The following is a 56644-nucleotide window of genomic DNA, read 5'->3' as shown; positions in this document are numbered from 1 at the left end:
CCGCGTGCTGCACCGGCTGCGCCTGCACCTCAACACGGAACTGCGGGAGCTCAGCAACGTCACCTGGAGCCCCGACCCGCGCCTGCAGTCGGTCGAGATGGCCGCCACCGCCATCGACGGGATCCGCGAGCGGTTCCTCATCCGCACCCGCCACCCGAAGCAGGTGTGGCAGCTCGACGCCCTGCTCAACCACGCCTTCCGGACCCGGCTGCGGACGCCCCGGGAGCGGCTCGTCGCCACCATCGGCGAGGCCCCGCCGGTCGCGCGGCCCGTCGCCTTCCGCCCCGCCGTGGTGCGCTGACCCGTCTTCTTACCGAACCCGAACATCCGCTGACCGTCGCGGCGGCACCGGGTCGGCAATCATGGGCCGGTGACCGTCGACGCCGCGCCCCGCGGGCTCGTCCTCGTGGTGGAGGACGAGCCGGCCATCGCCGACCTGGTCCGGCTCTACCTGACCCGGGACGGCTTCGGCGTACACCTGGAACGGGACGGGGCGGCCGGGTTGGCCGCCGCCCGCCGCCTGCGCCCGGTGGCCTGCGTCCTCGACATCGCGCTGCCCGCCCTGACCGGCACCGAGGTCTGCCGGCGCCTGCGCGAGGCCGGCGACTGGACGCCGGTCATCTTCCTCACCGCCCGCGACGACGAGGTGGACCGCGTCGTCGGGCTGGAACTGGGGGCGGACGACTACGTCACCAAGCCGTTCAGCCCCCGCGAACTGGTCGCCCGGGTGCGGGCGGTGCTGCGACGCACCGCCGGGACGCCCGAGGGCACGGGCCTGCCCCGGGTCGTCGGCGCGGTGGCCCTCGACCCGACCCGCCGCACGGTGACCGCCGCGGGCACCCCGGTCCAGCTCACCTCCACCGAGTTCGACCTGCTGGCGCACCTGATGGCCCGACCGGGCCGGGTCTTCACCAGGGAGGAGCTGCTCGCCGGGGTCTGGGGGTACGCGGCGCACGCCGGCACCCGGACCGTCGACGTGCACGTCGCACAGGTCCGGGCGAAGCTGGGCGAGGCCGGCGTGATCCGCACCCACCGGGGCGTCGGGTACTCCGCCGATGGCTGAGCCGACCGTCGCGCCGCCGCCGGCGCCGCGGCACCGTCCCGGCCGGACGCTGACGTCCCGCGCGGTGCTGGTCACCTGTGCGGTCGCCCTGGTCTCGGTGCTGGTCACCGCGATCGTCGCGGTGCCCCTGGCGGTACGCGGGGTGGAACGACGCGACCAGGAGGCGCTGGCCGCCCAGGCCCTGCTCGCCGCCGCGGTGCTGCGTCCCAGGCTGGAGACCGGGCGCACCGCCGACGAGGAGCGGATCGTCCGGCAGTTGAACGCCCAGGGCATCGACGCGTACCTCGTCCGGGGCGGGGTGGCCGAGCGCCCCGGTCTGCCGCCGCGGGTGGTGCGGCGCGTCGCCGAGGGGCGCAACGTGTCGACCCGCCGCCTGCTCGACGGGCGGCGCACGCTGATCGAGGGACGCGCCCTGCCCGGCGGCAACGGGGTGGTGCTGATCCGCTCCCGGCCCACCGCGCCGTGGCGGCAGGTGGTGCCCAGCCTCTGGCTGCCGCTGCTGGCCGGGCTCGCCGCCGGGGTGGTCGCCGGGCTGCTGCTCGCCCGCCGGCTGGCCCGACCGATCCGGCGTGCCGCCGACGCCGCCGCCCGGCTGCGCGCCGGGGACCGGGCGGTACGCGTGCCGGTGGAGCCGCCCGACGAGGTGGCCGACCTGGCGTACGCGCTGAACGGGCTGGCCGCCGCGCTGGCCACGAGCGAGGGCCGGCAGCGGGAGTTCCTGCTCTCCGTCTCGCACGAGCTGCGCACCCCGTTGACCGCGATCCGGGGCTACGCCGAGGCACTGGCCGACGGGGTGATCGGGCCGGCGGACGCGCCCGACGCGGGTCGTACCGTGCTCGCGGAGGCGCAGCACCTGGACCGGCTGGTCAGCGACCTGCTGGCGTTGGCCCGGCTGGAGGCCGCCGACTTCCCGCTCGAACCGGTGCCGGTGGACCTCGCCCGGCTGGCCGCCGACGCGGGCCGGACCTGGGCCGACCGGTGCGCGAAGGTGGGGGTGCCGTTCCGCGCGGAGGTCCCGGACGCGCCGGTGCCGGCGTACACCGATCCGGGGCGCATCCGGCAGGTGGTGGACGGGCTGCTGGAGAACGCGCTGCGGGTCGTACCGCCGGGTGCGCCGATCGTGCTCGCGGTCCGGGCGGCCGGCGCGGACCCGCTGGCGGGCGGCGTCGTCGAGGTCCGCGACGGCGGACCGGGCTTCACCGACGACGACCTGGCGGTCGCCTTCGAGCGCGGCGCCCTGCACCAGCGCTACCGGGGCTTGCGCAAGGTCGGCAGCGGGTTGGGGCTGGCGCTCGCCGCCGGCCTGGTCCGCCGGCTCGGCGGGGAGATCGCGGCCGGGCACGCGCCGGAGGGCGGCGCGGCGTTCACCGTGCGGCTGCCCCCGGATCCTTACCTGACCCGAACATCAATCTGACCCTCCGCTCGCCGGTCGGCGGGAGGCTGGGGCTCCACGGACGAGAGGGAGACTCATGGCACGTTGGGGAATCGCCACCACCACGCTGTTCGCGGCGGTCGCGCTCGGCGTCGGCGGATGCGGCGCCGCCGGGCCGGCCGGTCAGCCGGCCCGGGAGACCGCCGTCGAGGTCGCCGCGGCGCTGGGCGCGGAGGGGCAGGCGCTGGCGGCGCTGGGCTTCGACACCGGCGACCTGGACGTCGAGCCGCTGGCCGCACCCGCCTCGCCGGAGGCGTCGCCGGGCGCGGCCGGGGAGAAGAGGCGGGAGCGCGCGGAGGAGCGCCGCGAGCGCCGGCAGGCCCGGGTGCTGCTGCGTCGGGACGCCCTGCACGGCGAGGCCGTGGTGCGGACGAAGGACGGCGGTACGCGGACCGTCGCCGTGCAGCGGGGCGAGGTGACCGCCGTCGACGGTGACTCGATGACCGTGAAGTCCACCGACGGCTTCACCATGACCTGGACCTTCGGCGACAAGCTGCGCGTCGTGGAGCGTCGCACGACGATCCGGTCCGCCGACGTCAAGGTCGGCACGACCGTCGGCGTGGCCGGTGCCAAGGAGGGCGACGGCGGGGTCGCCCGCCTGATCGTCGTGCCGGCCCGGCAGAAGTAGGTGGGGTGTGGCCCGCCGACGACGGCGGGCCGCACCACGCCGGTCGGTGTGAGCGGTGCCGCCCCCGGGGGAGGGCGGCACCGCTCACGCGGGGAGGGCCGGACTCAGTAGACGCGGGAGCCGATGAAGTCGTCGTGCCCGTAGCCCACGGGGTTGGCGAAGTTGCGGGACTCGAAGGACCACTGCTGGCGGGCGCTGGTGGAGCAGGCGGCCAGGCGCAGCCGGGGGGTGCCCAGCAGCGGGTTGTCGAACGCCAGGCAGAGGTTGGCGTTGCCGGCCGTCCTGATCTGGTTGCCGGCCAGCACGAACTTCTGGTTGGCGCCGCCGTGGCAGTCGTGGATGTTCACCGCCGTACCGGCGCTCAGCGAACCGCCCGAGACGTCCAGGCAGCGGTCGTGGGAGAGCTCCGAGTGCAGCGACTGGCGGGTCGGGTCGTACCAGAAGCCCTGGTTGCGCCCGCCGTGACAGCCGTGCGACTGCTGGGGGGTGCCGTTGCGCGAGTCGTAGCCCTTGCCGTCGACGCAGGTGCCGGTGGCGGCGTTGCGCAGCTGCTTGAACTCGAAGAGCCCGTCGTAGAGCACGCCGTTGCCGGTGCTGGCCGGGTCCACGCAGGTCGCCCGCTGCCGCCCGGAGTTGACGAACTGGGTGACGCACTGGGCGAACATGCCGTGCCCCCGCTTGTTCGGGTGGAACGACTGCCGGGCCGCGTTCTCGTCCCAGATGCCCAGCTCGATGTGGAGTCCGCGTACCGAGGTGTTGTCCGTGCACACCTCGTGGCCGTGGAAGAGTCGGCTGGCGTCCAGGTAGCGGGTGCCCGTGTTGGTGGCCGCCGCCCGCAGCGCCGACTCGAACATCGGCACCGCCTTGTTCCGGGCGAACGCGGCGTCAGCCAGGTAGAGCAGGCAGCCGCCGGCGTACCAGCCGGGGAAGTTCGGGTTGTCCTCGACGTCCGGGCTGCCCGGGCTCGGGTACGACATCAGCACCAGCTCGTAGTCCGAGCGCAGGTAGCCGGCGCCGGTCATCGTCTGCCGGATGTCTTCGAGCGCGTCCTCGACGGCCTGCCGGCTGCCGTCGGTGCGGACGCTCCACTGGTCGGTGTAGGTGGGGTAGCAGGCGCCCTGGAGGAGGACCCGGCGGACGGCGCAGTCGGTGGCGACCGGGCCGAACTGGATCGTGCCGTCGCCGTTGGCGCCGACCACCACCCAGATCAGCTTGATGTGCGTGTTGCGCGCCTTGATGGCGAGGTGGTCGCCCTGGTTCAGCTCGTTGTGCTGGGTCGGCCCGCCCCGGATCAGGTTCCACGGGGTCGCGCCGGAGCAGGCGATGTTGTACTTCTCGTCGGCGGCGATGCCGGTGCGGAACACCGCCTGGTCGTACGAGCGGTCGCACCAGTTGCCGGGCTCGTGGGTGCCGGGCACGTAGTTGCCCACCCCCTCGCCCGAGATCTCGCTGTCGCCCATGGTGATCAGCGCGGTGCGGCGCTGCTCGATGGGGCGGACGGCGGGCGTGCCGTAGAGCGCGGTGGCCTCGGCGGCGCGGATCGTCTCCAGGTTGGCGGGGAGCGGCTGGACGGCGGGACGGTCGGCCGCGGTGGCGGGGGTGGCCGTTCCGGCGAGCATCGGCAGGACGAGAGCGGCGGCGGCGACGACGGTGAGGGCCCGTCGTCGGGTCGCGCGTTCGCGCCTGGCGGAGGAACCAAGCATCGACGCACTCCTTTCGGCTCGATCGCGGGACGTCGATCGAGTTACCAGAAGGTAGCGTCGGCTTCGAGGTATGTGAATGCGTCTCGTAATCGTTGCCGCAGAGTGCAGAACCGGGCGATCCGGTCGAATCGTGCGCCGGTCGGCTTCCCAGCGGTCAGCTCCCCGGCGGCAGGGCGTAGCCCACGTAGCTTCGGAACTGCACGCGCCAGCCCGTCGGCACCAGCGCCGTGCACGCCGGCCGGCTGCCCGTGCAGACGATGGCGTCCACCGAGGCCGGATCGGTCGGCGGGCGCTCGGGCAGCACCGACTGGAGCGCCACCAGCTCCGGCGGGCGGCCGTCCGCGTCGCGAAGCAGCAGCCACCAGGGGTACTCCCAGTTGTCGTTCTGCTGCACCAGGCCGATCCGGCGGGCGCCCGTCGCGCGTACCGCCTCGGCGGCCCAGCGGAACTCCGCCGCCCACTGGGGGCGCCGCAGGAACCGGGTGTCCCATTCGGAGGTGGTGAAGACCGAGCCCGCCCCGACCAGCCGGCGCGGGAAGCCGTACGACACCGCCAGCACCCCGGCCAGCGCGGAGGTGGCCAGCACGCTCACCGCCAGCCCGGCCGCCACCGGCCGCCGTCCGTCCGTGCCGCCGGCCCGGCGCCGGAACAGCGCGTCCAGCCACAGCCCCGCCAGCGGTACGGCCAGCGCCAGCGCGTAGAGCAGCAGGCGGTTCCCCCACGGCTGCCACTTGATCATGGCGGTGTGCAGCAGCACGGCCGCCACCACGACCACCGCGTACGCGCGCAGCGGACCCGCCTGCGTCGGGGCGACTCGACCGGGCCGGGCCAGCGCGTACGCCGCCCCGATCACCGCCAGCGCCCCGGCCAGCGGGAAGGCCACCCGGTCCTCGTCCGGATACCAGGACGGCACCGGGAACCGTTCCCGCCCGAAGGTGGTGGCCCGGTCCTGCGGGTCCACTCCGATCGCCCCGGCGCCGCCGATGATCGCCTCGGCGCCCGCCCGGCGCAGCGGCGCGAGCGGCGTGTCGAACGCGGTGTGCGCGATCCGCAGCGCGTTGACCAGCAGCGACGGCGGGTCGTGCCGTTCCATCGGGATGGACTCGCGCAGCCGGGGCGGCCCGAGCGGATGCCCGAACTCGGCGGTCACCCGGGCCAGGAACGGCCCGACCACCACCACCGCCACCAGCAGGATCAGCGCCGACCCGGCGACCGTCCGACGCACCTGCCGCCGCGACCGGCCGCCACCGGTCCGGGACGCGTCGGTGCCCCGGCCGGGCGGCCCGGCGCGGTCCGGCGCGGAACCGGTCCGGGCCAGCCGGAGCTGGGCCAGCCCCCAGAGCAGCAGCAGCGGCCCGACCGCCACCAGGCCGCTGGTCTTGGTCAGCGCGGTCAGCCCGGTGGCCGCCCCCAGCGCCAGCATCGTCCCGATCCCGGCGCGTCGGCGCAGCCCGTCCAGCGCCACCGTGGCGGCGCAGGCCACCCAGGCGGCGCAGACCAGATCCGTCTGGGTGCTGGTCGCCTGGAGCGCCACCATCGGCGTGGTGGCGAGCACGAACGCGGTCAGCAGCTGGGCCCGCCGTCCCCCGCCGAGCTGCGCCGTGATCCGGGTGGCCGCCAGCAGTACGCCGACGCCGGCCGCCCACTGCACCAGGTGGTGCAGCGCGTCCCCGCCGGTGAACAGGCGCAGGTGCAGCAGCAGGTACTCGGCGCCGGGCGGGATGGTCACCTGCCGGTGGATGGCGGTGGGCCAGAAGCTCAGGCCGCCCTGGGCCACCCAGTGCTCCACCTTGGGCAGGTGGTAGGTCTGCGAGTCGAAGTTGTTCGGCTCGGCCAGCAGGGCGATCAGCAACTCGACCAGCAGCAGACCGCCGACCGTGCCGGCGAGCAGCCGCTCGCCCCGGCCCGCCGTACGCCAGGCGGAGGCCAGCCGGGTCCACCAGCCGGCGCGGCGGGGCGCGACGCGGCGTGCGGCGGCGGGCGGCGCCGGCGGAGGGGGCGGGGCGCCGACGGCCGGGCCGGCCGTCGCGCCGACCAGCACGGGCTCCGGCGCGGCGACGACCTCGACCGCGCGGTGCGCGGCGGCGACCACGGCCGTGCCGCGCGCGGCGTCCCGGCGGCGTCGCCAGCCGACGGCGGCGACCGCGCCGGCGAGGAGCGACAGCCAGGCCACGGCGAACGCCGGCAGGGTGAGCAGCCGCAGCGCGCCCAGCAGTTCCACCGTGAGCACCGCGAACGCGCCGGTGACCAGAGCCGCCCGGACCAGCGCGAGGCGCCGCCCCGCCAGGGTCCCGGCCGAGACCGGACGGAGCGCGACGGCGAGTAGTCCGATCGCGGCGACCGGCGCCAGGGCGAGCGGGTAGCCGACTGCCGACATGGCGGCAGTAAACACCATGAACCTGAGGTCGCCGCGCCCAATGCCCGCAGTGCTGAGCACCGCGTCGTCAACCGCCAGGCTAGGCTAGGGCCGACATATCGTCGCCACCGTGGAGATTCCCGTGAAGCTCTCGATCCTCATGCCGGTCTACAACGAGGAAGAACGCATCGCGGATGCCCTCAAGCAGGCATTGGCGGTCGACTACCCGTGTGAGATCGAGCTGGTCGTGGTCGACGACGGCAGCCGGGACGGCACCGGTGAGATCCTCGGTCGGGCCGACGACGCGCGCCTGCGGGTCATCACCCACCAGCGCAACGCCGGCAAGGGCGCCGCCATCAAGACGGCGGTCGACAACGCCGAGGGCGACTACATGGTCATTCTCGACGCCGACCTCGAGTACGACCCGATGGACATCCCGAAGCTGCTCGACCCGGTGCTCGACGGGCGGGCCGAGGTGGTCTACGGCAACCGCACCTTCGGCAGCCACAGCGCCTACAGCTTCTGGTACGTGATGGGCAACAAGGGCGTCACGATGGCGGCGAACGTCCTGTTCAACTCCTACATCGGCGACCTGGAGACCTGCTTCAAGCTGATGCCGGTCGCGCTCTACCGCTCGCTCGACATCCGCTCCCGGGGCTTCGGCATGGAGGCCGAGGTCACCGGCAAGCTGCTGCGCCGGCGCATCCGCCCCTACGAGGTCCCGATCAGCTACCGCGCGCGGGGCCGCGAAGAGGGCAAGAAGATCACCTGGAAGGACGGCGTCGAGGCGATCTGGATCCTCGGCCGCGAGCGCACCCGCCGCCGCCCCCTCGGCGCCCCGACCCGCTGAACCCTCCCGCCCTCCCGCGCCGCCCGCCGTCGGCGGTGCAGGGCCCGCCGACGTCCGGCGTGACTCAGCGGCCGGCCGGCACCGGCGCCGCGTCCAGGAACCCGGTGACCGAGCGGCGCAGCCCGGCGGCGTCCAGCCCGTGCCAGCGGGTGTGGTCCTCGGCCGAGCCGTAGCGGCGCAACTCCTCCCGTCCCACGCCGAGCGCCAGCAGCCGGTGCGGCCGGTCGGCCAGGGCCGCCGACACCACCCGGGCCGACGTGCCGGCCAGGTAGGGCTCCACCATGATCACCGCGTCGCCGGCCAGCGCCCGCAGCCCCGCCGTGTCGAACGGCCGCGGCCGGTGGGTGTAGGCCACGGTCACGCCCAGGTCGGCCACCGCCGCCACCGCCGCGTCCAGCACCGGCCCCACCGCGACCAGCAGCGGTGCGCCCGGCCCCGCGTCCCGGACCACCCGCAGCGCGCCGTCGCCGCCGTACGGCCGGGCGTTGTGCAGCGTGGACAGCCGCAGGTACGCCGAACCGTCGGCGGCCACCGCGTCCCGCAGCAGCGCCGGCACCTCGTCGGGGTGGCCGGGGACGTGCACGGTCCAGCCGTGCAGGGTGTCGATCAGCGAGACGTCGGCCGGGGACAGGTGGGTGCGCCCCGACTCCGCCCGGTCGTACGACGCGCCGATGCTGACCAGCACCGCCTCCACGCCCTGGTGGTCCAGGTCGAGCTTGATCTGCTCGTACGCCCGCTCGACGAGAAACGGGGCGTAGCTGTGCACGATCGGCCGGAGCCCGGTCAGGGCGAGCCCGCCGGCCACGCCGAGCATCAGTTGTTCCCGGATCCCGACGTTGAGCACCCGGTCCGGGTGCCGGTACGCGGCCGGGTCGAACGCGTCGGCGGAGATGTCGGCCAGCACCAGGGCCGTACGCGGATCCTCCGCCAGCAGCGCGGTGGTGGTCTCGATGAAGCGCTCCCGCACGGTCACTCCCCCTGGTCGACGACCGCGACGACGACGTGCGGCCGGTGGTTGTCGTGCCCGGTCAGGGCGGTGTGCAGGGCCTCGTGGTCGTGCCCGTCGACGGTGGCGGCGGTCCAGCCGTTGACGGTGAACCGGGCCGCGGCGCCGCCCGCCCAGCCGTGCGTGGCGGAGCCGTTGTCGACCACGATCGCGGTCAGGCCGCCCAGCCCGGTCGCCCCCGCGTACGCGATCGCCTCGTGGTTGGAGCCCTCGTCCAGTTCCGCGTCGCCGAGCAGCACGTACACCCGGGGCGTCAGCAGGCCCTGGGCGCGCAGCCCGAGCGCGGTGCCGACGCCGAGCCCGAGCCCGTGGCCCAGCGAGCCGGAGCCGATCTCCACCCCGGGCACCAGCACCCGGTCGGGGTGGTCGCCGAGCCGGCTTCCGGGCCCGCCCTGGTCGTCGAGCCAGCCGGCGGGCACGAACCCCTTCGCGGCGAGTACGGCGTAGTAGCCGGCCACGGCGTGGCCCTTGGAGAGCAGGAACCGGTCCCGTCCAGGGTCGTCGACGGTCTCCGGGGCGATCCGGAGGACCCGGTCGTAGAGCACCCAGAGCACGTCGACGGTGGAGCGGACGTTCGCGCCGAACTCCCGGCCCGCGCGGACCCGCTCGTACAGCGGCGCGACTGGTCCCGGCAGCGGCGGGGCGGTCGGGTGGCGGGGTGGCGCGGTGGTCGGATCACGGGGTGGCACGGCGGTCGGGGCCGGACCCGCGCTGGCGGTGGTCGTGGTCATGCCGCTAGCCTGCAAGTTGAAGTCCACTTCAACTCAAGGCGACGTGATGCACGAGTCTCTGACCATCGGCCAGCTCTCCACCCGCAGCGGCGTCGCGCCCTCGGCGTTGCGCTACTACGAGCGGCTCGGGCTGATCCGGGCGGAGCGGACGGGCGGCAACCAGCGCCGCTACGCCCGCACCGAGCTGCGCCGGGTGGCGTTCGTCCGGATCTCCCAGCAGGTCGGCATCTCGCTGGAGGAGATCCGGGAGGCGCTGGACTCCCTGCCGGCCTCCCGCACGCCCAGCGCGGAGGACTGGGCGCGGCTCTCCGCGACCTGGCGGGAGCGGCTGAACGAGAAGATCCGGCTGATGACGAAGCTCCGCGACGACCTCGACGGCTGCATCGGCTGCGGCTGCCTGTCCCTGCAACGCTGCACGCTCAACAACCCCGGCGACTCCCTCGCCGGCGAGGGCCCCGGCGCCCGCCTGGTGCTCCCCCGCGGGGCCGAGGAGACGACGCCGACCCCCTGACCCGCCCGGCCGGCCCGGCCGCCCCGTCTTCCGCCGGGGCGGACCGCGCGTCAGCCGGTGGTGAGCAGCACCTTGCCGACGTGGTCGTTCGACTCGACCAGCCGGTGCGCCCGTGCCGCCTCGGTCATCGGCACCCGCCGGTCCACGACCGGCCGGACCGCGCCCGACTCGACCAGCGGCCACACCTCCTCGCGGACGCCGCGCACGATCTCCGCCTTCTCCGCCAGCGGCCGGGACCGCAGCGCGGTGGCCGCGATCGTGCCCCGCTTGGCCAGCAGCGCCCCGAGATCCAGCTCGCCCTTGCGGCCACCCTGCATGCCGATCACCACCAGCCGGCCGCCCGTGGCCAGCGCCGCCACGTTCCGGGGCAGGTAGGCGGCGCCCATGATGTCGAGGATGACGTCCGCGCCCCGGCCGCCGGTGACCCGCCGGACCTCCTCGACGAAGTCCTGCTCGCGGTAGTCGATCGTGTGTGCCGCGCCCAGCTCACGCAGCCGCTCGTGCTTGCCGGCCCGGGCGGTGACCGCCACGGTGGCGCCGAGCGCGACCGCGAGCTGGATCGCGAAGGTGCCGATCCCGCTGCCGCCGCCGTGCAGCAGCAGCGTCTCGCCCTTGGCGAGCCGGGCCACCTGCACCACGTTCGACCAGACCGTGCAGGCGACCTCGGGCAGCGCCGCCGCGTCGACCACGTCGACGCCGGCCGGCACGGGCAGGAGCTGCCCGGCCGGCACCGCGACCCGCTCCGCGTAGCCGCCGCCGGCCAGCAGCGCGCAGACCTCCCGGCCCACCTCCCAGCCGGCCACGTCGGGACCGATCGCGCTGATCACTCCTGAGCACTCCAGCCCGGGGTACGCGGGCGCGCCCGGCGGCGGCGGGTAGTGCCCCTGCCGTTGCAGCAGGTCGGCCCGGTTGACCGCGCTGGCCCGCACGTCGACGACCACCTCACCCGGGCCGGGCTCGGGATCGGGCACCTCGCTCCAGACGAGTGCGTCGGGTCCGCCGGGCTCCGGGATCGTGATCGCGCGCATGTTCCGTGTCTACCCCACCCGTCCGTCGGTCCACGCCCGGGCCAGGATTTCGTCCACCGTCCGCGCCGGGGTGAGCGCGGAGGTGTCCAGCCAGAGCCCGATCCGGGGCGTCTCCGCCCGGAACCGCGCGTCCAGGTCGGCGACCGGCCAGTCCCCGTACCCCTTCTTCTCCCGCGCGTCCTCGCGTGCGGCGACGGCCTCGGGGCTCGGCGCGAGCACCACGACCGCCAGCGGCCGGTGGCGGATCCGGTCGACCATCGCCGGCAGCTCCGCGCCGAGGACCACGTCCTGGAGCACCACGGTGAAGCCGGCGGCGGCGTACCGGTCCGCCGCCGACGCGGCGAGGTCGTAGCGCAGCCGCAGCTGCCGCCACGCCTCCGGCGACGGCTCGGCGGTCATCTCGGCCCGCCCGCTGACCACCATCCGCCGGAAGACGTCGCCGCGCAGGTGCACCGCGCGGGGCAGCCGCCGGGCCAGCGCCTCGGCCACAGTGGACTTTCCGGCCGCCATGATTCCGCTGATCAGCACCACCGACGGGGTCTCCCACATGCCGCCGATCATGCCAGCGCGGGTGCGGTGCCCGCTCGCCCGGAGCGGGTCCGTGGCAGACTAGGCACGTCGCGCACCCCACGGGGAGCGCGGCCCGGGAGGGTTCGCCTAGTGGCCGATGGCGCTGGTCTTGAAAACCGGTAAGGCAGCGATGTCTTCGTGGGTTCGAATCCCACACCCTCCGCTTCCTGAGCAGCAGAAAGCCCGAGCTGCCAGATATCGTCAGCAGCGGAGGTAGGTGCCGCACAGCGGCGGCGCGTCGACGCGGCAGACCTTCCAGCCGCCGCTGATGCCCCCCTCCTCGGCCGTCTGGAAGCCCCACCGGTGGGTGGCGCCGGTGAAGGTGACGCTTCCCGAGGGGTCGACCTCCGTGAACCGCAGGTCCACCATCACGGAGACCGTGCCGTCCGAGTCGGTCTGCCAGTTGGTCGTCTCGACCCGCACGCCGAAGGTGACCTGCGACTCGACCTGCTTGCGCAGGTCGCGAGCCTGTCGGAACAGCTCGTCCCGATTGTCGCCGCACAGGCACCGGTTGATGTCGGGGTTGTCGTCCGGCTGGAAGACGGCCAAGAGGTACGCCTCGGCCGCCGCAGCGGGCGTCTTTTCGCCCCGCCCCGCCTCGATCGCCCTCGTCACCGCCTGCCTGACCGGCGCGCCTATGCAAGCCACGGCGAAGGCGACGGCGGCGGCGATCGTCGCCCGGCGACGCCATTGCCGAGCGGTCAGGGGCATCTCGATCACCGGGCGAGACTACGTGCCCGAGCAGCGACGGGCGGTGGCGCGAGGCAGCCGGGCGCGTGTCACACGACGGCCAGCGGGCGTACGGGCGAGCCCGTGCCGCCGACGATCGGCAGTGGGGCGAGGACGAACAGGAACTCGCTCACGCCGGCCTCCGCCAGCGAGTCCAGCCGCAGGTGTTCGACGATGTAGATGCCCGCCTCCACCAGCAGCAGGCGGTGGACCGGCAGCGTCCGGAGCCCGGCGCCGGGTGGGATCTGCTCGTAGGCGGTGGTGTCCGCGCCCGTCAGGGCGACCCCGTGCTCCGCGAGCCAGGCCGCGCCGGAGGGGTCGACGCCGGGCACCCCCGTGTCGAGGCCCAGGTAGGCCGTCGGATCCGTCCAGTGCCGGGCCCAGCCGGTACGCACCAGCGCCACGTCGCCCTCGCCCAGCCGCACGCCGGTACGCCGCAGGCACCGTTCGAGGTCGTCGGCGGTCACGCCGTACCCGCCGGGAAGCACGTCGACCCCGTGGGCCGAGGCGACGTCCAGCAGCACCCCCCGCCGGACGAGAGGCGGAATCGTCTCGGTGCCGTGTACGCGGAACCGGCCACCCGACTGCGCCTCGGCGGCGTCGTGGCCACCGTGCAGCAGCCCGTCCTGCGAGATGTGCGACAGCGCGTCGACGTGGGTCCCGACGTGCCCGCCGGTGACGATCAGCTCGCCGGCCGACGAGCCCCCGTCGGCCCGCACCACGTCGCCGTGCCGGCGGAGCAGGGCCAGGCGGAATCCCGGGTGGTTCGGCGCGCAGGGCATCCCCTCCTCGAACGGCTGGCTGAGGTCGTGGATGGTGACGCCCGCGGCGACGGCGTCCAGGAGTGCGGTCATGGTGGTGATCCTGTCTCTGCGGGGATGACGGATGCGTACCGGGCCGATTCCGGGTGCGGGTCTCGCGGATGATTCTCCGGTAATGGTTCCGCCGCGCTTCGTGTTCGGCATGCGGCACGCCCGAAAATCGAGATTGCGTCGGCCGGTGTCGTCGCCGTCGACCGGCCGCCGGCCGGCACTGTACTCGGCGACCCCGGGCCGGTCGACCCCTGAAATGTTCGACACTTACCGTGTCCGCATTCAATACCGCGAGTTTGCCCCTGCCCGCCGGGCCGCTCGTGTCGTACACTCGCATCCGATTCAATAACGAGGCGGGCGAAGGGGTGCGGTTAACGGTGCGGCATGACAACTCGGACTGCAATTTCGCGGAATTGAACGCGCCCCTGGTGGCCGCACTGCAGGACGAGCCGGCGCGGTCCGCGTTCGTCGCGGCCGCGCCGCCGGTACGGCGTTTCATGGACGACCTCGGTGCCACCCGGATGCGGTTCATCCCCTATCCGCTCGTCATCGACCGGGACGAGTTCGACCGGATGGCCGAGGCGGCCTGCGCCCTGCTGGAGGCGCAGACGGCGATGATTCGCGAATTCCTCCGGTCGGGCCCTCCCGAGCGACTGTTGGCGGAATTCGGCCTGCCCGCCGCGATCGCGCCCTTCGTCAATTGGGAACAATTGGATTCCGTCGAGCAGGTCTTCGCCCGCGTCGACGTTCTGCCGACCCCGTCCGGATACCAGTTCTGTGAATTCAACGTCGACTCGTCCATTTCCGGATTCGAGTTCCACGACTGCTATCAGGTGATGGGCGAGGCGCTCGACATCCCGTGGCTCGCCGACACGCCCCGGCCCGAGGAACAGATCGCGGACGTCGTCATCAAAGCCTTCCATCAGGGCAGTTTCGACCGGGTGGTGGTGTGTGACTGGTCGAGCCGCATCGGAGTCGGCTACTTCGGCTTCGAGTTGCTGACCGAGACGCTGCGCCGGCGACTGCCCGACGTGCCGGTCGAACTGGTCTACCACGCCGACTATCCGCAGCGGTGGCTCGATCCGTCGGCCGGCAAGCGCACCCTGGTCTATCGCGGCTTCATGCACGAGGACATGGATGACGACTACGACTTCATCACCCGGCTGGTCGGCAGCGGCGCCTCCGTGATCAACCTCTTCGAGGCCGAGATCCGTACGCACAAGCGCTGGTTGGCGATGTTCTGGGAGGAGCGTTTCGCCAGCCTGCTGCCCGCCGGCGTACGCGAGATGGTCACCCGCTACGTGCCCCACACCGTTTCGGTGACCCCGGAGAACCGTGACCGCCTGCTGGCGGACCGGGCCGAGTACGTGTTCAAGTTCGGGCACTCGTCCGGCGGGCACGACGTCATGCTCGGGGCCGACCACGAGGCGGACACGATCGCCGCCCGGCTGGCCGAGCGCGGCCCCGACGGCTGGCTCGCCCAGCGTCGCGTGCCGCTCGCCGAGTGCCGGTTCGCCCCCGAGGCCGGTGCCGAGCCGGTGCCCCACCACGTGGTGCTCGGGCTCTACGTGCTCGGCGGCGAGTGCTCCGGCATGAACATCCGCGCCGACCGGGGCTCGGCCGTGGTCAACATCCACCAGTCGGCGGCCAGCGGCTGGGCCATCCCCATGGACGCCGACGAACGGCGACGGCTCATCGAGCGCGTGCGGGCGATCGGGCCGACGGCCCGCGAACGACACTGACACCAGTTGGAGGCACGATGGAAATTCCCCTGTACCAGGTCGACGCGTTCACCGACCGGGTGTTCTTCGGCAATCCGGCCGCGGTCTGCCCCCTGGACGAGTGGCTCAGCGACGAGGTGATGCAGGCGATCGGCCTGGAGAACAACCTCGCGGAGACCGCGTTCATCATCGACCGGGGCGACAGCTTCGCGCTGCGCTGGTTCACCCCGTCGATGGAGGTCGACCTGTGCGGGCACGCCACGCTCGCTGCGGCCCACGTGGTGCTGAACCACCTGCGGCCCGAGTGGGACGAGGTCACCTTCCACTCCAACACGGGACCCCTCATCGTCAGCCGTACCCCGGAGGGACAGTTCGTGATGTCCTTCCCCGCGTTGCCGCGCGAGCGGGTCGACCCGCCGGAGGCCCTGCTCGCCGGGCTGTCGATCGCGCCCACCGCGGTGTACGGGGGCATGGACTACATGGCGGTCTACGACAACGAGGAGGACCTGCGCGCGATCGAACCCGACCAGCGGATGCTCGGGACCCTCGACCGGCGCGCGGTGGTCGTGACGGCCCCCGGCATCTCCTCCGACTTCGTCGCCCGCTTCTTCGGCCCCAAGCAGTCGATCCCGGAGGACCAGTTCACCGGGTCGGCCCACTGCATGCTGGTCCCCTACTGGGCGGAGGCGCTGGGCAGGACCAGCCTGACGTCCCGTCAGTTCTCTCCCCGGCTCGGCAAGACGCTGACCATCCACGCCAACTGCGAGCTGCGCGGCGACCGGGTCATCCTGGGCGGGTCGACGCGCCAGTACCTCGCCGGCGTCATCACGCTGGACGACGACGAGGTCGCTCGACTCAGTCGCTGAGCTGCCGTGCCTCGGGCCGCGCCCCGTCGCCCGCCGCCCGTTCGGGCTGCGGCTGCGGGGCCGGCCCGGGCTCGGGCTCGGGCTCCGTGGGCATCTCGACCACCCGACGCAGCGGCGAGAAGTACAGCGGGACGATGGAGACGAGTTCGCCGGCGACCGCGAGCGCGAGGGTCTGACGGACGCCGATGACGTTCGCGACCAGCCCCGCGACCGACGCGCCCAACGGGATCACGCCCCAGACCAGGAACCGCATCGTCGCACTCAACCGGGCCTGCATGCCCGGCGCGCACAGCGCCTGCCGGACCGACAGTTGCAGGATGTTGGAGACGACGATGCATCCCGAGGCGATGCCGTAGCCGATGGCGGCGACGATCAGCCAGGTACCGCTGCGCGCGAACGGCAGCGGAATCGAGGCGATTCCCGCCAGCACGCACGCGCCGAGGACCGTCGGCCCGACGCCGAAGCGCCGGGACAGCCGCACCGCGAGGAGGGCGCCGAGGGTCGCGCCGGCACCGGCGCCGGAGAAGATGATCCCGATGTACGCCGACGGCAGCCGCAGCACCGACGCCAGCAGCAGCAGGAACATGGTGGTGGTCGCGATGTTGCAGAAGTTGTACGTCGAGCTGCGGATGGCCATCACCCGGAACATCGGCACCCGCAGCACGTACCTGATGCCGTCGCGTACGTCCTTGAACAGCGTGGTGGTGCGTGGCGGCGGGGCCGCCGTCGCCCCGGTCACCCGGATCCGGCTGAGCAGCAGCGTGGCGATGCCGAAGCAGACGGCCGAGGCGCCGAGGACGTACGACGAGGTGGCCAGCGCCAACAGGAAGCCGGCGATGGCCGGGCCGGTGATCTCCGCCAGCGAGAGGGTGAACTCCACCCGCGAGTTGGCACCGGGCAGCAGTTGCCGGTCCACGATCCGCGGCAGGACGCTCTGGTAGGAGATCCCCAGGAAGACCGTGCAGAGGCTCCCCGCGAACATCAACGCGTACAGCGTCGGCATGGTGAGGTTGCCGGCCAGCGCCAGCGCCGCGACGACCCCGAACACGGCCGTACGGCCCAGGCTGGACAGCACCAGGACCCGTTCCCCGCGCCGACGGTCGATCCACGCTCCCGCCGGCAGCCCGATGAGCAGGAAGCCCAGGAACTCGCAGGTCACCAGGAACCCGACCTGCGCGGGGGTGGCGTGCAGGGTCTTCACGGCGAACAGCGGGATGACGACCGTCGCCACCTCGAAGCCGAACTGGCTGACGGTCTCCGCCGTCCAGAGCAGGCGGAAGTTCTTCTTCAGGGTGATCTCCTACCCGTGACCGGCGGCGATGTTCAGGCCCCCGGGTGCAGCAGCACCGGTGCCAGCAGGACGTTGGTGATGCCACGGACCACGGCCCCCGGCACGGTGGTCAGGCGACAGGAGAAACCGGTGCACCCACTGGGCCCGTAGTGCATCCCCCACACCGCGTACCAGTCCCGTTCCGTGTCGCCGTCCGTGTCGAAGCCCGGCTCCACCCGTTGGACGACCCTGCGTTGCAGGATGTGGCGTCCGTTCTCGGCCGCCGAGGCGAGCGCCGCCCGCCACGTTTCGTCGTCGACCGTCCAGCCGGCCACCGTGCCCTCACCACGGGCCAAGTTGGTGGGTTTCAGGATGGTGCCCGCCCGGTCGCGGACGAAACCGGTCAGATCGGTGGCCGCGTCGACGTGGGTCGTCTCGGGAAGGATGCGCCGCAACGCGGCACGTTCGCCGTCGGTCAGCGCGTCCTGCACCTCGGGGAGCCACACCAGGGCGAGGCACGCCTTGCTGTTGTACATGTCGTGCACCGGCGAGGTGACCATCGGCGGCAGGGCGGAGCCCGGCGCCGGATGCAGCCGCTGCCAGGCCAGCACGGGATCCGGCTCCTCGGCGAGCTCCGTCAGGTTGAACAACCGCAGGAGGTGGGTCGCCCCGGCGACGTGTTCGGCGACGCTGCCGTCCGGCCCGTGCAGGTCCGCGACCTCCGCCAGGCGGGCCCGCAGCGGACGATCGGAGTACGCCTCCAGGCAGTCGCCCAGGGGACGCCAGTCGTCGGCCCACTCTTCGAGCGCGCCGGTCGCCTCGACCATGAGCACCTCCGCCGGCCCGGGCGCCTCGGCGTCGTGGCCCGTGCCCGTGGTCTCCACGGTGCGCAGCACGTCGAGCAGGGCGGTGATGGGGTCGGGGTGTCGCAGCCCGTGCCGCTCGGCGAAGGGCCGGAAGGCCGGTTCCGCCATGACGGCGGGGAGCCAGGCGGTGCGTTCGGCGCCGCCGACGGCGGGGCTCAGGCCCAGCTCCAGGACCTTGAAGCCGGTCCCGTCGTGGATCAGGTCGGCGCGGCCGTACGGCACCAGGGCGGGCAGGTCGGTTCCGGCCAACAGCGGGCGCAGCACCGCCGGCACGTCGGTCAGCGCGCCGAACGCCGAGGTGCTGCCACCCGCCAGCAGGTGGGGCAACCGTCCCACGACGTCGAGCAGCACCGTGAAGTCGGCGTAGAACGACGCGAGCTCCCGCTCGTCGACGAACATCACCCGGTGGAAGCTCTGAGCCTCGATGTCGGGCGTCAGCACCCGGGCGGCTGTGCGGGCCGGCAGATCCGGTGGCAGCTCACCGTCGCGTACCGCCCGAAGGTAGTCGGTTGCCGGGTCCTGCGGGACCGACCGCTCCGGCGCGCTCATGCGGCTGGCTTCCGCACGGCGGCCCGGCGGCGTGGGCGTGCGGTGCCGACGGCGGGCCGCCGCGGCGTGCGCCGGTCAGGCCGACAGGAACAAGGCACCGGCTGCCTCCAGTTCGCGTAGCTTGCGGTAGTCATCCGAGATCGTCTCCGGGTTCTCGTGGACCAGGAAGACCAGCCCCGGGGTCGTGTACGAGTTGACGGTGACCTGCAACGGGTCGCCGGCCTCGAGGTACGTGTCGACCGCGTGGAAGGACGGCAGCGCGCGGAGCAGGCCGAGGTCGTAGCCGGCGAGGGTCCCCGAGTGGCGCGACAGCAACTGCACCATGGCGGCGTGCCGGCGGAGAGCGGGACGCCAGTCCTCGCGGGCCCGGGCGGCGAAACGGTCCGGGGCCACGATCGTCTCGGCCACCAGCTGCACCGCGTTGGTGCCCGTCGCCTCGGTCACCTGCGAGATGTCGATCGAGCCCATGAACCGGGCGCCGGTCTCGACCAGCACCGGCTCACCGGCGACCATCATGACCTCCGTGTGCGCCGTGCCCTCGCGGATGTCCAGGGCGTCGAGCACGCGCCCGACGAAGCCGTGCAACTGGTCGAAGACGGCATCGCCCGGGTCGACGAGCCGCTCCAGGTCGTAGAGCGCCGTACCGCCCTCGTGGCGCTTCTTCGTGTGCCAGATGTCCGAGACGACGTACTCGCCCCCGGCCGAGACGGTGTTGACGGCGTACTCGTCGCCGGTCATGAAGGGCTGGACGAGGAGTTCACCGATCGGGGAGCCGAACACGTCGGGCGCGCCCAGCCAGCCCTTGAACGCGGTGTCGAGGTCCGCCTCGGAGCGGCATCGCAGGAAGCCGAAGCTGCCGGAACTCGCACGGGGCTTGACGACGGCGTCGCCCAGCCAACCCCCCGCGCGCAGCCACTCCGCCGCGTCGTCGCGGGAGGAGGTGCTCAGGTGCGGGATGACCGCGACGCCCTTGGCCGCCGCGGCCCGTGCCATGTGGTGCTTGTCGCGGCGGCACCGGGTCGTCGCCGGATCGTTGCCGGGTACGCCCAGCGCTCTGGCCAGTTGGTCACCCAGCTCGACACCGGTCTCGGCGCCGGCCACCACGCTGCGTGGCCGCAGGCCCGCCCGGTCGAGCCGGTCGACGATGGTGTTGACGTCGCCGTCGTGGAGGTAGGTGTCGAGATAGGCGTGGTCGGCGCCGGTACGCAGGAGGAACTGCGGCAGGTCCGGGTCGCTCTGCACGTGCACCGCGCCGAAGCCGTAACCGGTGAGGGCCGGCGCGAGCGCGTTGGCCGTCGAGTACCCGTCCACGACGACACAGACTTCGCTGGCGTGTCGCATGATCCGCCTCAGGACTCTCGTGCCAGCAGGAAGTACCTCCGCATCGGAGGGATCATGTCGAGCCGCGCGGCGGCGGGTGAGTGCCGGGCCGCCCCCTCCAGCAGGTCGAACACGCCGTCGGGGGTGATGTCCCGGGTGAACATCGTCTTGATGGCGATCTTCAGGAAGTCCCGGTAGTTGGTGGTGTCCATGAGGATCCCGGCGCGCTCGAACGCGGCGAGTTCCTCCCGGTCGACCGGTTGCCGCGCGACCTGGTGCGTGCTCGGGATGCTGGGCGACTGGACCTCGCCGGTGAAGCAGGCGGCGAGCGAGTCGGCCTGGAAGTCGAGCACCAGGTGGGTGCGGTCCTTCGTCCAGTTGGAGACCGCGCTGTGGGCCTGGGTGGCGTCGAGGAACCAGATCTCGCCGACGTTCATGTGGTAGAGCGTCGTGTTGTGCGAGCTGATGCAGGACTCGTCAGTCTCCAGCGGGAGGTGGATCCGGATCAGGTTCGTGTCGAGTTCGAGGTAGTCCCGGTGCGGCACGAGTGCGCTGCCGGGGGTCAGCCGGGCGAGCCGGCCGTACTTGAGGAGGGACAGGTCGAACAGCTCACCCACCAGATGCCGCACGTACGGCAGGCGTTCGCCCAGGTCGGTGACGACGGCCGGGCCCTCGTAGGGGTCGAGTCCCGCGTCGAGGCCCTGGCCCGTGCCGTTCCACACCGCGCAACTCTTCCAGGCGCCGCAGACGAAGTCGCTGTACTTGTCCGTGTAGGGGAACGACGCCATGGTGTCGAGGTCCGTGGCGAGGCCGTCGGCGTCGATGCCGCAGGTGCCGAGGATGCCGGTCTCGGTCGAGTTCATAACGGTGGTCATGGTCGGTACCTTCCAGCGGGAAAGGGGCGGAGCCGCACGTCGTTCGGGAGAGGGCGGCCGGCGTGGCTCACACGCCGAGTCGCTCCTTGAGCTCGGCGAAGAAGGGCACGTGGAGGAACTCCCGCTTCTCCTCGTCGTACCGGGTGTACCGGCGGGTGAAGTCGATAAGTCCGGCGCGGGCGGCCTCGACATCCTCGGTCAGGACGACGTCCTCCAGCTCGGTGATCTCGGTGACGAGCGTGCTCAGCGCCTCGGGCAGGCTCGGCAGGAGCCGGATCCGCCCCTCGTCGATCGTCAGGGCGCCCTGCTCGCGCAGGTAGTTGAAGAGCAGTTGCGACGCGATCGCGTCGTAGTTCGGCTTCGGGATCCCCTCGACCGAGTAACGCAGCAGCCGCTCGGCCAGGACGAACTCGAAGGTCAGCGCGGCGAGCTCGCGATCGATGTCCGCGTCCTCGAGGCAGACCAGCATCGACTTGACGTCGACCCGCATCTCCTCCAGGCCGGCCAGCGGCTTGTAGCTCTTCGCGGACAGGAACTGCGGGATCGGCATGCTGCCCGTGCGGTGGTGGAACTCGTGCAGCCGCACCCAGGAACCGGCGGCCCGCTCGACGCCGGCGTCGTCGACGCCGGACAGCAGCGGGAACGAGCCCGGGACCATGGCGGCGTCGATGAGCCGGCGGGTGAGGCGGTGCCGGGCGACGAACTTGTCGATGAAGTAGAAGATCAGGTCGTCCGGATCCTGGCGACCGTCGATGTGGTTCTCCGGGAAGAGCGCCACGACGACCCGACTGTCGAAACCCGCGCTGTGCCGGAGCAGGTTGACCGGCATCGTCGGGCTCGGGTAGCGGCTCACCAGTACGGGGTCGGACGGGATGGGCTCGTACTCCAGGTAGTCCAGACCGAGGGTCGGGAAGTACGCGGCCGAGAACACGGACAGGAGCGTGTTGTCGGTCCGCGAGTTGATGTGCCGCTTCGTGGCCGTGAGCTGCGGCGTGTCGTGTGCGCCGGACAGATCCTCGACGAGTGCCCGGGCGGCGGGCCGGTCGCCGAGCGCGGCCGAGTCGGCGATCCAACCGGCCAGCCGGCGCAGCGCCTCCGGCGATCCGGGCTCGGTCTCGCGCTGGTAGCGGGCACGCAGCTCGTTCACTTCGTCGACGACGGCGTCTGTTTCCACTGCTGGGAGGGACGATCGCATGACAGCTCCTTTCCTCGAAACCGGATGACTCCGGCGGTTGCCACCACGCGCCCCGGGGCGTCGTCGATGGCGGCCGTCAGTGCCGACCCCGGTTGGTCGCTACGACAGGTCCCGGGCGAAGTCGTCCAGCAGGGCCGCCCACGCCGGGACGTACGACTCCGCGAGCGCGACGAAGTGCCGCGCCTCGGCCGGGGTGGAGATCAGGTGGCTCATGCCGGCCTCGTCGTCGCTGACGGAGGCGGCGTGCCCCGTCTCCGCCCTGATGTGCGAGTCGATCCAGGCGTAGTCGCGCTGCTCGGGAAGGACCTGGCGGCCGTCCACGCTCACCTTGGCGTACAGGCGCCGGAACGCGACCGCGATGTCGAGGGCGATGGTCTCCACGACCCGGAGCTGGACCGCACCACCCAGTTCCTCGGCCGCCATGGAGTCCATGACGTCGAGGATGCGGGCCAGCGCGGCGGACTCGGCGGGCGCGTCGGCGCTGCCCAGGGCCGAGCGCAGCGGCGCGCAGATCGTGTCCGCCCACCACAGGTAGTGGACACCGTCCACACCCTCCGGTGCGACCTCCGCGAACGCCGCCGCGCGATTGTCCAGATCGTCCCCGATGACGCGGTACGCCATCTGATACGCTCCGAGCACCTCTCGACTCACTGTGTAGTCGCGAGCCAGGCGCCGCCCGTGGGCACCGAGACTGGAGATGGTGGTGAACATGAACGACTGAGTGGTCCGCTGCCACTTCTCCGCGATCCGCAGCGCGCCGGCGGGGCTCACGGAGGTGGCCTCCTTCGCGCCGGCGAAGAACCGGTTGTTGCGCCGGGTGAGGCCGGCCTCGTCGATCAGCCGGTCGATGGTGGTGTCGGCCTGTAGACGGAGGTCGGTCAGGTCGAGTGTGGTGGTCATCGTGCCCTCCTCGCTTGTGGGACCGGGCGGAGCGCTCCCTGAAGCCCGCCAGGACAGGCCTTCGCCGACGAGGGGCATCCAGTCGACGCGGGCCTATGATCATCGAATACCCTGTATCGCGCAACGGGAAGACGGCCGAACCCCTGTGCCTCCCCCTATACGGGTGTCAACTCCTCGTGCAGGTGCCTCAGGAGCCGAAACCTTCGACCAGCGTCAACTCGACGCGAGCGACGGCACGGTGCGGGCCAGGCCACCGTCCGGCTCACCGGCGTCCACGAACGGCACCGCCAACCTCTCCGGCACCCCCATGTTGCGGGCGAACACCCCGAGCCGCCGCTGCCAGGCAGCCATGTCGGCCGGCGGCGCGATCGGCACGGTGGCGCGGGCGACCAGCTCTGCGTACTCGTCGCGATCCGCGTTGCCCGTGTCGATCGAGTGCCGGAGGGCCGCCTCCAGGTCGCGCTGCGCGTTGACGACGCACATCGTCCACTTGAGCAGGACCGTCGCGGTGCAACCAGGTGCGACGTCGAGCACCCCGGCGTTGCGCCGGAGCCGCGACGAGTCGGTGGTGTTGATCGCCACCTTGAGGTGGGCGGACACTACCTCGGCGCCCCGCACCTCCGGATACCACTGGCTGAGCTGGCGGAGCGCCAGTTCGGCGCGCTCCTTCGCCTCGGGGTGGCCGTTGCGCAGGTAGTGACGGAAGTCGTCGGGCAGCGCATAGGTCGTCGGGTCGACGCGATGCACCGCGATGTGGGCCGCCGGGGGGTAGTAGACGAGCGCGGTGTCCCGACTGAACGGGCTCAGCATGCCGCCGTACTCGTCTTCGAGCTTCAGGCACGTGTAGTCCCTCGTGGTGCCGTCGGGCAGGTCCACGAAGAGGATCTGGCGCAGCGCCATGTAGATGGACGGCAACGCGAGCGACGGGTTGAGGCGGCGAGCCATCGCCGGGGTCTCGGTGGCGGCACAGAGACTCACCTGGTCACCGACGACCGTCTTCCGCACCTCGTCCTCGACGTACTCCACCTGGTAGGTGCCGTCGGGGCGGCGACTCACCTCGGTCACCTCGGCGCCGCCGCGCACCTCGACGCCGCAGCGGCGCAGCTCCTGGTCGAGGAGCGCGGTGACGACGACCGGGTTGATGCCCCGCTGCGGGGTGACGAAGGTGGCCCCGACGTCGGAGATCCCCTCCGGTGCCGGGATCTCGCGGCAGACCTGCTCCGGTGCGCCGAACAGCGCGTTGGCCGGGTCCTCGGCGCACCGCTGCGCGTAACGGTCCTGGATGACCCGCATGTTGTCCCGGCACTGGCCGATGATGTCGGTGCCGCTGTCCTGCATGGCCCGGGAGGCGATGACCCGGCTGTAGTCCTTGCCACCGAAGACGAGGTCGGGGAAGAAGCGTTCGTTGACCAGTCGCCCGTCGAAGCAGTCCCGGGCGCTCTGCGGATCGAACGGATACTCGGCGCCGCTGTGGTTCTCGCTGACGATGTTGCTGGCCCCCGTGCAGATCGGGTGGGCCTCGGGCGACCGGGCCTCGGCCCGTTCCAGCAGAAGGACCCGGTATCCCGCGCGTCTGCGCATGATCGCGGCCAGGCAGCCCGCGATACCTCCGCCGATCACGATGTGCAGCTCGGTTCGCTTCACTCTGTCAATCCCTCTGTCATGGGCAACGATCCTTCGCCGCGGCACGAGCTGAACCAGGTCTCGGGTTCGACACCGTGCCGGCCGGACGGCGCGTCCTGCGGCGGATCTTGGGGTGGGAGAGCGTGATGTGGCAGGCCGGAGACGTTGGCCGGAGGAGGGGCGCCCTCGTTGGCGGTAGACGGTAACAAACTTCGATCAGCCCCGGAAGGATCTTCAGATAGGACAGGGGTTCGAGCGATCGGGGCTGCTCACACCGCTCTCACCAGCGCCGTTGCGGGATCGGCGGCGCCACGTTCGCGCTCCGGAGCGGATGGCGTCGATCTGTACCCTCTCTGCCATGTCTGGTTCTCCCCTCGTCAACGACCTGCGCGCGGCGCTCGGCGACGACACCGTACTGACCGACCCCGACCTGCTCCGGTTGCACCGCAAGGACGAGGCCGACCTCTGCGAGGCCGGCACGCCGCTGGTGGTCGTCCGTCCCCGTAGCACGGCCGACGTGGTCGAGGTGATGACGATCGCCGGGCGGTACGGGGTGCCGGTGGTGCCGCAGGGCGCGCGTACGGGACTGGCGGGTGCGGCGAACGCCGTCGACGGCGCGGTGGTGGTCAGCATGGTCGCCATGAACGCGGTGCTGGAGATCGACCCGGTCAGCCGGATCGCCGTGGTGCAGCCCGGCGTGGTGAACGCGGCGTTGTCGGCGGCCGTGGCGAAACAGGGGTTGTGGTATCCGCCGGATCCTGGATCGTGGGAGATGTCGACGATCGGTGGGAACGTCTCCACCAACGCGGGTGGCATGTGCTGCGTCAAGTACGGCGTGACCACGGAGTACGTGTTGGGTCTGGAGGTGGTGTTGGCTTCCGGAGAGGTGTTGCGTACCGGTCGGCGTACCGCCAAGGGGGTGGCGGGGTATGACCTCACCCGGCTCTTCGTCGGCTCCGAGGGGACCCTCGGCGTGATCACCGAGGTGACCGTGGCGCTGCGGCCCGCTCCGCCGGAGTCGCTGACCATGGTGGCGGTCTTCTCCACCACCGCCGCCGCCGGCCGGGCGGTCGCCCGGATCGCCGAAGAGGGGCTCACCCCCAGCCTGCTGGAACTGATCGACCGCACGTACCTGCGGGCGATCGAGGCGTACCGGCCGATGGGCCTGCGTACCGACGTCGAGGCGCTGCTGCTGGCGTCGGCGGACACCGGGTCCCAGGCCGCCGGGGACCTGGCGCGGCTCGCCGAGCTGTGCGAGGCGGCCGGTGCCGACGAGGTCTACGCGGCCACCGACGCCGTGGAGGCGGCGGCCCTGCTACAGGCCCGCCGGCTGGGGCACGCGGCGATGGAGAAGTTCGCCAGGGAGTCGTTCCCCGCCGGCAACGGTGGGATGGTGATCGACGACGTGGCGGTGCCCCGGGCCGCGTTGGCGGCGCTGCTCGACGGGGTGGCCCGGATCGCGGCGGAGTGTGACGTGACGATCGGCGTGGTCGGCCACGCCGGGGACGGCAACATGCACCCGAACATCGTGGTGGACCGGGCCGACCCGGCGAGCCTCGAACGCGGCCGGCGCGCCTTCGACGAGATCATCCGCCTCGGCCTGGAGCTGGGCGGCACCTGCACGGGCGAGCACGGCGTGGGCCTGCTCAAGCGCGACTGGCTGGCCCGCGAGATCGGCCCGGTCGGCATGCGGGTGCACCAGGCGATCAAGGCCGCCCTGGACCCGGCCGGCCTGCTCAACCCCGGCAAGGTCTTCTGATGTCCGCCACCCTCCGGCGGGCCGTACGGAGATGAGGAGAGCGTGCCGACCATAGCCGTCGTCGACGGATACTCCGCAGGCAGCGGGCTCAGCCGGGCGCTGGCCGAGCGAGGGGTGACCTGCGTCCACGTACGCAGCGCCGAGTCCCTCTACGACTACTACCTGAAGACGTTCCGCCCCGGCGACTACGCGGTCGACCTCGGCTTCGCCGCCGACGAGGACAGCCTCGTCGAGCGGCTGCGAGCGCTCGGCACCGAGCGGGTCGTCGCGGGCACCGAGACGGGGGTGGTCCTCGCCGACACGCTCAACCACCTGCTCGGTACGCCCGGCAACGACATCGCCACGGTCACCGCGCGGCGCGACAAGTCGGCCATGGCGGCGACCGTGGCCGCCGCCGGTCTCGCCGTGCCCGCCGGCCGGTGCTTCGAGTCCGTGGACGAGGCGGTCGCCTGGTACGTGACCAGCCTGTCCGGCCCGGCCGTCGTCAAGCCCGTGGACGGCGCGGGCACCGACAACGTGCGGTTCTGCGAGAGTGTCGACGAGGTGCGCCTCGCCTGCGCGACGGTCCTGGCCGCGTCCAACCTGTACGGCGTCCCCAATCGACGCGTGCTGGTCCAGGAGCGGCTCGTCGGTACCGAGTTCTACGTCAACACGGTCTCGTACGCGGGGACGCACCGGGTCGCCGAGATCTGGCGGTACACGAAACGGCCAGGTCCGGGCGGCGGTCCCATCTACGACTACGAGGAGCCGGTCGACCGGGGCTCGGCCCTGGCCCGGCAGCTCCGTGAGTTCGTCTTCGGGGTGCTGGACGCGCTCGGTATCCGCTCCTCGGCGGCACACACCGAGCTCATGCTCACCGATCGGGGGCCGGTGTTGATCGAGACCGGGGCCCGCCTCGGGGGAGCGACCCTGCCCGACGTCGTGGCGAAGTTCTGCGGCGTGTCGCAGACCTTCCTGCAGGCCCAGCACCTCGTCGATCCGGCGTCGCTCGACCGGTTCGACGACCGTACGCCGGGCTGGGCCGCCGCCGTCCGGAACGTATCGCTGATCAACCCGGCTCCCGTCGCCGCGCAGACGGGGGACTGGTGCTCCCGGCTGTCGGAGCTGCCGGCGGTCGTGGCGGTCGCCGCGAGTTGCTCCGCCGGGGCCGAACTGCCGCAGACCGTCGACCTGTTCAGCTCGCCCGGCTACCTGTACCTCGCCGCGGAGGACCCGGCCGAGGTCGAGCGGGACTATCAGACGCTGCGCCGATGGGAACAGCACGGCCTGTACGGGAGCTGACCTGGCGCGGCGGAGGCCGGAGGGCGGCCCGCGGTCCCGGGATGCCGGTGGGTGCGTGCGGCCGGGACGGGACGCCCGGCGCTTCCGGTTCGATCGCGGGCGTCGACGGGGTAAGAAGGGGCGGAGGAACAACCGCTCACCGGAAGGACCGCCCCGATGACCCTGGAACGACCGATCGCCCCGGACCCGTACGAACTGCTGCCGACCGTTGCGTCGTTCACGTTGACCAGTGACGACGTGCAGAACGGCGAGCCGATGGACGCCGCGTACGCCCATGGCAGCGTCGGGGGCGAGAACGTCTCGCCGCAGCTCGCCTGGTCGGGTTTCCCGGCCGAGACCAAGGGCTTCGTGGTGACCTGCTTCGACCCGGACGCACCGACGGGCAGCGGGTTCTGGCACTGGGTCCTGGTGAACCTGCCGGCCGACGTGACGCGGCTGCCGCGCGGCGCGGCCGGGGACGACCTCGGCGGCGCCTTCACGGTCCGCAACGACTACGGCGACCAGGGCTACGGCGGCGCCGCCCCGCCCGCCGGCGACCGACCGCACCGCTACGTCTTCGCGGTGCACGCCCTGGACGTGGAGCGGCTCGACGTCACCCCCGACGCGACTCCCGCCTACGTGGGCTTCAACCTGGCCTTCCACACCCTGGCCCGGGCCGTGATCCGCCCCACCTACCAGATCAAGGAGTAACCGGGGCCCGCCCCGACCTCAGGAGGGGACGCGGGCCACCGCGAAGACCGACTGGCCGAACGGGGGGAGGACGCGCTGTTCCGCCGCCTTGGTGGCGGGGAGCACGAGGGTGTCGTAGACCTTGACCATCGGGCCCTCCTTCGGCATCAGCCGGAAGACCTTGGTCGCCATGAAGTAGCCGATCAGGCCGAGCGCGTTCGCGTAGTGGATCTTCTCCACCGTCAGGCCGGCGTCGGTCATCGCGGCGGCCAGGGTCTTCTTCGTGTAGCGGCGTACGTGGCCGGTGGCGATGTCCGCCGGGCTCATCGCGAACTGGAACGCCGGCACGATGATGATGACGTTGCCGCCGGGCCGCACCAGGTCGCGCATGCTGCGCAGCGCGCCCACGTGGTCCTCGATGTGCTCCAGCACGTTGTACGACACGGCGGCGCTGTAGTCGCCCCGGTCGGGGTGCGGCAGCAGCATCTGCCGGACCTCGATGTGGGGCTGGTCGGCCAGCCGCTCCTTGAGCAGGACGAGCCGGTCCGGGTCGGCCTCGGTGGCGGTGAAGCGCGGCAGGTGCTCCGCCCACTCCAGCGCGTAGTCGCCGAGCCCGCTGCCGATCTCGATCGGGTTGTCACCGAGGTACGGCAGGGCCAGTTCGACGAACCAGCGTCGGTGGTTGACCGCCGTCGCGAGGCCCTCCAGGACCTCGGACTGCACGCGCTGATCACCAGTGATTTCTGCCATGCGTCGATTCCTCACGATATGAACTCGACCCGCGCCTGGACCGACAGAGTGAATCATCCGCACGGGCGGCAGAAAAATCGGGGCACCCGGGGTGGCCGAAATGCGGTCGGGGGTGGGCACGTGATCGGCGGTCGGCGAACCCGGCACATGGTACGCCAGTACCCCGAAACATGTCACGGCGGCGTCATAGCCTGACTACTCTACGAATCGTCATGACTACTCCTGAATCGGGCCTTCCCGCCGGCGAGTCAGGGCCCGGGGCGTCGGTGGGCGGGCCCGACCGGGGCGTACGGCCCTGGAAGGGGTGGTGGACGGACGTCGCCGCGGTGGCCAGTTTCGTCGCGCTGGGCTTCTGGGTGACCGCGCGGCTCTGGCTGCGCCCGTCGCACGGCATCCGGGACAACCGCACCGACCAGTCGCAGTTCGAGTGGATGATGGCGCACGGCGCGCGCGTGGTGACCGATTTTGTTGATCCATTCACGTCGGACCGGATGAACGTGCCGGAGACCGTCAATCTCATGGCAAATACGTCCGTATTATCCGTATCTCTGCCAATGACGCCCGTCACGCTCCTGCTCGGCACCCGCGCGTCGTTTCTGCTCTTTCTCACCCTTGGCATGATCGCCACGGCGACGGCCTGGTACCTCCTGCTGTCCCGGGTGGTCGTCGGCGCCCGCGGGCCGGCCTGGCTCGGCGCCGCGTTCTGCGCGTACGCCCCCGCGATGGTGTCGCACGCCAACGCGCACCCCAACATCGTCTCGCAGTACGTGGTGCCCCTGATCGTCTGGCGCACCCTGCGGCTCGCCGAGCCGGGGCGCTGGCTGCGCAACGGGCTGCTGCTCGCGGCGGTCATCGTGTGGCAGGCCTTCCTCAACCTCGAGGTGCTGCTGATGACCGCCATCGGGCTGGGCGTGGTGGTCGGGGCGCTCGCCCTCGGCCGGCCCGAGCTGCGTCGGAGGGCCCGGCCGTTCCTCGCGGGCCTGGCGGTGGCCGCCGCCGTGGCGCTGGTGGTGCTCGCGTACCCGCTCCACGTCCAGTTCTTCGGCCCGGGGGCCTACCACGGGCTGTCCTGGCTGATCCGGGGCTACTCGACGGACCTCGCGTCGTTCGTCGCGTACTCGCGGGAGTCCCTGGCCGGCGACGCCCGCAGCGCGCAGGGGCTGGCGAAGAACCCCACCGAGGAGAACGCCTTCTTCGGCTGGCCGCTGGTGGTGCTCGTCGTAGCCCTGGTCTGGTGGCTGCGCCGGCACGTCGTGGTACGCGGCCTCGCCATCCTCGCGCTCTTCTTCGGCCTGCTCTCCCTCGGGCGGGAGGTGCAGCTGGGCGGCAGGGGGACCGGGATACCCGGCCCGTGGGCGGCGTTGGAGAACCTGCCCGTCCTGCACTCGGTGGTGCCGACCCGGTGGGCGCTGGCGATCACCCCGATCGTCGGGGTGCTGCTCGCCTACGGGGCGGACCACGTGCGCGCCCTGGCCGCCCGGCACCCGCGGGCACGCCCGCAGATCCGCTTCGCCACCGCCACGGTGCTGGCCATGGCCCTGCTGCCGATCCTGCCGACCCCGCTGCCCACCACCCGGCTCGACCCCGTGCCCGCCTTCGTCACGTCGGGCGCCTGGCGGCCGTACGCGGACGGCGGGCGGAGCATCGTGACCCTCCCGCTGCCCGACACCCACTACGCCGATCCGCTGCGCTGGTCGGCGCGGACCGGGCTGGACATGCCCATCGCCCGCGGCTACTTCCTCGGCCCGGACACCCGCCCCGGTCGGGACCGGGTCGCCCTCTTCTCCGCGCCGCCCCGCCCCACCAGCGAGTTCTTCGCCGAGATCCGCCGGACCGGCGCGGTGCCGCCGATCACCCCGCAGGCGCGGGTCGACGCGGTCGGGGACCTGCGGTACTGGCGGGCGGGCGCGGTCGTCCTCGGGCCGCACCGGCAGGCCGACGCGCTGCGCCGGGGCATGACCGAGCTGACCGGCGTCCGCCCCACGTACACCGGTGGGGTCTGGCTCTGGGACGTCCGCCCGTTCACCGACTGACGCCGGGCGGCCCGGAGGCGGCCGGTCAGGCCTGACGGACGCAGCAGCCCTGGCAGATCTTGGGCTTGGGGAGGGTGAATGCGAGGCAGCAGGTGCGCCGCTGCACGGTCGGCTCCCCGTTGGGGCCCGGGACCAGCTCCACCAGGTCGGCGAGGTCGAGCGCGCCGAGCAGCGTCTCGATCGCCTCGACCGACGAGCCGGGCAGGCCGTCGGCGGCCCGGAGGATGCCGTGGGCGATGCCCGAGGCCACCGACCCGAGCAGGGTACGCGCGCCGATCCGGACCTCGGCCTGGATGGCGGCGACCATCGGGGCCAGGTGGGCGTCGAGCAGCGAGGCCCGGAGCGCCTGGAGCAGTTCCGCCTCGTCCGCGACGACCCGCACCTCGGGCAGCCCGGCGAGCGCCAGCGGGTCGCTCGGCAGCACCGCGACCGTGGTCGAGCGGCGCAGGCCCATGGTGAGCAGCGGTCGGTGGTCCTCGAAGTGGATCAGCACATCGGCCGGGTCGAGCAGCGGCACCCGCCGGGCCGAGGCCCAGCCGAGCGCCACGGGCAGCGCCGTCCAGTAGCTGTACGACTTCCAGGCCAACGCGGCGCACGCGTGCGGGGTGCCACCCCAGCGGGAGCTGGCCGAGCGCAGGAACTCCGGCAGGAGGGTGCCGTCGACCAGGGTGGTCGCCGGGCTCCAGCCGAACTCGTCGTGCACCAGCAGGCCGGGCGCGAGACCGGGCACGTGGTCGGTGCCGAACATCGCGCGCATGGCGGCGGTGACCGGGGCCAGCGGCGTCGCGGCGGTGTCCCGCTCCGGCAGCACCGCTGTCACTGGACTCACCCACCCGTCGTCGCCGTCGGCGGGCAACCCGCCCGTCGCTGAGCTAAGGCTAGCCTAACCACACGTCGCCTGATAAGGGAAGGCTTGCCTGCGTCGGATCCGGAGGGGCCGGCTCGCACCGCCCGCGTCCGGCGTACTACCCGGTCAACGGGGCGGAAAACGTCGCCCCAGTATCGACAGTCATCGCTTTCTGTCAAGGTTCGTGTCGGCAAGGTGCCAGTTCCGTGTGTGCGTCGCCACAGAACGTGAAACTGATACTCCCGGCCACGAGGAAGCTGATGACCTCACCGCTCGATCGGGCTGCCGACTCGTTCGCCGCCGAGATCGCCCGGCACCGCACGGGGCGGGGGCTGTCCAAGAAACAGCTCGCCACCCTGATGGGCTTCGACCCGTCGTACGTCAGCCACGTCGAGGGGCGGCGGCACCGCCCCACCGAGGACTTCGCGCGCCGCGCCGAGGCCGTGCTGGAGGCCGGCGGCGCGATCTGGCAGCGCTTCAAGGAGTACGACGAACTGCGGCACGCCCGGGCCGAGCGGGCACACCGGGACCCACCCGTACCCGGGCAGTGGATGCCGCCCGGCACCGGACTGATCGTCGAGCGGGAACTCGCCACCCTCACCCACCTCGGCGACGCCTACCGCTGTGTCATCCGGCGCGAGCTCTACAACGCCGGCACCGAGCCGGTCACCCGCTACCTGGTGCGGATCGCCGTCGACCGCTATCCCAACGACCCGGGCCGCTCCAACCTGCACCACCGCGAACACCCGCTGACCTTCGCCGAGCTGCGGCTGCGGGCGTACCGGGAGGACGGGGACGAGCGGGAGGCGATGCACTGGCGGGCCAAGCACGACCGCGACGCCTTCAAGGAGCTGTGGCTGCTCTTCGAGAACGCCGACCGGCGCTTCCCGCTCTACCCGGGGGACCGGGCCACGATCGAGTACGCGTACTGCGTCGGGCACGACAAGTGGGGCCCCTGGTTCCAGCGGGCGGTCCGGCTGCCCACCCGGCAGATGGCCGTACGCCTGGACCTTCCGGCGGCCGCCGACCCGCAGGTGTGGGGCGCGGAGACCTCGCTCTCGGCGGAGGAGGGCCCGCTGCGCACGCCAGTGACCAGGCGCGAGGACGCCGACCGGGTGATCTTCGACTGGGCGACCGAGGACCCGCCGCTCAACGCGCGGTACCGGTTGCAGTGGCGGTTCCGCGGCCGGCCGGACGCCGAGCCCGAGGAGGCCGGACGGGTCCGGCCCAGTGACCGGATGCGCGGCATCGGCATCGTGCAGCGCGGCGCCGACCTGCTCCGCCAGCCGGCGCGCCCGTTCGACCTGCCCCGCGAGGAGCAGGAGGCCCGGGAGGTGGCCGACCGCCTCGCGGCGACCCTGGTCCGCCTCGACGAGCTGCACCCGTTCCGCAAGGGGGTGGGCATCGCCGCCCCGCAGCTCGGCCTCGGCCGGGCGGCGGCGGTGGTCCGGCCCCCCGACCGGTCGGCCGACCCCGTCGTCCTGCTCAACCCCCGCGTCGTCGACGCCTCCCCCGACAGCGACGAGCAGTACGAGGGATGCCTCTCCTTCTTCGACCACCGGGGCCTGGTGCCCCGGCCGCTCCGGCTCGACGTGGAGCACGCCCAGTACGACGGCAGCCGGATCATCACCTCGTTCGAGTTCGGCATGGCCCGGCTCGTCGCCCACGAGATCGACCACCTGGAGGGGCGGCTCTACGTCGACCGGATGACGCCGGGGGTGCCGTTGGTGCCGGTCGAGGAGTACCGCGAGACCGGCCGGCCCTGGCGCTACTGACCTGCCCGCACGCGTGCCGGCGGCACGACCACGTCCGCACGGTGGGAAGGACGGCCGGGCGGACGTGGTCGTGCGGGGCGGTGCCGGTCCGCCCGTCGGGGGACCGGGGCGCGTGCCCCAGGGGGCAGGGGCACGCGCCCCGGCATGGGGGGAGGAACGTTTCTAGAGGCTGCCGAAGGTGTCGTAGCGGGTGTTCTCCGGCGGGACGCCGTCCTCGGCGAGGACCCGGAGGGTGGCCCGGACCATGCGGGCGGAACCCGAGACGTAGCAGTCGTGCGCCGTCCACGGGCCGTACCGGCTGACCACGTCGGAGACGTCACCCAGCTCGCCGTCGAAGTCGGGATCCTCGCTGCACGCCGGAGTGACCGACAGCCACGGATGCGCGGCCACCAGCTCCTGGAGCCCCGCCAGGCCGTACAGGTCCGCCGCCGTGCGGGCGCCGTAGAAGACGTGCACCCAGCGGGTCCGGTTGTAGCCGGCCAGCTCCTCCACCAGCGCCTTGATCGGAGCCAGCCCGACGCCACCCGCCACGCAGAGGATGTCCCGTTCCGAGGAACGGTCCAGCGTCATCGACCCCATCGGCGCCGCCACCCGGAGTAGGTCGCCGGGCTTGACCCGGCGCACCAGCGCCCCGGACACCCAGCCGGCGCCCGCCGGCGTACGGACGTGGAACTCCAGCAGGTTGTCGTCGTTCGGGGCGTTCGCCACCGAGTAGGTGCGCCACACCCGGGGCAGGTGGCGGGGCACCTCCAGGCTGACGTACTGGCCGGCCTTCCACGACAGCGGATGCTGCAACGCCCGGCAGGTCAGCACCGCCGTGTCCCTGCCGTACCGCTCGTGGGTCAGCACCTCCGCGTGCCAGAACGGCGGGTTGTCGTCGGCCGCCGCGCCGGCGAGCATCTTCTCCGAGATCGCCGCGTACGCGTCCCGCCACGCCTGGTCGTACTCCAGGTTCCAGCCGTCGCCGGCGATGCTGCGCAGCGCGTCCAGCAGGGCCACGCCCATGGTCTCGTAGTGCGCCGCGTCGACGTGGTACTTGCGGTGGTCCCGGCCCAGCGCGCGCAGGTACTCGTCGAAGCTCTCCGGGTCGCCGACCGTCTGGGCGGCGGTGACGATCGCCTCCAGGATCCGGTCGCCCTGCCCGGTCATCTCCACCGGGAAGAGCTTGCGCAGCTCGGGGTCGAGGAGGAAGAGCCGGGCGTAGAAGTGACCGCTCAGCCGCTCCCGGTGCTCCTCGACCAGGGTCCAGCTCTCCTTCAGCAGCCTTGCGAAGTCGTCCACGGGGCGCGCTCCTTCTCCTGACGGCGGATCGGGCACCCATAGAATGTCCACGGAGCGTGCCGATCGGTCGCACAGAATGTGCGATCGGCTCGTGAGGCTCGTTCGGGCGGTGCCGCCGGCCGTCGGCGTCGGGCAGAGTGGTGCGGTGACCGTTGAGCTGGAACGCCTGGCGACCCGCCGGATGCTCGGCACCGAGACGCTGCTCGTGCTCGGCCTCTCGCTCGGCCAGTCCGCCGTCTACGCGACGGTGTCGATCGTCGCGAAGCTGACCGCCGACGGGCCGCTGTCGAAGCAGACCGCCGCGCTCAACACCTCGGTGTCGCCCCGGCCGTGGCTGGACCTGACGTACCAGCTGCTCGGGATCGTCTTCGCGCTGCTGCCGGTGCTGCTCGCCGTACACCTGCTGGCGCGGGACCCCGGCGATCCGGCCCGGACGCTCGGCCTGGACGCCCGGCGGCCCGGTCAGGACCTGGCCCGCGGCGCCGGCCTGGCCGCGCTGATCGGCCTGCCCGGCCTGGCGCTCTTCTGGGCGGCGGCCCAGCTCGGCGTCAACGCCACGCTGGTGCCGGCCGCGCTGCCCGAACTCTGGTGGACGGTGCCGGTGCTGATCCTCGCCGCCGTGCAGAACTCGGTGCTGGAGGAGGTGATCGTGGTCGGCTACCTGGTCACCCGGCTGCGCCAGCTCCAGTGGCGGGTCGGCGCGATCGTGGCGACGAGCGCCCTGCTGCGCGGCTCGTACCACCTCTACCAGGGCTTCGGCGCGTTCCTCGGCAACGTGGTGATGGGCGTCGTGTTCAGCCTCTTCTACCTGCGCACCCGCCGGGTCATGCCGCTGGTCGTCGCGCACACGCTGCTCGACGTGGTCGCCTTCGTCGGCTACGCCCTGCTGCCGAGGGAGTGGTTCGACTGGCTCTGACGCCGCCCAACCGTTCCGCCGCCGCCGCCCGGCTCCGGTTCCGCTTCCGGTTCCGCTTGTAGATCTTGGTAGGAAAGCGCCCCTCCGCGGGCCGTTTCCTGCCAAGATCTCTTCTTCCCGGGCTCGGCTCGCTCCGGCGGTGGTCAGTGGGGTGCGGGCCGCCGGTAGGTGGTGATCGCGCGGGCGGCGAGCCGCTCGGCCGCCGCCGCGTCGCCGGCCGCCGCCGCCAGCACCGCCGCGCCGGGCAGCAGCCGGGACGCCAGCCGCAGCGCCAGCCGCAGCGCCAGCCACCCGCCCGCCTGCGCGACCAGCGGCGCCGCCAGCCGCCACGCGGCCTCCGCCGCCCGCGGCCAGCCCGCCGCGTCGGGCTCCTCCGCCGACCGGGCCGCCGCCAACGCGGCCCGCGCGCTCTCCGCGTCCGGGTGCACGCGGGTCAGCACCAGCAACTCCACCGCCCGGTCCGGATGGGCCGGGTCCCGGCCGTACGCCGCCGCCAGGTGCAGCACCAGGTTGGCCTGCGCCCACAGCACCGCCGCCAACTCGGCCACGGGCGCGAAGAGCCCCGCCAGCGCGGCGGCCGCCCCGCCCGCCCCGGCCTGCCGGACGAACCGCCGGGTCGCGAGCCGTGCCAGGCCGTCCGCTCCCGCATCGGGGTACGCGTCGCGGAGCCGCTGCGCCCAGTCGCGGGCGCGCGGCCCGACCGCCTCGACGGCGGCCAGGGCCAGCAGCTCCGGCGCGAAGGCGGGATGCTCCAGCACCCGCGCGGCGGCCAGCCGAAGGACCGTTTCCGGCGTACGCCCCGGCGGTGTGCCCGCCGCCTCGGCGCTGGTGGGCGGCTCGACCACCTGCGGGGGCGCGGTGGCGTCGGGCGCGGCGGCCGGGGCCTGGACCGGGGCCTCGGCAGCGACCGGTGCCGGGGTGAGCGTCGCCGGGGCGGCCTTCTTCGCGGGCGTCGTCTTCGCGGGCGTCGTCTTCTTCACGGGCGTCGCCTTCTGGGCGGGCTCGGTTCTTGCGGCGGGTGTGGCCTTCTTCGCGGGCGTGGCCTTCCGGGCGGTGGTGGTCTTCCGGGCGGGTGTGCCCTTCGTGGCCGCCGGGGGCGCCGCGCCTTCCGCCGTCCCCGGCTCTGCGGCCTCGGCCGTCGTTCCCGGCTCTGCGGCCTCCGCCGTCGTCCCCGGCTCTGTGGCCTCGGCCGTCGTCCCCGGCTCTGTGGCCGCCGCCGTCGGCGTCTCGGCTCGGTTTGTCGCCTCCACCGCCGTCGTCGGTCCCGCCGGCGCGGCCTTCTTCGCGACCGCCCTCTTCCCGGGCACCCCGCGCGCCGGGGTGGCGCTCCCGCCGGAGGTCTGCGTGTCCGGGGCGGGCCGACGCGTGGGGGACTTCCTCGCGGCGGGGGCCTTCGGTGCGGTGCCAGGGGTCTCCGTGCCCCGGGCGGGCTGGTCCGCAGCGGTGGCGGATCCCGGCTGATCCCCAGCAGCGGCGGCCCCGTCATCACCGGTGTGTGCGACGACACTCCCGCTGGTCTCGTCCGCCCGGCCGGGCCGCTCCCGTGGCGCCGGTTCGGCCGCTCGGTCAGCCTGGCGGGGCAGCGGCGGATCGGCCGGGGGAGGCTGGAAGAGCACCGCAGGCGCCGGCTTCGCCCGCCGGGGGCGCTTCCCGGAATCCTCCGGCCCGGCCGGCTCAGGCGGCGCGGGGGGCGGACTGAAGGTCGCCTTCGGGGAGCGTCGGCGCGCTCCCTCAGCAGGCTCTCGACGGGTCGGCTCGCGCGGCGGCTGCTCCTGCATATCGATGGAGCGTAGTCCCGATCACGCCCGCGCACAGCAGAGAAAGGCGAGGCCGGGGCGAGTCCCGGCCTCGCCCGGCGACAGTCAGGCGCACAGGCGGAGGGGCGGACCGGGGAAGTCGCTTTGCTCCCGATGGGTGAGGCCCTGTATCCTCGGGCGCGGTGGTCTGCAGGGCCACCAGGGAGACTTCGCCTAGTCTGGTCTATGGCGCCGCACTGCTAATGCGGTTGGGGTCTTAAAGCCCCTCCCGGGTTCGAATCCCGGAGTCTCCGCGCGAAAGCCGGGTGTGTAGACTGGCCAAGCACCGAGCGCCCGTAGCTCAACGGATAGAGCATCTGACTACGGATCAGAAGGTTAGGGGTTCGAGTCCCTTCGGGCGCACTTCACGATCAAGGTCGTGACCAGCGGAAACGCGGGTCACGGCCTTGATTGCTTTCGAGCGTATGCCGTGATCTTCCACGATGGGGGCGGCTGGCGCTCCGTTGGTGCTCCTCTGTCTCGATGGGGGTTTCCGTCCTGTGCCGCAACTGCCGGTAACGGCCTGCTCGGTAACGGCCTGCTCAGGTGCGACAGGTCCGGGCGGGCTGACGGGCCGGTGGCCGCGATGCGGGGCCGACGCTTCCGAGTGGCGGCGCGGCGAGCGTCGATGGAGTGAGGACGGCCGGTGGCTCCGAGCTGGCAGTTCCCGGTCCGCCCGGCAGCCGTGCCGGAGTACTGACCCGGCCGACTTGATCCCCTCCTTCAGGAAGCCGGTCTCGTCGACGATCAGGACCCCGTCGTCATCGCCGAGATGCTCCGTCACGTAGGCGAACAGGGCGTCACGCACGGCGTCCGGGTCCCATGCCGACCGGTTGAGCAGCCGCTGCATCCGGTCCGGCCTCGCGTCGCCAGCGGCCTCCTCCAAGGTCCAGCCGTTCTTACTAACCAGGGGCGGCAACAACCGACCAGATAGCTCAGCACCTGCCGGCGCGGCTCCGGACGACCGAGACGATGCGCGAACCGAGCCAGCACATCATCCAGATCCGCCCGCCACCCGACAACCTCATCGGCCAACACAAGTGCGACAGCCTGCCCGGACGAGCACCGACCACACTAAGGGATGTCTCGTAACTGACCTAAACGCGGCGATGAGGTCTTGGCGGGAAGGCGAGGTCGTGCCGTTGCGGAGAATGAGGCCATGAGCAAAGAGGCAAGACGCGCTGTGGTGGCCGCGCTGATCGAACTCGCGGGAAGCCCCGACTTCCAGGATCGGGCTGACGCGGGCCGAAGTCTGGCGAGTTTCGCAGAGGATCCTGATGCCCGCAGAAGGCTGTTAGGCCTCGTGCTGGACACCGAGGACACGTTCGTTACGCGCGTGACGACGGTGGCATTGCTTCGCCGTCAGGATGCGGCCGGACTGAGGGTGGTCGCCTCAGCGCTCGCGGCGGCCGACTCCAACCACGCTGATTGGATTCACACCGCGGTGCTCGATGTGTTCATGGTGTTCGGCCGCGGCCGCGACGCCGCGGTGCGTGAGTGTGAGATGTTGATCCACGACCCGGATGATCACGTTCGCGACGGCGCCGCGCAGTTGATCGACACGCTCGCCGAGATCGATCCGGTCCTTCTCCCGTCAAGAGACGGCTGAGGGCCACGTAGCCCGGGGTTGATCCGCTCCAGACGTGATCCATCATCGATGAGTGCAGGTGATGTCGGCCGTCCGTCATGAGTTGATCCACCCGTTCACCGGGCTAAGTCCGGCCCAGTTCCGTCGGCTGGTACGCCTGGTCGCGCGACGCGGCGGTGATGACATCGCCGATGGCCGTCCGGGGCGGCCGTAGGCTCTTGGCCTGGCGGACCGCGTCCTGTTGGTGGCCGTGTACTGGCGTACGAACTTGATGCGGCAACTCGGGCCGTTGTTCGGGGTATCACACTCGGCAGTCCATCGGGTCCTCGACACCGTCGGACCGCTACTGGCTCTGGCGCCGGTACGTCGCCGCCCGAAGGACCAGGTAGCGATTGTGGACGGCACTCTGATCCCGACGCGCGATCACCGCCTCGCGGCACCGAGCAAGAACTACCGCTACTCGGCCAATCTGCAGGTCGCCATCGACGCGAACACTCAGCTGGTCATCGCCCTTGGCGACCCCCGGCCCGGCAACGGTAACGACACCATCGTCTACCGCAGCAGTGGCATCAACGACCGGCTCGCCGGCCTTGCGGTGATGGCCGACGGCGCCTACCGGGGCAATCCGGAGGTGATAATCCCCTACCGCAAACCCGCCGATGGCAGCGAACTGTCCTCCTGGAAAAAGGACTACAACGCCGGGCACCGCAAGATCCGGGCCCGGGTCGAGCACTGCCTGGCCCGCCTCAAGACCTACAAAATCCTCCGCGACTACCGCCGCGCCGGCCCTACCCTCGCGGTCACCGCCGCCGGAATCGCTCATCTACACAACATCGCCCTGGCCGGCTGATTCAGCCGGTTATGGGCAACGTCGGCACTGAGTTACGAGACATCGCTTAGACAGACGGTGTGCGATTATTTAACCCGCACGACGGATGGCATCGACATCGGCACCTACATGACTGGCGTTGACCCGACGCAGATCATGCCGATGAGCTGCCGAAACTTCAGATCACGCAACTGTGGCTGGGGTATTGAGGCTGCCGGGCGGCGGGCCCAGCCCCGCACGCCAGCATGTTTCCTCATAGCTTTGTTCGGTACGATTTGCGGGAGGTTTCACCCATCCCAGGCGGCGCCTCGGCGGTCGGCAAGACGGGACGCTTCGCGGCGTAATAGTCCTGTCCGGGACGATGTGCGCGAGGTTTCACCCATCCAGGGGGGCGCCTCGGCGGTCGGCGAGACGGGACGCTGCGCGGCGCACCTGCCTTGCTGGCCGCTTCATTTGCCACGACAGCGAGCAGCCAGGCCGAACGTCAGGCAGAAGCGCGACGACCACGGACGGCGTCGTCGCCACGGGCTACCGCGAGATCGTCGTACGAGACAGCGATGCGCTGCGTTCAATCGCTGGCCTTGCCTAGCTGGCTGGGCGGTACCGCTAGGTCGACGGAACGCGGCGCCGGTGAGGCTGTAGAGCTCGGCCTCGGTGACGTGTTGCGCTGCCCAGGTTGGCGACGGCGTGGCCGGTGCGGCGACGACAGCGTCCTCGGCGGCTTCGACGCAGCGCCTGACCTGTTTGGTGACAGTGTTGGGCTGCGGATGTGTGCAGGTAGAAGCCCGTCACCGGAACCTTCGGTGACGGGCTTCTCCGCTGTCGCTCCTCGAATCGGAAGCAGGCAGCTCCCTGGCGCACCGGCGGCGAGGCGGCAAAGCCGCCGCGCAACCCATGTCACCCGCTGGATCCAAACACCGAGCACGGACAACGCCGCACGTAACGCTCCCCGAAAGCGGACCTCAACCTCCGAACCGTCCTCTGTGGGGGGAGAGTGATCCGCGTCGCGGGTGCGCGCGGATCCGGTCGGCGCCCTTGACCGTCTGCCACTGGTGGAACCGCTTCGAGTAGAGGGCTCCGACCGTCGTTACGATCTTCGTGCCCACTGGGCGGGATCAGCCGGTGCTTCCTCCTGACGGCGCATCACCGGGTGTGGTCTACCAGTTCTGGGCGAGGTAGAGCTCGTTGCCGTTCTCGCCCTGGCACCGGTACTTCTCCGCGCCTCCACTCTCCACCACGCTCGTCCCGGTGGCCGCGCATTCAGCGGCCGAAGAATAGGTCCCGTAGTAGTGCCAGGTGTAGATGCCGGCGCTGGCGGGTGCCGGCGCCACCAGGGTGAGCGCGGCCAGGACGCTGCCGACCGCAGCCGCTCTGCGCAGGTTCTTCAGTGACATCTCGTTCCTCCGTAATCGGTTGTCGGCCTCCACCCGGATGATGGAAGGCCGGGTCTGTGGGTGGTGGTGCTCAGCGCAGCCGTGCGGCCCGGGTCCGGAAGGACCGAGACGGTCCGATGCACGCTGCTCGTCACAGCCGTTCCACGTTGGCTCGCCCGGGCGGGAGCTGGTGCACCGTGTCGAGCACGGCGGTCGCCCTGTGCCAGTCGATATGGCCCTGCAACGCGTCGTGCGGGGTCACCAGCACCACGCAGTCGTATTCGTCGAGCCGGAGATGTTGGACCTCCGTCGAGCTGAGGGTGGTTCCCCCGACCTCGATCCGGCCGGCCCACGGGTCGCAGTACTCGACCCGGGCACCGTGGGCGAGCAGCCGGTCGATGATCGTCAGGGCGGGGGCGTTGCGCAGGTCCGGTACGTTCGCCTTGTACGTCACACCCACCAGCAGCACCCGGCTGCCCTCGGTGGGGATGCCCCGACGGGCCAGCAGTTGCCGCACCCGATCGACGACGGTCAGCGGGCGTCGGCTGGCCTGACGATGCGCCGCCTCGATCACTTGCAGGTGAACGGACTGCCGATCCGCCTCGTCGATGAGGAAGAGCGGATCAACCGGGATGCACTCGCCACCGATACCCGGGCCGGGCCAGTGCGGCAGATAGCCGAACGGCTTGGTCGCCGCTGCCCGGATCACCTCGTCCACCGGCACACCGAGCTTGTGGCAGAGATCGGAGATCTCGTTCGAGAAGCTGATGTTCACGAGCCGCGCGCTGTTCTCCAGCAGCTTGCTCATCTCAGCGACCGTGGCATCGGAGAGCACGGCGACCTCCATGGCGATCGACCGCAACACCGTCGCCGCCCGGTGCGTGCACGCGGGGGTGCTGCCGCCAACGACGCGGGGGGTGTTGGTGACGGTCCAACCGTCGCGGTTGGCCGGGTTCACCCGCTCCGGTGCGCACGCCACGAAGAGGTCCTCGCCGAGCGTCAGAGCGCGTTCTGCGGCGAGCCGGTCCGCCCAGCGCCGCGTCGTGCCAGGTGGCACGGTCGACTGGAGGATCAGGACCGTACCCGGCCTGATCATGGGCGTGACCGAGCTGAGCGCCGTGTCCACGAAGGTCAGGTCGGGTTGCTCGTCGGCGGTGACCGGGGTGGGGACACACATGACGACGACGTCGGCATCGGCGACGCTGTGGGGTCCCGCCGCCAGGCTCAGCCGTCCGGCGATCGCACGCAGCTGCTCGTCGCTGATGTCCGGAAGGTACGACTCGCCGCGGCGCAGCAGCTCCAGTTTGGTTTCGTCGATGTCGACGCCCTCGACGCGGAAGCCGGCGGCGGCGAACGCATGCGCCAGGGGCAGGCCGGTGTAGCCGAGTCCGATCACCGCGATCGTCAGATCACGGTTCCGGGCTCGCTGCTCGAAGGCGCCCTCGTCGTGGTAGCGGGTCGACATTGCTGGTTCGGTGACAACGTTCATCTCTTCTCGCCCTCGATGCACGGGCCGGAGCGCTTCCGGCGCGACCTGGCCAGGTCTACTGACGCCCTTTTCTCAACGCGGCGTGGTGTGACGTCCGAGTGCCTCCGCCGGGCTCCCCGGCCCAGGCCGTGGCGGCCGACGTGGTCGGCCACATTCACCGGTCTGAGCCGCCGGCCGCCGTCCGGCGGATGGTGGCCGGCGGCGTCGCGTCACCGGGCGACGGTGCCCTCCCTGAGCCGCGTGATCATCCGCTGCGTGGTCACCAGGGGTGATTCACCGGCGACCGGGTCGCCGTCCGTTTCCGGCCGGGCCGGTTGGTCCCGGTACCGGACGTTCCAGGCCTCATGCCCGGCGAAGGGGATGGACTCCTCCGGCTGGTACAGCGGGTAACTGCGGTAGCGGTTGACACCGGGCCTGGCCTCGCCGCTGACCAGAATGGGGTCCAGGTATAGGCCGTCGCTACTGATCCGGGTGGACGTCGGGATGTACCCGATGTCGAGCCCGCACCGGCGCTTCGGAGAGGTGTTCGGCTCCGAGCAGTGCAGGATGTGCGGGTGGTGGATCGACACATCGCCGGGATTGAGCTCGATGTCGACGATGCCGCGCTCCTGCGCCCACTTCTCGACCAGTTCCCCATCAGCGGCGGAGAACAGCATGTTCGGCTCGTCGGTACGCGGTGACGGCCGGTAGAGGGGGATCTCATGGCTGCCGGGGATGATGCGGAGGCAACCGTTTTCCGTGGTGCTCTCGTCCACCGCGAGCCAGACGGTCAGCGCCTGCATCGGCTCCAGCTTCCAGTACGCGCCGTCCTGGTGCCACAGCACCGGCTGCCCGGTGAAGGGCGGCTTGCAGATGTAGTGGGCAGTGAAGCAGGCGATGTCCGGTCCAAGGAAATACCGGCCGATCTCGGCGAGCCGCTCGTCGGTGACCAGCCGGACCCAGAAGGCGTCGTTGCGGATCAGCGGGTGGTGGAAGTGCTCCGGCCGCAGGTCCGGGTACTTCGCGGTGAGCCAGTCCACGTGGGCCCTGACCTCGGCCAGCAGGTCCTGCGGAATGACGTTCCGAATGATGGCGAAACCCTGTGTGGCGTATTCCTTGGCAGCGACTTCCAGTGCGTTCACGATTCTCTCCCCAACTGTCGATGCGGTCCTGTCGTTGATCAAGCCGATCGGTCCGTTGACCTGCGTCCTCGGGCGATGACCCTGATCGGCTGGTGCAAGCGGGGTGGATGGGTCTCGTCGGGTACCTCAGCCCAGGTAGTCCTCGGCGTTGCCGGTGCGCACGGTGTCGAGGGTGAAGCAGTGGAAGCCGCCACCGAAGAGCCGCCGATGCCGGTGCCGTACCGGAACCACGGTGAGCTTCCGGTCCTCGAGTGCGCGGATCAGCGTGCGGCACTCGTCGTTGACCAGGACCGTGTCCTCGTCCACCGACAGCAGGTTCAGGTCGATGTACGGGCTGGGCGGAATGGGGTCGCCGTTCTCGTACTGCGGGTAGTCGTGCAGCTCCGGAACCGGCGACACCACCGTGTCCCAGGCCCGCAGCTGCTTGGGCAGGAAGTCCAGAACCCGCTCGGACCGGATGAGGAGCAGTCCCGGGCGCAGCGGAATCACGACGCTGTCGATGTGGCTCTGGGTCAGCTTGTGCATCCGGTGGACCCGGAACCGGCCCTGGAGGTGCCGCTCCAGCCAGTCGCAGGCAAGGGCGTGATTGGCGTTGGAGATGTTGACTATCAGATCCCGTCCAAGGCGCAGACAGTTCGCACCGTCGATCATCATTTCGAGGCCGACGTCGTAGGGAGAGGGCTGCGGCGGCTCGGGCACCTCGATGTTCGGCGCGGCGCTCGACAGGTTCGCCGGGTCGAAGGAGGCGTCGGTCATCAGCGGACGGGGCATCGTGGTCCACCTGGCTCCCTCGCGGAAGTACCGGGTGAAGACGGGCTTGAGGAACTGCGTCTCGAAGTAGCGGGCCCGAAGCGTCGGCGGTGTCTCGATGATCTCGTCGCCGAGGATGAGGGTGTTGTCCCGGAGGTTCAGTGGCGGCGTCACCGGCGCCGACCATGCCGGCGTGACCATCTCGCCGAGATCCGGGTCCAGCGCCAGCGGCCGGTGAACGGTGACTCCCAGGGCGCTGAGCTGAGCGGCTAGGCCCTCCACGTCCTCGATCAGCTCCTCGAGGAAGCGGGTCTTCAGGGCGAGGCGGTGCGGCTCGTTGCGGCGCCGGCGGTCCTCACCCGGCCGCCAGTCGGTGATGCTGGGGTAGTAGCCGCGCGCACCGGTCAGGTTGTCGCTGATGAACATGTCGAAGGACAGGTCGTGCAGCCGGGTTCGGTAGCCGTCGGCGGATCCCAGGATCACCTCCTTCAGCGGCGTGAAGTCGTCGTAGCTGTTCAGTCGCATGGTCGGGAGCGCCTTCCTCGTCGGTCAGTGTTGGTCGATGGAAATGGCCTGCACGGGGCAGCGCATTGCTGCCTCGTACACCAGGTCGTGGAACGCCTCGGCCGGCCTGCCGTCCACCAGGACGACCACCCCGTCGTCGTCCTGGTCGAAGACGTCCGGAGCCGACAGGGCGCACTGGCCCGACCCGATACACGAGCCGGCGCTGACGGTGATGTTCATGACGAACTCCGTCGAGTTCGGGGATCGTGGCCACTCACCAGGCCACCGGCAGGCTCTGCACGCCGTAGACGCTCATGTCGCAGGACAACGGCACCTGGCCTGGGTCGATCGCGACATGCAGGCGCGGGAAGCGCCGGAACAGTGCCGGCAGCGCGCTGCGCAGCTCCATGCGCACCAGGTTCTGCCCGAGGCACTGATGGATGCCGTAGCCGAAGGCCACGTGCCCGGTGGTCCTGCGTTCGATGTCCAGCCGGTCGGCGGTGCTGCCGAACCAGCCGGGATCCCGGTTGGCCGCGGGCAGCGACACCGTGATCGACTCGCCCGCACGAAGAAGTCTGCCGCCGAACCACACCTCCTCGAGCGGGGTTCGCGGCACGCCGAAATGGAAGACCGTCAGATACCTGAGCAGCTCCTCGACGGCGTTGTCCGTCAGGGTGGGATCCGCGACCAGCTTGGCGAGCTGGTCGGGATGGGACAGGAGCGCGAAGGTGCTCAGCGCCAGCGATTTCGACGTCGACTCGTGCCCCGCGGTGAGGAGCAGCACCCCCACTCCGGCGATCTCCTCCGGGTCGAGGGTGCCGTCCTCGGCGAGCATGGCGAGCAGTCCCTCGCCCCGGTCGCGATCCCGCTTGGTCAGCCCCCGGAGCAGGGCGTACAGCTTGTCCATGGCGGCCGAGGCCTCGGCCGCCGTGGCCTGGAGGCTGAACAGGGTCTCGCTGTGTCGCTGGAACTCGTCCCGCTCGTCGTAGGGCACGCCGAGTATTTCGCAGATCAACTGCGAGGGCAGGGGCAGCGCGAGGTGCTGCACCAGGTCGACGGGCGGCCCGTGGTGTTCCATGTCCGACAACAGTTGGTCCACGATCTGGTCGACCTTGGGGCGCAGCTCCCGCATCCGTCGTGCGGTGAACCGACCCGCCAGCTGCTGACGGAGCCGGGTGTGCTCCGGGGGATCCATGTCTACGAGCCACCCCGGCAACGCCGGGGATCCGTAGAACGGCTCGGCGCCGGGACGGGACACCGGTGGTCGCTTGAACTCGGAGCGCGCGCTGAACCGCGGGTCACTCAGCATCGCGCGTGCCAGCTCGTGGCTGGTGACGATCCAGCCGACATGGCCGTCGGGGTACACCATGCGAGTGATCGGCTCCCGTGCCCGCAGTTCCGACAGCTCGGCGGGTGGGTCGAACGGAGCGGGACGCACGGTCGGATACACGGGGATGGTGTTGCCGGTCACGCGGGTATCTCCTTCCGGAAGAAGCTGGCCAGTCGCTGCACACCCGTCTCGATCTGGTCCGGATCCAGGTAGCTGCACGAGAGCCGGAGCTGGTGATCGCCGCTGTGGTCGAGGTAGAACGGCGCCATCGGGGTCCAGAGCACGCCGTACTGACCGGCGGACACCTCGAGCAGGTCGGCGTCCGCCGGCACCGGCAGCCGGACCCGCACGAAGAAACCACCCGACGGGCGGTTCCAGCTGATGGCGCCGCTGCCGTAGGTGCCGACGTGCCGGTCCAGCGCCTTCAGCAGATGAGCCAGGTTGCGCTGGTACAGGGCGGCCCGCCGCCGGCCCAACTCCACGAGTGATCCACCGTGCCGCAGCAGCACCCCGGCGACCACCGCCTGGCACAGGGGGGAGGTGTTGACGGTGACCATGCCCTTGATCGCGGCAAGCTGGGTGGCCAACCGCTGCCTCCGGCCGGTGTGCGCGTCGCCGACCCACTGGTCGGCCAACACGTAGCCCACCCGGGCTCCGGGAAAGCAGATCTTGGCGAATGTGCCGATGGAAACCACCCGGCCGACGCGGTCCAGCGCCTTGAGGGGCGGTAGCTCCGACCCGGCCGGCGAGGTGAAGCCGTATGCGTTGTCCTCGACAACGAGGAAGTCTTCCCGCTCGGCCAGATCGAGCAGGCGGCGTCGGCACCGGAGTGACATCCGGCCGCCACCGGGATTGGCGTGGTCTGGGGACACGTAGACGGCGCGAATCCGGCCGTTCGCGTGCCGGGCCGCGTGGCACGCCTGAGCGAGCTGGTCGACGTCGATCCCGTCGACGCTCTCCCGTACGCCTGTCACCGGCACGTCGAGCAGTCGTGCCGCGCCCAGGATGCCGACGAAGCTGGGATCCGCCACCGCGAGCACGTCACCGGGGCGCGCGAAGAGCGCCCGCAGCACCAGCAGCATCGCCTCCTGCGCGCCGACGGTGATGACGATGCTCTCCGGCGCGGCATCGACGCCGTAGTCGTCGCGCAGCGCCTGGGCGACCAGGTCGGTGATGATGCCGGCGCTCGGGCCGTACTCGTACAGCCGTCGCCGGGCCGCCGCCGGGTCGAGGCCCCGGTCGCGAACCAGGTGATCGAGGTAGCACCTCACGTACTCGTCCGGATCGAACCCGTCAAAGAACACCGGGTGCGGCGCGCCGGGTGCGAACGAGATGGCGTCGGGATAGCGCCCCATCACCTCGTTCAGGAAGCCGATCGAACCGAGCACGGGATCTCCCAGCGAGCCGTGCAGCGTGGCGGCGTCGAGCAGCGTCATGGCTGCGGCGTCCCGTCTGCGGCCGCCGCCCGGGAGGCCTGCCACCGCCGCTCCACCTTGGTCAGGACATCCGCGCTGTAAGCGCGGGCAACCTGAGCGACCGTGAACTCCGCGAGGTACTCGCGGTACCGGTCGAGGGGCTCCTCGGCCAGCAGGAGCATCCGCCGGTTGGCGACGACCGCCGGGGCGGCCAGTTCCCGTACCGCCCGCTCGATCGCTCCGGGCAGGTCGGCCTGGGAAACCACCTCGTCGCACACCAGCCGGCCGTCGGGCCCGTCGGCCTCGATGCGTTGCCCGCCCAGGATCACGCGCCGGGCCAGCCGCGCGCCGGTGAACCGGGTCAGCCGTAGGTTGCCGAGACCGGGAATGATCCCCTCGTCGGCTGCCGGCAGACTGAAGTACGCGTCCGGCTCCGCCACGACCCGGTCGAGAACCAGCAGCAACTGCATACCGCCGCCGATGGCGAAGGAGTCGACCACGCCCACCCAGGGCTTCTGGACGGTGCGTTCACACCAGGACGCTGCTCCCGGCTCGACGAGCAGGCCCCGTACGATCTTGTTGAGATAGCCGAGCTCGCGGCCCAGCAGGAAGTCGACGAACGAGATTCGCCCGTTGCGGAGGGCTTTGAGGTTGATGCCGGCGCTGAAGACCCGCCGTCCCTGATAGCGCGGATGATCCACTGCACCACCGCGTAGCACCCCCACACGCACACGGTCGTCGAGCAGGACGAGATCGACTGCGGTTTCCAGGTCGGCGATCAGGTCGTTGTCCTCCGCGTTGAGGCACTGAGCGTTGCGGAAGGTCACGTGCGCGGCATCCCCCCGACGTTCGAGCAGCACGGTGGCAAGCCCCAGGCGCCCGGTACGGTGGAACTCCGGCAGCAGATCGGTGGCACGCGCCGTCGGCCGCAGCATCGCGTCGATGAGGTGACGACCGGCCACCGGTGAGCGGAGCACAGCGGCACAGAAGGCGGCCTGGTCCACCTCGAGGCCGTCGCGGTGCGACTGGATGAGGGCGGTCTCGGCTGCCATCCGAGACCGGTCGGGCACGAGACCGGGGAAGTGCTCCGCGGCCGCGGTGACGAGGCTCCCGAGTCGGACGTGGCGGCTCCGGTCAACGGTCAGCACGTCGTAGACAGCGTTGACGTGCCGGGCGAGAAAGCGGCCACGTGCCGTCCGCGCCTCGGTCAGCGCCCGTTCGGCCCGGCGTTGCTCGGTGGGCGTCCGGTCGGGCCGGCGGGGCAGCGAGGCGAGCGGCGCCTCGACGCGTGCGACGTACGACGCCAGTTCGGCTGCGTCCCGCTCGAGCCCGCCGCGGACCGGTGCGGTCGCGGCCAGTGGCGGCGCGGCGGTCACCGGACGGCCGCCACGACGGAGGCGGCGGCCTCCGGCGCGTCCTGACGCAGCCGCCGCAACTCCCGGTCACAGGCGGCCAGGTGTACGCCGAGGGCCTCGTCGTAACCAGCCGAGGAGGCCTCGAGCAGCAGCTGGCGGCGGACGGCCATCTCCCGGTCCGAAACCTGCCCGGTGAGGACCATGGCGGTGTGCACGGCTTCATCGAGATCCGCGCTCACCTGGTCGATGAGGCCCAGGTCGGTCGCCTTCCCCAGGGGAAGGGTGACCCCCCACATCACGATCTGACGGGCCCGCGCCATACCGAGCTGCTGAACCAGGCGATAGACGGACATGCCGGGCCAGAAGTGGCCGTCGTTCACCGGCAGGACGATCTCGAGGTCGGGCGCGGCGATCCGGAGGTCCGCGGCGAGGAGCAGATCCAGCGTCGCCCCGCCGCAGGTTCCCTGGGCCACGGCGATGTTCACCAGTGGGAGCCGCTCCAGCCGGCGGACCGCCCGTTCCCAGCGGCTCACCGCCTGGACGTTGACGTCGCCCGGCCATTCCCGGCCGTCCACCGGCGTGCCACTCAGTTGCAGCACGACCGTCGTCTTCTCGGTGCCCGCCTCGACCTGGGCGCAGATCGCGTTCACCAGAGCCGTCAGTTCGTCGAGCGGCCCGGCTCCGTCGATCGGCGCGAGCAGTCCGAGACCATCCCGCGTACGCGCGAAATCCGTAGCTTCATGCCTCATCGAATTCTCCCTCTCACCAACGCGCCAACGCCATTTCGATGGTTGAGCCGGGGCCCATCGTCATGAAGACCCCGTAATCCCCGGAATTGACCCGTCCTTCATCGCGCAGCCGTTCGAACGAGAACAGGAAGGATCCGCTGGACATGTTTCCGTGGTCACGGAGCACTCCCGTGGTATGTCTCAGATCGTCCCGGGAGAGAGTGAGATTGAGGCGTACCGAATCGATCACCTTCTTGCCGCCCGAGTGCACCACCCAGTGCGCGATGTCGTTGCGCCGCAGGCCGGTGCCGTCTAGCAGGCGGTCGAGCGCGACCTCGGCGTGCGCGCCGACGACATACGGGACCTCCGGGTCGAGGTAGAAACTGAAGCGGCCGGCGGCCTCGTCCCAGTCGTACCGCATGGCGCTCACCGCGTCGGTGACGATGCAGCTCGAGAACTTGAGCAGCTGCGGGCCGTCGCTGCGGACATCGTCGGACGACTGCACCGCGACCGCGGCCGCGCCGTCACCGAAGAGGCTGTTCACCACCGACGTCCGCATGCTGCCGTCGAAGACGTATGCGGCGGAGCACGCCTCGATGCAGACCATCATGGCGAGCCGACCGGGATGGGCCTGGGCCCACGCGGCGACCGCGGTCAGGCCGTTGAGGCCGGCGTTGCAGCCCATGCCGACCACGTCCAGTCGTGAGCAGTGCCGGTCGATGCCGAGTTCCCTGATGAGCAGGGCGGAGAAGCCGGGAGTCAGGAACCCGGTGGTGGTGACGCAGCAGAGGTAGCGGACGTCGGCCAGGGTGGCGCCGGCGTCCTTCAGGCACGCCTCGATCGCCGCAATCCCCATGGCGATGCCTTGCGTCGTGTGCTTGCGCAGCAGGTCGCCCTGGCTTTCGTCGCCCCGTGAACCGTCCGGCAACCGAGGTGGCAGCACCAGTGCCCGACGGTCGATGGCGCTGTTGAGAAAGACCGACCGGATCCGTGGATCGCGGATGCGGAACTCGTCCAGCAGGTCCTGTTGGGTGTACACGGTGGCCGGGGTGGCGGTGCCGATGCCCGTGATACGCGCGGCGGAGCTGGACGCCAGGTCGTCCATGGTTCTGCTGCTCGGCGGTGCGGCTTGTGCATTCATGCCAACTCCCGGGTCTGTCAAAGGCTGCCGGTGTCGCGGGTGCCACGTGTGGTGCGTGCCCTGTCGGGCCTTGCTATGCTTTTGGCGGGTCGCAGTCGTCAAGGTCGTCTATGAGAAAGACGGCCACATCGCCCGCGTCACTCTCAACCGGCCCGATGTCCTCGATGCGATGGATCTCCGCATGCATGAGGAGCCGGCCGACGTCTGGGACGATTTCGAGAATGGCGAGAGCCTCTGGGTCGCCCTGCTTTCCGGTGCGGGCGAACGAGCTTTTTTAGTGGGTCAGGATCTGAAGGAATTGTCCGCCAGGACGCGGGACAAGGTGGCGGGGACGGCGACCTTCGGCAGCCGCGGCAAGCCCGGCTGGCCGCGGCTCACCGAACGCTTCGATCTGGCCAAGCCGGTCGTGGCCAGGGTGCGGGGATGTGCCATGGGCGGTGGCTTCGAACTGGCCCTGGCCTGTGACCTGATCGTCGCGCCCACCGACGCCACCCTCAGTCCGCCGAAGGCCAAGCTGGGCTTGATCGCGGGCGCGGGCGGCGTGTTCCGGCTGACCCGGCAGGCGCCGTGGGAGGTGGCCATGGAGCACCTGCTGACCGGCAGACCGATGAGTGCGGCCCGCGCGTACGAGCTCGGGTTGGTCAACGAGGTGGTCGGCCCGGACGAACTGGACTCCTGCGTCGAGGGCTGACTCGCCGCCTTGCTGCGGTGCGCGCCGTTGGTCATCGCAGTCATTAGCCCAGGTAGTCCTCGGCGCCGCCGGCACGCACGGTGTCCAGCGTGAAACAGTGGAATCCGCCCCCGAAGAGCCGCCGGTGCCGATGTCGGACCGGAACGACAGTGAACTTGTGACGTTCGAGTTCCCGGATCAGTTCGGGGCAGGCCTCGTTGACCAGGACGGTCTCCGGGTCGACAGAGAGCACGTTCAGATCGATGAAAGGGCTCGTCAGGATGAGGTCGTCATCCTGGTATTGCGGGAAGCTGTCTGCCGAGACGACGGGCGGCACGATCATGTCCCAGGACCGCAGCGGCGCGGGCAGCTTCTCGGCCACATCGCGTGAGCGCACCAGGAGCGTGCCGGGGCGCAGCGCGAGGACCATACTGTCGATGTGGCTGTCGCTGAGCCGGTGGACCCGGTGGATGCGGAACCGGCCCTCCAGGTGGCGTTCAAGCCAGTCGCAGGCGAGAGCATGGTTGGCTGTCGAGATGTTGACCACGATGTCCCGGCCGAGCCGCAGACACTGCGCGCCATCGAACATCATCTCCAGGCCGGTGTCGTAGGGGGAGGGGGCCACCTCCCCGATCGGCTCGGTCGGCCCTCCCGCGGTGGTCGCTCGAACGTAGGACAGGTCGAACGAGGCGTCGGTCATGAAGGGCCGCGGCATGACGGACCACCGGGCGCCCTGACGGGCGTAGTCGGCGAAGATCGGCTTGAGTAACTGGGTCTCGAAGTATCGCGCCCGGATCATCGGAGGCGTCTCGATGATCTCGTCGCCCACGATGAGAGTGTTGTCGCGAACGTTCAACGGGGGCACGACCGGCGCGGACCACGCCGGGGTGCGGACCGCAGCGGTGCTCGGATCCACGTCGATCGGCCGGTGCACGGTGACGGAAAGGGACTCGAGGGCCGCCACGATGCCGGCGAGGTCCTCGTTGAGCTCTTCCACGTACCGTGCCTTGATCGGCATCCGGCCTTGGTGCTCGGCCTGCTGCCCGGAGCGCAACGACAGGCGAGGGTAGTACCACTCGGAACGTGCCGGATTGTCGTTGACGATGTTCTCGTGAAAGAAGAGATCGAACGACAGCTCTCGATCGTGGGAGACGTAATTTGTTGCGGAGCCGACGATGATCTCCCGTAAGGGAGACCACTCGTCAAAGCTATTTAGTCGCATGTGGGTCCCCGTTCATCGATACCCGGATCGCGCTCATGGGAGAACCCTGATGCGGTTTCCAGATATCGGATTATGGCCGGTCCCCGTCCGTCCGGCGCAGCAACATGCAAACACACCCCATCGATGCGCCGCAATCCCGTTGATCAGCTGCGGCGGTGTGATCCAGATCACTGTCCGCCCACGCAGGCCGCAGTGCGACCAACGTCGCAGGCGACTGTCTCCAGTGCTCCCAGCAGGCAAAACTCCCGGACATGCTGACCACGGGCGAGGCTCGGAGGCGCCCGCCAGGCGCAGCCATCGGTCACCTAGGTGAACCGCCGTGGCGCGCTCCGTGACGATCTTCGTGCCTCCTGGTCGTGGTGTGGTCTAGCCGAATTCGTCCACTAGAGCGCGGCGGCATCCGATAAGCGGCTTGTCTAAATGCGTGTGATCCATGTCACATCGGCCTGCCCTTGTTCCCTGAGTAGTGCGTCAGGTTGAGTGCGACGTGCCGATTCTTTGCATCGGTGACAGCCACCACCCAATCGTTCAAACGGGGAGGATGATGGGGATGGCAGACGCAAGTCGTCTCATTGACCCAGTTCACGAGCGGTTCAACTTCCTGGTCAACGCGCCCGCACTCTTCAATGCGGTGACGACGGCCGCGGAATTGCGAATATTTCACCTTCTCGCCGAGCAGCCCGGATGCGATTTCACCGCCATTCGGGCGCACACGGGAGTGCCCGACCATCAGCTCCGCGTCCTGCTCCAGGCGGTCTGCTCGACCGGACTGATCGAGCGGCACGACGGGCGTTACCACAACTCGACGGTGGCGGGAGAGCTGCTGGCCTCGGACGCCGAGGACAGCTGGAGCCATATCCTTCTCGGCTGGCGCGAGGTCTACTACCCGGCCTTCGCCCAGATGACCGAGGCACTGCGTGCCGGCACCAACACCGCCTTGAGCAGATTTCCCGGCGACGAGCCGACGCTGTACCAACGCCTCTCCCGAAACCCGGAGGTGGAGGCGGTGTTTCACCGCGCGATGAGCGCCTTCACGCTGCGCTCGGTGGACGCCCTTGTCGGCCGGGAGGAGTTCCGGAAGGTCCGGCACCTGCTGGACGTCGGCGGGGGAGACGGCAGCACCGCGGCCCGGCTCGTCTCCCGGCACCCCGGCATGCGTTGCACTGTCTTCGACATGCCGAGCGTGTCCCGGCTCGCCGAGGAGAACTCCGAGCGGGATCTCCCCGGCGTCACCCTGCACCCGGGGGACATCTTCGCCGACGAGTTCCCCGTCGGCGCCGACGCCGTGCTCTTCAGTCACGTGCTGGAGATCTTCGCCGCGGAACAGATCCTCGGCCTGATGCGGAAGGCGTACGACGCGCTTCCTGATGGCGGGCGGGTCTTCGTCTACGGCTACAACGTGTCCGACGACGAGACCACCGGCATCTTCGGCGCCCGGCTAGGGCTCTACTTCAATGTGCTGGCCAGTGGCCAGGGCATGGCCTACCCGGCGCGCGACTACGAGCGGTGGTTGCGCGAGGTGGGCTTCCGCGAGGTGGCCACCATCGGCGACCTCCCGTACGAGCACGGTCTCACGCTGGGCGTCAAGTAGCCCTTCGCGCCGACCGCCTCGGACAACCCACCTGACCTCTCCGCCCTCGCCACCGCCGACCGGTCGTGGTCCTCGGGCCGTCGCACGGTCGGCCGCCTTCGGGGTCCCTCCGGCCAATCCATCCTGGCCGGCCGCTTCCGGAGCTCCACGGTGCCGCCGGCGTTCCAGCGCGCCCGCGTCCCTGACCGCCGTACCGGTTGACCGGCTCGCCGCGCCGTCGGACACCAGGCCGTGCCCGCCCCCGCCGATCCGAGCAGAAAGGAAACACGAATGTCCAACCCGTTCGACGACCCCAAGGGTCGCTTCCTGGTCCTCGTCAACGACGAGGGACAGCACTCGCTCTGGCCGGAGTTCGCCGCGGTGCCCACCGGCTGGACGGTCGTCCACGGCGCCGCCGACCGGCCCTCCTGCATCGCCTACGTCAACGAGAACTGGCCGGACATGCGTCCGCACAGCCTGGTCGCGCAGATGAACCCGACGACCTGAGCGTCGCCTCGAAGCACCTCCGGTGCCATGACGCACCCGGCCAGCCGTCGATGTCCTCACCACCAGGGAGAAGCCGTTCATGATCGCCGATTCGGTTCACGAGAGGTTCGAGGCACAGGCACGGCTGACGCCGGATGCCGTCGCTCTCGTCGGTGACGGCGCCGACCTGTCGTACGGGGCTCTGAACGCCGCCGCCAACCGCCTCGCCCATGAGCTCATCGGCCGAGGTGCGCGGGCCGGGCGAACCGTGCTGCTCGCGCTGCCCCGGGACGCGCGGCTGGTCGTCGCCGCACTGGCGGTGCTGAAGTCCGGCGGCGCCTACCTGCTGATCGAGCAGGACCGGTCGGCGGATCACGTCGCGCAGCTGGTGCAGGCGGCCGGACCGGCGCTCGCGCTCGGTCTCGGCGATTCCGGGTCTACGGCGCAGGCGTGCGCCGCAGCCGGAGTGTCCTGGCTGGACACGGGGGGCGAGGAACTGCGGGCAGGCCGGGCCGCGCTGCCGGAACACAATCCGCCGAACGCGGCCGGCGGGGACGCCGCAGCGTGCCTGATCGCGCCGGACGTGTCCGGTGACCGGCCGGGGATCGTCGTGCTCAGCCACGGCGAGTTCGCCGACCTGCTGGGAGCGAACGGCCCCGGCACGCATTCGAGCAGCGCCCTGACGAGGGCCGAGGTGCCCGCCGCCGACCTGCTGGCACCGCTGCTCACGGGGGCGGCGGTGCGGCTGGTCCCGGCGCCGCGAGGCCAAGCCGACGGAGCTGCGGAGGCGACCTCGGCGGTCACCCCGGCACACGGTGAGGGGGATCCGGTGCCACCGCCTCTGGTGCCCGGACCGCGTCCGCCGGCGGTGCCGGTGTCCTTCGAGCAGCGGAGATTCTGGTTCCTCCATCAGATGGAGGGACCGCAGCGGACCCACCTCCTGCCGATCGTCTACCGGCTGCGGGGGCCGCTGGACGTCGGAACGCTGCGCGCCGGGCTGGGCGACCTCGTGGCGCGGCACGAGGTGCTGCGGACCGTGTTGCGGGAGACCGACGGCGAGCCCGTGCAGGTGGTGCTGCCGGGTGCGGCCGTACCGGTCGAGGAACTGACGTGCACGGAGGCGGACCTGCCGCAGGCGGTGGAGCGCGCGTCGGAGCACGTCTTCGACCTGTCCCGGGACGTGCCGCTGCGGGCCACCGTCATCTCGGTGGGCCCGGCCGACCACGTGCTGGTGCTGCTGCTTCACCAGATCGCCTGCGACCCCGGGTCTCAGCAGCCGCTGATCCGCGACCTTTCGGTGGCGTATGGGGCGCGGTTGGAGGGTGGGGTGCCGGGGTGGGCGCCGTTGCCGGTGCAGTACGG

The 56644-nt window shown here is 71.3% G+C and carries 50 protein-coding genes, 3 tRNA genes and 3 pseudogenes (1 of these 56 cut by a window edge); 25 read left to right on the top strand and 31 right to left on the bottom strand.

Annotated features, from left to right (window positions below):
* The 4 genes from ACLQ22_RS11050 to ACLQ22_RS11035 all read left to right on the top strand — a co-directional run.
* Positions 1 to 301 carry the 3' portion of a hypothetical protein gene (locus tag ACLQ22_RS11050; RefSeq protein ID WP_121397519.1) on the top strand. Its footprint begins 212 nt before the window's first position, so the window shows 301 of its 513 coding nt (coding positions 213-513); the start codon falls outside the window, past its left edge; the stop codon is at positions 299 to 301.
* A 69-nt stretch (positions 302 to 370) separates the two neighbouring features.
* Positions 371 to 1063 carry a response regulator gene (locus ACLQ22_RS11045; RefSeq protein ID WP_425692199.1) on the top strand — a complete coding sequence of 231 codons (693 nt, stop codon included), beginning with the start codon at positions 371 to 373 and terminating at the stop codon, positions 1061 to 1063.
* Complete coding sequence (locus ACLQ22_RS11040) at positions 1056 to 2477, top strand: sensor histidine kinase (RefSeq protein WP_425692198.1); 1422 nt, start codon at positions 1056 to 1058, stop codon at positions 2475 to 2477. Before ACLQ22_RS11045 ends, ACLQ22_RS11040 begins: the two co-directional genes overlap by 8 nt.
* Before the next feature lie 55 nt (positions 2478 to 2532).
* A complete protein-coding gene (locus ACLQ22_RS11035; protein WP_425692197.1) occupies positions 2533 to 3123 on the top strand; it encodes a hypothetical protein in 591 nt (196 codons plus the stop codon).
* 104 nt (positions 3124 to 3227) lie between these two features.
* On the opposite strand, the gene ACLQ22_RS11030 is transcribed toward ACLQ22_RS11035, so the two are convergent.
* Positions 3228 to 4826: a ricin-type beta-trefoil lectin domain protein gene (locus tag ACLQ22_RS11030; protein WP_425692196.1), complete on the bottom strand. Its 1599-nt coding sequence runs from the start codon at positions 4824 to 4826 to the stop codon at positions 3228 to 3230.
* A 154-nt stretch (positions 4827 to 4980) separates the two neighbouring features.
* A complete protein-coding gene (locus ACLQ22_RS11025; protein WP_425692195.1) occupies positions 4981 to 7203 on the bottom strand; it encodes a hypothetical protein in 2223 nt (740 codons plus the stop codon).
* Between the two features lie 121 nt (positions 7204 to 7324).
* Between ACLQ22_RS11025 and ACLQ22_RS11020 the strand changes: the two genes are divergently transcribed.
* Positions 7325 to 8032 (top strand): glycosyltransferase family 2 protein, encoded by a 708-nt coding sequence (locus ACLQ22_RS11020; protein ID WP_366641753.1) that lies wholly within the window; start codon positions 7325 to 7327, stop codon positions 8030 to 8032.
* 64 nt (positions 8033 to 8096) lie between these two features.
* Here the strand turns inward: ACLQ22_RS11020 and ACLQ22_RS11015 are convergent, their stop codons facing one another.
* The gene (locus tag ACLQ22_RS11015; protein WP_425692194.1) at positions 8097 to 8999 is read right to left on the bottom strand and encodes a transketolase family protein; all 903 of its coding nucleotides are present in this window, start codon (positions 8997 to 8999) and stop codon (positions 8097 to 8099) included.
* 2 nt (positions 9000 to 9001) lie between these two features.
* On the bottom strand, positions 9002 to 9769 hold the full coding sequence (locus tag ACLQ22_RS11010) for a transketolase (protein WP_425692193.1): 768 nt from the start codon (positions 9767 to 9769) through the stop codon (positions 9002 to 9004).
* 46 nt (positions 9770 to 9815) lie between these two features.
* Here ACLQ22_RS11010 and soxR point away from each other — a divergent pair, with 46 nt between their 5' ends.
* A complete protein-coding gene (gene soxR, locus ACLQ22_RS11005; RefSeq protein ID WP_366641614.1) occupies positions 9816 to 10280 on the top strand; it encodes a redox-sensitive transcriptional activator SoxR in 465 nt (154 codons plus the stop codon).
* Positions 10281 to 10330: 50 nt separating this feature from the next.
* Here soxR and ACLQ22_RS11000 read toward each other — a convergent pair whose 3' ends face one another.
* Together ACLQ22_RS11000 and ACLQ22_RS10995 are read right to left on the bottom strand one after the other, a co-directional pair.
* On the bottom strand, positions 10331 to 11308 hold the full coding sequence (locus ACLQ22_RS11000) for an NAD(P)H-quinone oxidoreductase (protein WP_425692192.1): 978 nt from the start codon (positions 11306 to 11308) through the stop codon (positions 10331 to 10333).
* Between the two features lie 9 nt (positions 11309 to 11317).
* Positions 11318 to 11857, bottom strand: a complete 540-nt coding sequence (locus tag ACLQ22_RS10995; RefSeq protein ID WP_425692191.1) for an AAA family ATPase — start codon at positions 11855 to 11857, stop codon at positions 11318 to 11320.
* Positions 11858 to 11954: 97 nt separating this feature from the next.
* Here ACLQ22_RS10995 and ACLQ22_RS10990 point away from each other — a divergent pair.
* Positions 11955 to 12041: transfer RNA gene (locus ACLQ22_RS10990), tRNA-Ser, on the top strand.
* A gap of 38 nt (positions 12042 to 12079) precedes the next feature.
* Here ACLQ22_RS10990 and ACLQ22_RS10985 read toward each other — a convergent pair.
* Entirely contained in the window at positions 12080 to 12598 is a 519-nt protein-coding gene (locus ACLQ22_RS10985; protein ID WP_425692190.1) for a hypothetical protein, read from the bottom strand.
* 59 nt (positions 12599 to 12657) lie between these two features.
* A complete protein-coding gene (locus tag ACLQ22_RS10980; protein ID WP_425692189.1) occupies positions 12658 to 13461 on the bottom strand; it encodes a cyclase family protein in 804 nt (267 codons plus the stop codon).
* 254 nt (positions 13462 to 13715) lie between these two features.
* Between ACLQ22_RS10980 and ACLQ22_RS10975 the strand changes: the two genes are divergently transcribed.
* Together ACLQ22_RS10975 and ACLQ22_RS10970 are read left to right on the top strand one after the other, a co-directional pair.
* Positions 13716 to 15161 carry a hypothetical protein gene (locus ACLQ22_RS10975; protein ID WP_425692188.1) on the top strand — a complete coding sequence of 482 codons (1446 nt, stop codon included), beginning with the start codon at positions 13716 to 13718 and terminating at the stop codon, positions 15159 to 15161.
* A gap of 17 nt (positions 15162 to 15178) precedes the next feature.
* On the top strand, positions 15179 to 16006 hold the full coding sequence (locus ACLQ22_RS10970; protein WP_425692187.1) for a PhzF family phenazine biosynthesis protein: 828 nt from the start codon (positions 15179 to 15181) through the stop codon (positions 16004 to 16006).
* On the opposite strand, the gene ACLQ22_RS10965 is transcribed toward ACLQ22_RS10970, so the two are convergent.
* From ACLQ22_RS10965 to ACLQ22_RS10935, 7 genes are all read right to left on the bottom strand, one after another.
* Positions 15996 to 17279: an MFS transporter gene (locus tag ACLQ22_RS10965; protein ID WP_425692466.1), complete on the bottom strand. Its 1284-nt coding sequence runs from the start codon at positions 17277 to 17279 to the stop codon at positions 15996 to 15998. The two genes, ACLQ22_RS10970 and ACLQ22_RS10965, sit on opposite strands and share 11 nt — an antisense overlap.
* A gap of 50 nt (positions 17280 to 17329) precedes the next feature.
* Positions 17330 to 18691 (bottom strand): hypothetical protein, encoded by a 1362-nt coding sequence (locus tag ACLQ22_RS10960; protein ID WP_425692186.1) that lies wholly within the window; start codon positions 18689 to 18691, stop codon positions 17330 to 17332.
* Between the two features lie 75 nt (positions 18692 to 18766).
* Positions 18767 to 20032 (bottom strand): ATP-grasp domain-containing protein, encoded by a 1266-nt coding sequence (locus ACLQ22_RS10955; RefSeq protein WP_425692185.1) that lies wholly within the window; start codon positions 20030 to 20032, stop codon positions 18767 to 18769.
* Between the two features lie 8 nt (positions 20033 to 20040).
* On the bottom strand, positions 20041 to 20886 hold the full coding sequence (locus ACLQ22_RS10950; protein ID WP_425692184.1) for an aspartyl/asparaginyl beta-hydroxylase domain-containing protein: 846 nt from the start codon (positions 20884 to 20886) through the stop codon (positions 20041 to 20043).
* A 67-nt stretch (positions 20887 to 20953) separates the two neighbouring features.
* A complete protein-coding gene (locus tag ACLQ22_RS10945) occupies positions 20954 to 22081 on the bottom strand; it encodes a DUF6421 family protein (RefSeq protein ID WP_148710014.1) in 1128 nt (375 codons plus the stop codon).
* Between the two features lie 99 nt (positions 22082 to 22180).
* Positions 22181 to 22981: a DUF6202 family protein gene (locus tag ACLQ22_RS10940; RefSeq protein WP_425692183.1), complete on the bottom strand. Its 801-nt coding sequence runs from the start codon at positions 22979 to 22981 to the stop codon at positions 22181 to 22183.
* Between the two features lie 213 nt (positions 22982 to 23194).
* Positions 23195 to 24625 (bottom strand): FAD-dependent oxidoreductase, encoded by a 1431-nt coding sequence (locus tag ACLQ22_RS10935; protein ID WP_425692182.1) that lies wholly within the window; start codon positions 24623 to 24625, stop codon positions 23195 to 23197.
* A 337-nt stretch (positions 24626 to 24962) separates the two neighbouring features.
* Between ACLQ22_RS10935 and ACLQ22_RS10930 the strand changes: the two genes are divergently transcribed.
* The 3 genes from ACLQ22_RS10930 (at position 24963) to ACLQ22_RS10920 (ending at position 28334) form a co-directional block, all read left to right on the top strand.
* Positions 24963 to 26363 (top strand): FAD-binding oxidoreductase, encoded by a 1401-nt coding sequence (locus ACLQ22_RS10930; protein ID WP_425692181.1) that lies wholly within the window; start codon positions 24963 to 24965, stop codon positions 26361 to 26363.
* A gap of 42 nt (positions 26364 to 26405) precedes the next feature.
* Positions 26406 to 27644 carry an ATP-grasp domain-containing protein gene (locus ACLQ22_RS10925; RefSeq protein WP_425692180.1) on the top strand — a complete coding sequence of 413 codons (1239 nt, stop codon included), beginning with the start codon at positions 26406 to 26408 and terminating at the stop codon, positions 27642 to 27644.
* Between the two features lie 156 nt (positions 27645 to 27800).
* Positions 27801 to 28334 carry a YbhB/YbcL family Raf kinase inhibitor-like protein gene (locus ACLQ22_RS10920; RefSeq protein ID WP_121397541.1) on the top strand — a complete coding sequence of 178 codons (534 nt, stop codon included), beginning with the start codon at positions 27801 to 27803 and terminating at the stop codon, positions 28332 to 28334.
* Positions 28335 to 28352: 18 nt separating this feature from the next.
* On the opposite strand, the gene ACLQ22_RS10915 is transcribed toward ACLQ22_RS10920, so the two are convergent.
* The gene (locus ACLQ22_RS10915) at positions 28353 to 29063 is read right to left on the bottom strand and encodes a class I SAM-dependent methyltransferase (protein ID WP_121397542.1); all 711 of its coding nucleotides are present in this window, start codon (positions 29061 to 29063) and stop codon (positions 28353 to 28355) included.
* A 212-nt stretch (positions 29064 to 29275) separates the two neighbouring features.
* Between ACLQ22_RS10915 and ACLQ22_RS10910 the strand changes: the two genes are divergently transcribed.
* Positions 29276 to 31096: a hypothetical protein gene (locus tag ACLQ22_RS10910; RefSeq protein WP_425692179.1), complete on the top strand. Its 1821-nt coding sequence runs from the start codon at positions 29276 to 29278 to the stop codon at positions 31094 to 31096.
* A gap of 25 nt (positions 31097 to 31121) precedes the next feature.
* Here ACLQ22_RS10910 and ACLQ22_RS10905 read toward each other — a convergent pair whose 3' ends face one another.
* On the bottom strand, positions 31122 to 31853 hold the full coding sequence (locus tag ACLQ22_RS10905; protein WP_425692465.1) for an IucA/IucC family C-terminal-domain containing protein: 732 nt from the start codon (positions 31851 to 31853) through the stop codon (positions 31122 to 31124).
* A gap of 347 nt (positions 31854 to 32200) precedes the next feature.
* Between ACLQ22_RS10905 and ACLQ22_RS10900 the strand changes: the two genes are divergently transcribed.
* Complete coding sequence (locus tag ACLQ22_RS10900) at positions 32201 to 33718, top strand: peptide deformylase (RefSeq protein WP_425692464.1); 1518 nt, start codon at positions 32201 to 32203, stop codon at positions 33716 to 33718.
* A gap of 162 nt (positions 33719 to 33880) precedes the next feature.
* Here the strand turns inward: ACLQ22_RS10900 and ACLQ22_RS10895 are convergent, their stop codons facing one another.
* Complete coding sequence (locus tag ACLQ22_RS10895; RefSeq protein WP_425692178.1) at positions 33881 to 34999, bottom strand: globin domain-containing protein; 1119 nt, start codon at positions 34997 to 34999, stop codon at positions 33881 to 33883.
* 181 nt (positions 35000 to 35180) lie between these two features.
* On the opposite strand from ACLQ22_RS10895, the gene ACLQ22_RS10890 reads away from it, so the two are divergent.
* A complete protein-coding gene (locus ACLQ22_RS10890) occupies positions 35181 to 35915 on the top strand; it encodes a CPBP family intramembrane glutamic endopeptidase (protein WP_425692463.1) in 735 nt (244 codons plus the stop codon).
* A gap of 143 nt (positions 35916 to 36058) precedes the next feature.
* Here ACLQ22_RS10890 and ACLQ22_RS10885 read toward each other — a convergent pair whose 3' ends face one another.
* Complete coding sequence (locus ACLQ22_RS10885; protein WP_425692177.1) at positions 36059 to 36895, bottom strand: hypothetical protein; 837 nt, start codon at positions 36893 to 36895, stop codon at positions 36059 to 36061.
* On the opposite strand from ACLQ22_RS10885, the gene ACLQ22_RS10880 reads away from it, so the two are divergent.
* The 3 genes from ACLQ22_RS10880 to ACLQ22_RS10870 all read left to right on the top strand — a co-directional run bounded on the left by ACLQ22_RS10880 (position 36834) and on the right by ACLQ22_RS10870 (position 38074).
* Complete coding sequence (locus ACLQ22_RS10880) at positions 36834 to 37376, top strand: hypothetical protein (protein ID WP_425692176.1); 543 nt, start codon at positions 36834 to 36836, stop codon at positions 37374 to 37376. The two genes, ACLQ22_RS10885 and ACLQ22_RS10880, sit on opposite strands and share 62 nt — an antisense overlap.
* Positions 37377 to 37874: 498 nt before the next feature.
* Positions 37875 to 37965: transfer RNA gene (locus tag ACLQ22_RS10875), tRNA-Ser, on the top strand.
* Positions 37966 to 38001: 36 nt separating this feature from the next.
* Positions 38002 to 38074 (top strand) — tRNA-Arg (locus ACLQ22_RS10870).
* Between the two features lie 288 nt (positions 38075 to 38362).
* Here ACLQ22_RS10870 and ACLQ22_RS10865 read toward each other — a convergent pair.
* Positions 38363 to 38746 (bottom strand): annotated as a pseudogene (locus tag ACLQ22_RS10865) (transposase); the annotation flags it as partial.
* Positions 38747 to 38870: 124 nt separating this feature from the next.
* Here ACLQ22_RS10865 and ACLQ22_RS10860 point away from each other — a divergent pair.
* Positions 38871 to 39320: a hypothetical protein gene (locus ACLQ22_RS10860; RefSeq protein ID WP_425692175.1), complete on the top strand. Its 450-nt coding sequence runs from the start codon at positions 38871 to 38873 to the stop codon at positions 39318 to 39320.
* A 52-nt stretch (positions 39321 to 39372) separates the two neighbouring features.
* A pseudogene (locus ACLQ22_RS10855) lies at positions 39373 to 40149 on the top strand (transposase family protein).
* Between the two features lie 1136 nt (positions 40150 to 41285).
* On the opposite strand, the gene ACLQ22_RS10850 reads toward ACLQ22_RS10855, so the two are convergent.
* The 10 genes from ACLQ22_RS10850 to dpgA form a co-directional block, all read right to left on the bottom strand.
* Entirely contained in the window at positions 41286 to 41522 is a 237-nt protein-coding gene (locus ACLQ22_RS10850; protein WP_425692174.1) for a hypothetical protein, read from the bottom strand.
* Between the two features lie 130 nt (positions 41523 to 41652).
* Positions 41653 to 42990, bottom strand: coding sequence for a nucleotide sugar dehydrogenase (locus ACLQ22_RS10845; protein ID WP_425692173.1), 1338 nt, complete (start codon positions 42988 to 42990; stop codon positions 41653 to 41655).
* 209 nt (positions 42991 to 43199) lie between these two features.
* Complete coding sequence (locus tag ACLQ22_RS10840; protein WP_425692172.1) at positions 43200 to 44153, bottom strand: phytanoyl-CoA dioxygenase family protein; 954 nt, start codon at positions 44151 to 44153, stop codon at positions 43200 to 43202.
* An 84-nt stretch (positions 44154 to 44237) separates the two neighbouring features.
* Positions 44238 to 45386: a glycine amidinotransferase gene (locus tag ACLQ22_RS10835; protein ID WP_425692171.1), complete on the bottom strand. Its 1149-nt coding sequence runs from the start codon at positions 45384 to 45386 to the stop codon at positions 44238 to 44240.
* A 24-nt stretch (positions 45387 to 45410) separates the two neighbouring features.
* Positions 45411 to 45605, bottom strand: coding sequence for a ferredoxin (locus tag ACLQ22_RS10830; protein ID WP_425692170.1), 195 nt, complete (start codon positions 45603 to 45605; stop codon positions 45411 to 45413).
* 34 nt (positions 45606 to 45639) lie between these two features.
* Positions 45640 to 46836, bottom strand: a complete 1197-nt coding sequence (locus ACLQ22_RS10825; RefSeq protein WP_425692169.1) for a cytochrome P450 — start codon at positions 46834 to 46836, stop codon at positions 45640 to 45642.
* Positions 46833 to 48131 (bottom strand): PLP-dependent aminotransferase family protein, encoded by a 1299-nt coding sequence (locus tag ACLQ22_RS10820; protein ID WP_425692168.1) that lies wholly within the window; start codon positions 48129 to 48131, stop codon positions 46833 to 46835. Before ACLQ22_RS10820 ends, ACLQ22_RS10825 begins: the two co-directional genes overlap by 4 nt.
* Positions 48128 to 49486: a (3,5-dihydroxyphenyl)acetyl-CoA 1,2-dioxygenase DpgC gene (gene dpgC, locus ACLQ22_RS10815; RefSeq protein ID WP_425692167.1), complete on the bottom strand. Its 1359-nt coding sequence runs from the start codon at positions 49484 to 49486 to the stop codon at positions 48128 to 48130. The genes ACLQ22_RS10820 and dpgC overlap by 4 nt, the downstream gene beginning before the upstream one ends.
* On the bottom strand, positions 49483 to 50214 hold the full coding sequence (gene dpgB, locus ACLQ22_RS10810; RefSeq protein WP_425692166.1) for an enoyl-CoA-hydratase DpgB: 732 nt from the start codon (positions 50212 to 50214) through the stop codon (positions 49483 to 49485). Before dpgB ends, dpgC begins: the two co-directional genes overlap by 4 nt.
* A 13-nt stretch (positions 50215 to 50227) precedes the next feature.
* Entirely contained in the window at positions 50228 to 51298 is a 1071-nt protein-coding gene (gene dpgA, locus ACLQ22_RS10805; protein ID WP_425692165.1) for a 3,5-dihydroxyphenylacetyl-CoA synthase DpgA, read from the bottom strand.
* 91 nt (positions 51299 to 51389) lie between these two features.
* Between dpgA and ACLQ22_RS10800 the strand changes: the two genes are divergently transcribed.
* Positions 51390 to 52025 (top strand): enoyl-CoA hydratase-related protein, encoded by a 636-nt coding sequence (locus tag ACLQ22_RS10800; protein ID WP_425692164.1) that lies wholly within the window; start codon positions 51390 to 51392, stop codon positions 52023 to 52025.
* A gap of 43 nt (positions 52026 to 52068) precedes the next feature.
* On the opposite strand, the gene ACLQ22_RS10795 is transcribed toward ACLQ22_RS10800, so the two are convergent.
* Positions 52069 to 53226 carry a glycine amidinotransferase gene (locus ACLQ22_RS10795; RefSeq protein ID WP_425692163.1) on the bottom strand — a complete coding sequence of 386 codons (1158 nt, stop codon included), beginning with the start codon at positions 53224 to 53226 and terminating at the stop codon, positions 52069 to 52071.
* Between the two features lie 541 nt (positions 53227 to 53767).
* Between ACLQ22_RS10795 and ACLQ22_RS10790 the strand changes: the two are divergent.
* The 4 genes and pseudogenes from ACLQ22_RS10790 to ACLQ22_RS10775 form a co-directional block, all read left to right on the top strand.
* A pseudogene (locus ACLQ22_RS10790) lies at positions 53768 to 53995 on the top strand (hypothetical protein); the annotation flags it as partial.
* A 39-nt stretch (positions 53996 to 54034) separates the two neighbouring features.
* The gene (locus ACLQ22_RS10785) at positions 54035 to 54817 is read left to right on the top strand and encodes a methyltransferase (RefSeq protein ID WP_425692462.1); all 783 of its coding nucleotides are present in this window, start codon (positions 54035 to 54037) and stop codon (positions 54815 to 54817) included.
* 270 nt (positions 54818 to 55087) lie between these two features.
* On the top strand, positions 55088 to 55303 hold the full coding sequence (locus tag ACLQ22_RS10780; protein WP_425692162.1) for an MbtH family protein: 216 nt from the start codon (positions 55088 to 55090) through the stop codon (positions 55301 to 55303).
* Between the two features lie 79 nt (positions 55304 to 55382).
* The coding region (locus ACLQ22_RS10775; protein WP_425692161.1) for a condensation domain-containing protein at positions 55383 to 56644 on the top strand (1262 nt) is incomplete at its 3' end.

This window comes from Micromonospora sp. DT178 (assembly GCF_049841695.1).
GTDB lineage: Bacteria > Actinomycetota > Actinomycetes > Mycobacteriales > Micromonosporaceae > Micromonospora.
This window is presented reverse-complemented; position numbering and strand designations above follow the sequence as displayed.

Bases quoted from the DNA above. Each gene is read 5' to 3' on its own strand.
- ACLQ22_RS11040 (WP_425692198.1), top strand. From the start codon at position 1,056: ATGGCTGAGCCGACCGTCGCGCCGCCGCCGGCGCCGCGGCACCGTCCC.
- ACLQ22_RS11035 (WP_425692197.1), top strand. From the start codon at position 2,533: ATGGCACGTTGGGGAATCGCCACCACCACGCTGTTCGCGGCGGTCGCG.
- ACLQ22_RS11030 (WP_425692196.1), bottom strand. From the start codon at position 4,826: ATGCTTGGTTCCTCCGCCAGGCGCGAACGCGCGACCCGACGACGGGCC.
- ACLQ22_RS11025 (WP_425692195.1), bottom strand. From the start codon at position 7,203: ATGTCGGCAGTCGGCTACCCGCTCGCCCTGGCGCCGGTCGCCGCGATC.
- ACLQ22_RS11010 (WP_425692193.1), bottom strand. From the start codon at position 9,769: ATGACCACGACCACCGCCAGCGCGGGTCCGGCCCCGACCGCCGTGCCA.
- soxR (WP_366641614.1), top strand. From the start codon at position 9,816: ATGCACGAGTCTCTGACCATCGGCCAGCTCTCCACCCGCAGCGGCGTC.
- ACLQ22_RS11000 (WP_425692192.1), bottom strand. From the start codon at position 11,308: ATGCGCGCGATCACGATCCCGGAGCCCGGCGGACCCGACGCACTCGTC.
- ACLQ22_RS10995 (WP_425692191.1), bottom strand. From the start codon at position 11,857: ATGTGGGAGACCCCGTCGGTGGTGCTGATCAGCGGAATCATGGCGGCC.
- ACLQ22_RS10980 (WP_425692189.1), bottom strand. From the start codon at position 13,461: ATGACCGCACTCCTGGACGCCGTCGCCGCGGGCGTCACCATCCACGAC.
- ACLQ22_RS10970 (WP_425692187.1), top strand. From the start codon at position 15,179: ATGGAAATTCCCCTGTACCAGGTCGACGCGTTCACCGACCGGGTGTTC.
- ACLQ22_RS10960 (WP_425692186.1), bottom strand. From the start codon at position 18,691: ATGAGCGCGCCGGAGCGGTCGGTCCCGCAGGACCCGGCAACCGACTAC.
- ACLQ22_RS10955 (WP_425692185.1), bottom strand. From the start codon at position 20,032: ATGCGACACGCCAGCGAAGTCTGTGTCGTCGTGGACGGGTACTCGACG.
- ACLQ22_RS10950 (WP_425692184.1), bottom strand. From the start codon at position 20,886: ATGACCACCGTTATGAACTCGACCGAGACCGGCATCCTCGGCACCTGC.
- ACLQ22_RS10945 (WP_148710014.1), bottom strand. From the start codon at position 22,081: ATGCGATCGTCCCTCCCAGCAGTGGAAACAGACGCCGTCGTCGACGAA.
- ACLQ22_RS10940 (WP_425692183.1), bottom strand. From the start codon at position 22,981: ATGACCACCACACTCGACCTGACCGACCTCCGTCTACAGGCCGACACC.
- ACLQ22_RS10930 (WP_425692181.1), top strand. From the start codon at position 24,963: ATGTCTGGTTCTCCCCTCGTCAACGACCTGCGCGCGGCGCTCGGCGAC.
- ACLQ22_RS10920 (WP_121397541.1), top strand. From the start codon at position 27,801: ATGACCCTGGAACGACCGATCGCCCCGGACCCGTACGAACTGCTGCCG.
- ACLQ22_RS10915 (WP_121397542.1), bottom strand. From the start codon at position 29,063: ATGGCAGAAATCACTGGTGATCAGCGCGTGCAGTCCGAGGTCCTGGAG.
- ACLQ22_RS10910 (WP_425692179.1), top strand. From the start codon at position 29,276: ATGACTACTCCTGAATCGGGCCTTCCCGCCGGCGAGTCAGGGCCCGGG.
- ACLQ22_RS10905 (WP_425692465.1), bottom strand. From the start codon at position 31,853: ATGCGCGCGATGTTCGGCACCGACCACGTGCCCGGTCTCGCGCCCGGC.
- ACLQ22_RS10890 (WP_425692463.1), top strand. From the start codon at position 35,181: ATGCTCGGCACCGAGACGCTGCTCGTGCTCGGCCTCTCGCTCGGCCAG.
- ACLQ22_RS10860 (WP_425692175.1), top strand. From the start codon at position 38,871: ATGAGCAAAGAGGCAAGACGCGCTGTGGTGGCCGCGCTGATCGAACTC.
- ACLQ22_RS10850 (WP_425692174.1), bottom strand. From the start codon at position 41,522: ATGTCACTGAAGAACCTGCGCAGAGCGGCTGCGGTCGGCAGCGTCCTG.
- ACLQ22_RS10845 (WP_425692173.1), bottom strand. From the start codon at position 42,990: ATGAACGTTGTCACCGAACCAGCAATGTCGACCCGCTACCACGACGAG.
- ACLQ22_RS10835 (WP_425692171.1), bottom strand. From the start codon at position 45,386: ATGCGACTGAACAGCTACGACGACTTCACGCCGCTGAAGGAGGTGATC.
- ACLQ22_RS10830 (WP_425692170.1), bottom strand. From the start codon at position 45,605: ATGAACATCACCGTCAGCGCCGGCTCGTGTATCGGGTCGGGCCAGTGC.
- ACLQ22_RS10820 (WP_425692168.1), bottom strand. From the start codon at position 48,131: ATGACGCTGCTCGACGCCGCCACGCTGCACGGCTCGCTGGGAGATCCC.
- dpgB (WP_425692166.1), bottom strand. From the start codon at position 50,214: ATGAGGCATGAAGCTACGGATTTCGCGCGTACGCGGGATGGTCTCGGA.
- dpgA (WP_425692165.1), bottom strand. From the start codon at position 51,298: ATGGACGACCTGGCGTCCAGCTCCGCCGCGCGTATCACGGGCATCGGC.
- ACLQ22_RS10795 (WP_425692163.1), bottom strand. From the start codon at position 53,226: ATGCGACTAAATAGCTTTGACGAGTGGTCTCCCTTACGGGAGATCATC.
- ACLQ22_RS10780 (WP_425692162.1), top strand. From the start codon at position 55,088: ATGTCCAACCCGTTCGACGACCCCAAGGGTCGCTTCCTGGTCCTCGTC.